This window comes from Sphingomonas sp. NBWT7 (assembly GCF_014217605.1).
Classification (GTDB): domain Bacteria; phylum Pseudomonadota; class Alphaproteobacteria; order Sphingomonadales; family Sphingomonadaceae; genus Sphingomonas.
Map to the genome: position 1 here is coordinate 1856980 of NZ_CP043639.1, position 57112 is coordinate 1914091.

A 57112-nucleotide genomic window follows, 5' to 3' on the forward strand; every position below is an offset into this window, starting at 1 on the left:
ACTTGTACAGGCGGAAGCGGCGGCCGAGATATCCCGTGCGGCTCTGGATGAACAATATTGGCCCGCCGTCGTGCAGCTTGATCGCGATCGCCACCGCGATCATCACCGGCGACAGGACGATCAGCGCACCCAGCGCCAGCACCCCGTCCACCACCGGCTTCAGCCGCCGCACGTAGAGCCCGCGCCGCACCTCGAGATGCAGCGGCACGCCGCGCATGTCGCATTCGAACCGCACACGGCGCGCCATGTCCTTGCGCCGTTCGGGGCGCAGCGTCGGCGACAGGGCGGTGTCGGTCATGCGGAATTGGACCCGTAACTCGGCAAGGCGCTCGGCCTCTGCCGGTTTCGCGTCGTGATTGCGCGGGAAAAGATGGTTAAGGAACATCGCTCAGGCGAAATCGTCGCCGAAACGGCGGCGTAGTGCGAAAACGATGCGCCTGGTCATGTGCATCGGCGCCAACACCAGATACCAATAATGGTTCCCCTGCATCAGCCGTACTGCGGCGCGCAGGTACAGACCCTCGACCGCCAGCCAGCGCACGCCGATTGCGCGATCGTCGACGTGGATCCGCGACAGGACGTCGGCTGGCTCATCGGCGGCGTTGCGCCCCTTGCCCCCCGTCGTCGCGCGATAGCCGAGTTGTCGCGCGATCGCCCGTGCCTCGCCGCAGGTCTTGTTCTCCGGCCAGCAGAAGATTTGCGGAGGGCTTCCAAGCTGCCCGACGAAGGCGTCGCGGCAGCGCGCGAGATCGCGTTCGATCCGCGTTTCGAACGCGGCAGGCGCCTCGCGCGCGCCGTCGATCCACGCGCGCTCGGCCAGCGCCAGCCCCGATGCCGGGATCGCGCTGCCCAACGGCACCGCCACTGGCGTCTCCAGCCGGAACCAGTCGTGCTTCGGCCCTGGTGTCGCGCGCCACTGCATCCACGCGTTGCGCCGCCAGTTGCCGGCGTCGAGCGTGCCGACCACCGCGTCGGATGTCGGCACGCGCGCATGGTCGACACCGTGCGGCTCGATCTCGAACCCCGCACCATGAAGATCGCGCAGCTCGCGCCACCGCATGTATCCCGCCTCCTCGCCGTCGAACCGTATCGTGTCCTCCAGCGCGATGAAGTCGAGAGATGGAAAGAAGGTCGCGGTCATCACGTAGCGCTCGAGCAGCGGCCGCGCGTGGCGGTAATTGTCGAGGTAGCCGTCATCGAAGTGCAGCACCACCGGACGTCTCGGCAGGGATTCTCCGGCCGCGCGTCGCGCCACCAAGTCGCGTGTCGCCATCACCGTCGCGCCCATCCGCCGCAGCGTGTCGAGATGGCGCGCGAACGTGTCGGGATGCACCGCGATATCGCGTGACCACGGCAGCCAGCCAGGCGCCGGGCTGACCGAGTGATAGGTCAAGATCGCAACGCCCGGCGGCGCGATCATCGCGCGATGTCCGGCCGCGAGCCCGATCAGTACCGCAACCACCGCGCCGATCGCGCCTGCACTGCCCGGCAGTAGCATCACCGCTGCCGCCGCGAGCGCGATGCCGGCCGCCACGCTCGCCGCCCAGCGTATGACGCGCCGCCGCCGTTCCGCCTTGCGCGTCATGCCTTGCGCGCCCGAAGCCGATCGCGCCACCTTTTGGCACGCGCGCGCAGCCCATCGCGCGCATGGAGCACCCATCCGCGCCAGTCGGCGGCATAGACGGTGACGCGATACAGCGTATCGCACTGGTCGGCGAAGCGCAGCTTGTACTCGGCCGGCGACATGCCGTTGCCCATCTTGTCGTACCAGTCGATCGCGGGATCGTCGCAGCACTGCCGGATATGCTCGGCCGCCAGCACATAGCCGACCGACAGGTCGGCGTAGCGCTCGTCATAGCCGACCTTGAGCAGGAACAAGCGTCGCCCGCCGACCACGCCGAACTCGAACGCCGCCAGCCGCTCGCCATCCCACAGCAGCGCGATCCGCAGCACCCCCGCCGCGGCGGCGCGCTGGACCAGCGCGGTGTAGAACGATCGTTCGGCGGGATTGTCGGCGATCGCCGTCCCGCCGCGCCCCTTCCAGCCCGATCGCTCTACCGCCAGCATCGCGTCGAACAACCCAGACGGCACGGGATCGTCGGTGCGGAACTCGCGCCGCATGCGGTGGTCACACAGCGCCTCGCGCCCGTCGCGGCGCAGCCGCTGGCGGATGCGCTTGCTGCGCGCGGCGAACCATGCGTCGTAGCCGACACGGCAATCGACCACCGGCGACACGGCGTGCGGCGCGATCCGTGCGCGCGACCAGCGCGCCGCCGCGGTAAGCAGCACGGCATCGTCGCGCAGATAATCGAAGCGCACGCTCGCCGCCCCGCTCTCCGCCAGCAGCCGCTCCGCCAGATCTTCGGCGATCGCGATGCCGGGAGGCGCGTCATAATGCGCGCTGTGCGGGTTGGTCGCGCCGCGCAGCCCGGCGAAGCCGAACGGTCCGATCGGCTCGCGCTCGGCGATCATCGGCAGGTCGTGGCGATAGGTGACCGGTCCGAACGCGTCCGACCAGCACGAAAACCAACCATTTCCGAGATGAAAGGGCTCGCCCCCGCGTGCCGCCAGCACTTAACCACTCCGCAATCGCTGCTAGTTAGATGCCCTCTATCGCGGGCGTCCCAAGAATTGGTGAACGCTTCTATCGGGGAACAACGCCGCCGTCATGACGATCCGATCGACCCTGGTGACGCTGCTCGACGGCGCGGAGGCGATGCGTGTCGATGCGTTTCTGCGCGACAGCCCCTTCGCCGCCTATCAGCAGTCGCGCGCCTGGCCGCTCGCCGCGCCGCGGCACCCCCGGCGCGAATGGCGCTATTTCGCCGCGTATGACGGCGACGCGTTGGTCGGCGCGTGTGTGATTCGCACGACACGACTCGCGCTCGGTGCGTGGCTCGCGACGATCCAGCGCGGGCCGATCGTCCACGATCCTGCACACCTCGCGCCAGTCCTCGCCGAGCTCAGGTGCGCGCTACGCGCTGCAGGATGCTGTTCGGTGCAGATCGGCCCGCGCGTGCGCGGCCGCGTGCTGCCGCACATGGCCGAGGCGATGCGCGCGACCGGCTTCGCCCCGCTACCCCCCGCCGATCAGGCGCTCCACTACGTCACCGGCATCGTCTGGCTCGACAAGCCGGAGCAGGAAATCCTCGCCGGGTTCAAGCAGCGTGCCCGCCGCGCGCTGCGCAGCGCCGACAAGGCGGGCATCGTCGTCCGCCCCGTCGACGGCCCTGACGACCTGGTCGCTTATCAGCGTCTGCTCGACGCCTTTCACGCCAGCCGGCCCGACTATGATCGCTCGGGCCAGGCCGACGCGCGCGCCCAGTCCGCGCTGGTCGCGGCGCTAGGCGGGGCGATGCTGCTGGCGGAGCGCGATGGCGCACCGATCGGCGCGCACGCCTTCGTCCGGCAGGCGGACGAGGCGATCTGGCTGTCGCTCGCCACAGTCGACCGCGACGGCGCGTCGCCCGGCTATCCGCTGCTGTGGGCGGGGATGCGTGCGGCGCGCGATCTCGGCTGCGTCGGCTATGATCTCGCCGGGATGCCCGATGGCGCGCCCGCCGATCCCGGCGAGGCGGGCCGGCTGCAGTTCAAGACCGCCTTCGCGCCGCACCGCCGCCAGATGCCGCCGATGCAGATGGCCGCGCTCGCCCCGCTGCGTCACACCATGCTGCTCGGTGCCCGGCGCGCCTATCGCGCGCTGCGCAAACGGCGGGGCGAGGCGCATGGCTGACGGCAGGTTGGCCCGGCTGCGTCAGCGCCTGCGCGGCGAAGGCATCGGCGCGGTGCTGCGCAAGGCATTCGCCGATCACGTGTTCCGATCGAGTGCGAGCGTCGTGCTCGAAGTGGACAGTCGCGACGTGCGGCTCGGCGAGATCCGCGTCGATCCCGGCGTCGCGCTGCTCGCCGTCTCCGGCAACGATCCCGTCCCGCCGCTCTGCCCATGGATGCGGCACCGCCACGCCGATTTCGCGGCGATGCTGAAGGCGGGCTTGCTCGGCTTCTTCGTGCTGCGCGATCGCGTTGCGGTCGGCTGCGCGTGGATCGCGCTCAGCGACCATCACGATCCGCGCACGCGCGAACACTATGCCGTCGCGCCCGGCGAGGCCTATCATTTCAGCTGGCTGCTCGATCCCGCGGAACGGCCGCGCGGCACTGCGCTACCCTTCGTTCGCTGGGTCGTCGCCTCGCTGCGCGATCGCGGCATCAGGCGCATGTACGGCGTCGTCGATCGCGCCAATCGCGCCTCGTACCGCGTGCTCGAGCGCTTCGGCTATCGCGAAAGCGGCACGCTGGTGCGCCACTATGTCGTGCTGCACCGCTGCTGGACACGCGTGTCGCGCTATGACGGCACGCTCGGCCTCTACGATCCGCGCCGCGGGCGTCGCAAGGCGTGAGCGGCAGCACGACGCCCGACGGCGCCGCCACCGTCGCCGGCACGGCGCCGCCGCGCGCCGCCGGCGGGCGCAACCTCCTGCGCTCGACCGGGATCGTGATGCTCGTCCGCGGGCTCGATTTCGGCCTCTCGTTCCTCGTCTCGGTGCTGCTCGCCAACCGCTTCGGCGCGTCGGGGCAGCTCGACGCTTTCTTTCTCGCGCGCCGCACGACGGTCGGCTTCGCCGATACGATTCGCAAGCTCGTCGGCCAGATCGTGCTGCCCCCCGTGCTCGCCGCCGTCGACCGCGGCGAGGCGCCGTCGATCCATCACCTGCCGCGCCGCATGGGTTGGTTTCTCGCCTGCTTCACGCTGGTGATGCTCGCCGGCCTGTTCGCGCCGACGCTATGGGCGCAACTCTTCGCCCCCGGTTTCCGCGGCGAACAGCAGGCGCTCACCGCCGGCATGATGCGCATCATGCTCCCGCTGCTTCCGCTCGCCGTCGTCGCCTCGCTGCTCGCCGCGGTGCTCCAGGCCCGCCGCCGCTATCTCCTCAGCGAGGGTACCAACCTTGTTCAGCGCGCGCTGCTCGTCCTCGTCCTCGCGCTGTTCGTGCCACCGCTCGGCATCGTCGCTGGCGCTTGGACGATGCTCGCTGCCGGCGTCGTCGGCTTCCTGATCCTGCTCGCCGGCGCGCGGTCGATCGTCCGCCCGACGCGACGCCCTGCCGATCGCCAGCCGACCGTCGCCTCGCCCCAAACGAAGGGCGGCGGCATGGCCGCCGCGATTGTCATCAACGTCTATTTCCAAGCCAGCGCGCTGCTCGATTTTGCCTTCGCGACGATCGGCGGCGAGGGCAATGTCGCCTCGCTCGAATATGGCTCGCGGCTCGTGTCGCTGGTCCCCGGCCTCGTCATGTCGAGCCTCGCGACGGTGCTGACGCCCGAGCTGATCCGCGCCGTCCAGCAATCCGATCGCGCCGCCGCCGCCGCCGGGATCCAGCGCTTCCAGCGGATCGGCGTATTTGCGCAGATGCCCGTGTCGGTCGGCATGATGCTCGGCGCGCCGCTGATGGTCAGCGCGCTGTTCGGCCACGGTGCCTTCGGGCCGCAGGCGATCGCCACCGCCGCTGCCTGCACCGCCGGCTATGCCGCCGCGGCGATCTTCCTCGCGCCGATGAGCGCGATCACCACCTCGATCTACGCCGATCCGCACGCCCCCGCGCTGCGCGATCTGACCGTGATCGCGATCGTCGGCACAATTCTGCGCGTCGCCGTCCTCGCGGTCGCCGCCCCGATCTGGGGGGCGCCGGGCATCGCCTGGGGCGCGGCGATCGCGACTGCCCTCACCTGCGCCGTGGCCCAGATCGTCGCCGTGCGCCGCTTCCACCATTTCACGCATCGCGCGCAGCTGATCGACTTCGCGCAGACCGCCGCCTGCGCGCTGATCGCGACCGGCGCGGGCGCTTTGCTGCTGCGCCTCGTCCCCGACACGCCCAAGCTGTTCGGCGAACTCGCGCTGCTCGCCGCGCTCGGTGCGTTGATCGTCGTCGTCTACGCCGCCGCCGCCGCGCTGCTGCGCGTGCCGGAGATGGCGGCACTGCGCGATGTCGCGGCCAAGCTGCTCGCCCGCCGCCGCGCGCGCCGCGCATGATGGCGCCCGTCACGCCACGGCGCATCGCGTTCCTGCTACCGCATTTCCGCACCGGCGGGGCGGAGCGTGTCGTGCTTCACTGGATCGAGGCGCTCGATCCCGCGCGTTGGCAGCCGGTGTTGCTGCTCGGCCGAATCGACGGTGATCTGCTGCCCCACGTGCCGCCGCACGTCACCGTCGCCGCGATCGGCGGCGGCCGCGCGTTGCGTCGCCCGGTGCGCATCGCGCGCGCGCTCGCCGCGCACCGTATCGACGTCGCCTATTCCGCGACGTCGGCGATGAATCTCGCGCTGCTCGCTGCGCCGACGCGGGTGGCGCGCATCACCTCTGAGCACACGCCGCCCGACGCGTTTCGCCGCGAATCGAAATGGCCGTGGCTGCGCCGCGCCGCGACGCGTCTGCTCACCCGCCGTGCCGCCGCCGTCGCGGTGCCGACCGCCGCGATCGGGTCCGCCGTGCGCGGCGCACCGGTCGCGCTAATTCGCAACCCCGTCCTGCGCACCGCTCCGCCGCCACTCGGCGACAAACCTGCTCACGGCACACACCTCGTCGCCGCCGGCCGCCTCGTACCGGCCAAGGGGTTCGACACGCTGATCGATGCCGCCGCGCTGCTCGCCGCCCACGGTCAATCATTCACGCTCGCGATCCACGGCGACGGCCCGCTGCGTACGACGCTTCAGGCCCAGATCGAAGATCTACACCTCGGCGACCGCGTGACGCTCGCCGGCCACGCCGCGCGTCTCGCGCCGCTGCTCGCCGACGCCAATCTCATGGTCTCGTCATCACGCCGCGAGGGCTTCGGCAACGCGCTGATCGAGGCGATGGCGGTCGGCACGCCCGTCCTCGCCGCCCGCGCCGGCGGCCCCGAAACGTTCATCGATGACGCCACGAACGGCTTCCTCGTCGCGCCCAACGACGCGCCCGCGCTTGCCGAGGCGATCGCCGTGCTGCTCGCCGATCCCGCGCGTCGGCTGTCGGTCCGCGCCGCCGCGCGCGACACCGCCGCACGCTACACCGTCGCGGCCTCGGTGGCGGAGTTCACCGCGCTGCTCGACTGCGTCCTGGCCTCGACGCCCGACAGCGCCGCGCGCGGTCAACACCGGCTTAACGCTAAAGTTACGGCCCCTGCGCCATAGCGCCATCCTCCCTGCGAGAGGTCCGATGCGTCCAATCTTCCGTTCTTTCCTGATCGCGATCCCCCTCGCGGCCTGCGCCGGCCCGGTGCGCTACGCCCCCGCGCCCGAAGTGCCGATCACCGCCGGCTCGATCGATCTCGCGCGCGAGGCGAGCCGCATGGTCGAGGATCGACTGAACCAGGACGGCGATTTCCATCCCGGCGATCTCGTTCGCCTGACCTTCCCCTATACGCCGCAGCTCAACACCGATCAGCGCGTTCAGCTGTCGGGCGCGATCAGCCCGCCGCTGCTCGCGCCGCTGTCGATCCGCGGGCTCAGCACCGCCGCGCTGCAGGCGCGCCTCCAGTCGCTGTACCGGGCCAAGCTTGCCCGCCCCGACGTGTCGGTTGCGCTACTCGAATACAACCGCCCGCCGCCCCCGCCCGAGATCTTCGTGCTCGGCGAGGTCGTGAAGCCGGGCAACTTCCCGTACCGCGACGGCACGACGCCGTTCGAGGGGCTGGCCCGCGCCGGCGGCGGCAATCGCGATGCCGATCTGACGCGCGTCGTGATGCTCACCCCGGTCGGCGATCGGCTCGAGGCGCGGATGCTCGATCTCTCCGCCACGCTTCACGGCAGCACGCGCGCGATCGATGTCCTGCCGCCCTACACGATCCTGATCGTGCCGCCGACGGGCCTCGCGCGCGACGCCGATCGCTCGCGCCAGATCCGCCAGATCATCGGCTTCAACGGGTTCAACATCGGATCCGCCGTCACGCTGATCCAGCCGTGACCTGCGGGGAGCATCGCTGATGGCCATCGGCCTCGTCTATCTGCGCATCGTCCTGTCGCGCTGGCGCCTCGTCCTCGCGCTCATCGCGCTCGGCACGCTCGGCGCCTGGGCGGTCAGCGTCTTCTATCTTGCGACCAAGCCGAAGTTCGAGGCGGCGGCGCGGCTCAACATCGTGCCCACGGCGGAGGAGCTCGGCTACGCCAGCCGCTTCGTGCGCGGGTCGACGTTCGACGGCGGCAGCGTGCTGCTCGGCACCTATGCCGAATATGCGCATACCCGCCCCGTCGTCGCGCCGATCGTCGATCGCTACATCGCCGAGGCCGCGGCGGCGCAAGGCATCAGCCCGCGCGCGTGGCTCGCCGCCAACACCGGCGCGCCCGGCTTCTCGCCCGGCCGCGTCCTCGCGATCCTCAATTACGGCGAGGCGCCCGTCGTCCCGTTGCGTGACGAGATGATCGAGGAGCTGACCGAAAACACCAAGATCGAAACCGTCGAGGGCACCTATCTCCTGCGGCTCGCGGTCGAGTGGGAAGACGCCAAGTCCGCCGCCTGGTTCGCCAACGCACTCGCCGACGCGATCATCGCGCGCGCCGAAGTCGCCTCGCGCAGCACCGGGCGCGAGATTGCGGGCACGCTCGAACAGCGGCTCGCGGCTAAGCGCGCCGAACTCGCCGCCGTGCTGCGCCAGAGCCGCGGGCTCAAATCGTCGATCGGCGTGGTCGATCTCGATCGGCAGAAGACCGCGCTGCTCGAGGCGCGATTGACCGAACAGGCGCAGCTCACCACCGATCGCGCGGCGCTTGATTCGGCGAAGAGCCAGGTCGCGGCGCTGCGCAGCCAGTCGAGCGGCAAGCTCACCGGCGCGCAGAACACCGTTGACCAGACACTCGCGATCGAGGCGCCGCGCGCCGCCGGCCTCGAACGCAGCGTCGCGATCCGCGCCGCGCGGATCGGCCAGATCGATCGCCAGATCGCCGGGCTCGGCGGCAGCGAGGATCGCGTCAAGACGCTCGACGATCGCGCCGCGCTGCTCCAGCAGGAGGTCAATGCGCTCACCGAACGCGTCAGCTTCAGCCAGACCGAGAACCTCGCCAACGCGCCGCGCATTCAGCTGATCGAGCGCGCGACTCCCCCACTGACGCGGTCGAGCCCGAAGATCTTCTTCAACACCATCCTCGGCTTCATCGGCGGCTGTGCCCTCGCCGCCTGCGCGCTGCTTCTGCTCGGCCCCGCCAAGCCAAAGGCGCGCGCCGAGGACGATTTGCGCGATGCCCCCGAACCCGCGGTCACGGTCGATACCCCGCACGCAGCGCCTTCGCCCGCGCCCGGTCAAGACCAGGCGCAGCCACACGACATCGCGTCGCCTGCCACGCCAGCGCCCCCGCCGGAAACCGAAGCACCGGTAACGGAAACAGCGCCGATCGCATCGCCTGTCGAGGCACGCCCGATCGCCGCCGTGCACACGATCCGTCGCGAGTCCCCGCGTCCGATCGTCGAGACGCCGGCGCTGCGCCGACCGCGCGAGGCTTGCAACGTCGCGTTGCGCTACGAGGAACTCGCGCGCGCCGGCAACGCCGCGCTCGCCCGCGACGTCGCGCCGCCTCACGCCGATATCGGCACGTGGCCGATAACCGTCGCCGCGCGCCCCGAGGCTGCATCCTTTGCGCCAAGCGACCCGATCGACGAACCCGAACTTATCCCCCAATCCGATTCAACGGATGAGCCAGCCTCGGCCGCAACCGACACAGCGGATCTGCCGGCAGAGCCGGAACCCGCAACGCAGGACGCGTCCGCCGTGTCTGCCGCGTCCGAAACGTCGCCTATCGCTGCACCGGTCGATGCGAGCCCGACCGTCGAGGCACACGTTACGCCCGCGTCAGAACCAGTCGCAGCGGAACCCTTCGCCGCGGTCGCGACCGCCGCTCCCGTGCCTGACGAGCCCGAGCCTGCCGTCGCGCCAGTCATCGATCGGCGCTTCCCCGGCACGCTGCCGCGCCCCGTAGACGGCACGGCCTATGCGGCGGACGAGATCGCGCGGATCCATCCGCGACTCGGTGTGTGGATGTTCGAACAGCTCGCGCCTGACGATCGCGGCCTGTTCGTCGGATCGATCGGGCATGAGGAGGACGCGCGGCAGCTCGCGCAATTCCTCCACGCCGCGCTCGGCCGCGACGATGTCGCGCTCGCCGTGGTCGATGGGCGCCAGCCAGGCTGCCGCTGGGATCGTCCCGGCAAGCCCTTCGTCTATCTCGGCAAGCTCGACGCCGGCACCGTCGCCGATACGCTCGCGCGCATGCCGGCGGACGCGCATCTGGTGCTCGCGACGCGTGCCGGCGATCCGCAGGACTGGCGCGAATCGCTCGGCCTCCGCGTGCCGCACCCCGCGCATGTCATCCCGCTCGATCGCTGAGGCGCCGCTCGCGGTACCCCCCGCCACCGCCGCGACGATGCGCGCGGTGGCGATGGTGCCGCTGCTCGCCTACGCCGTCCTGACCCAGCTCGACGCGGTTGCCAATCGCATCTCTGCCGGTCTGCCGATCGGGACGACTGAGCTGATCCTCGCCGCACTGCTCGGCAGCACCGCGCTGCTGCTGCTCTCCCCCCCGCCCGCCGCATCGGCAACCAGCGGCAACCACACCGGCGCGCGTCTGATCGCGGCGATGTTCTGCTGGGCAGTGTTCAGCTGGACAATGTCACGCCACGCCGATGCCGGGCTCGATTATCTGCAGAAGCTCGCCATCGCGTTGCTTCCGGCCTTCTGCGTCTTGGTAATCGTCGATACGCCCGTGCGGCTGCGCTGGCTGCTATGGGCAATCATCGCGGCGGGCACCGTCTCCGCCGCGATCGTCGTCGCCGAATGGCGCACCGGCACGCGTATCGTTTCCACCTCGATCGCCGCCACCACCGCTGGGTTCGCAGGCGTCGCGCGCTCGGCCGGCGGCTCGGATCAGAACCCGACCACCGCGGCGCAGATGCTGCTCGTCTCACTGCTGCTCGCCAGCGGCTGGCTATTCTCCGGCAAGCGGCTGTGGCGCATCGTGCTCGCCAGCGTGATGGCGCTCGGCACGTTCGCGCTCGTGCTCGCCTCGGCGCGCTCGGCGATCATCGGCTATGCCGCCGGGCTCGGCCTCATCGGCCTGTCGTTCCGCCACAAGCCCTATTTCCCGCTGCTCGTCCTCGCAGGCATCGTCGCCGCGATCGGCGCGCTCCCGTTCCTTCCGCCGACGCTGGTTGCCCGCTTCACCGCGATCGGCGACTTCGGCCTCGATCCGACGCTCTATCGCCGCATCACCTATCTGCGCATCGGTGCGGACCTCATCGGCCAGTCGCCGATCTGGGGCGTCGGCCCGGGCAATTTCCCGCTCTACTACGTGACCGACGCCTATCGCTGGATGCCGGGGCGCGAGGTTTACCCGCGCGAACTCCATAACACCTATCTCGATGCGGCGACCGAATATGGCATCGTCGGCTTTTTCCTGTTTGCCGCCGCGCTCGGCTTCGCGCTCCTCTCCGCGTGGCGGGCGGCGCAGTCGGCGTCGCCACAGCTCGCACGCATCGGCATGGCGGTCGGCGTCGCGCTCGCCGGGCTGATGGTCGCGTGCTTCTTCATGCCGCACAAGGATCTGCGCTACCTGTGGCTGCTGGTGGCGATCGCCATCCAGTGCGGCCGGCTGGCGCGCGCGCAGGAGCGTATCTCGTGAACCCCGCCCCGAAACTCGCGGTCATCGTCACCGAATTCCCGAAGTCGACCGAGACGTTCATCTACCGCGATCTGGTCACCTTTCTCGAGGCGGGCGTCGAGCTGCGCCTGTACCATGTCGCGCCGTACCGCGCGCAGCAGACGCTGCACGGCTTCGCCCGGCCGCTCGCCGCGCGCGCGGTCGATCTCGGCTTCTGGCAGCCCGCCGCGCTGCTGCGCGCACTCGCTCGCCGCCCGCGTGCGGTGATCGGCGGCATCGCGCGCATGCTGTGGGCCTATCGCGCGCACCCGAAGATCGCCGCCAAGTCGATCGCGCTCGTTCCCAAGGCGCTCGCCATTGCCGACGATGCGCGTACCTGGGGCGCGACGCACGTCCACGCCGAATTCGCCGGCCACCCCGCAACCGCGGCGTGGCTCGGGCACCGCGCGGGCGGGGCACCCTATTCGGTCAGTTGCCGCGCGCACGATCTGTTCCGCACGCAGGCGCTGCTTGGCGATAAGCTCGGCGAGGCGCAGGCCGTGCGCACCGTCAGCGATTTCGGCCGCGCCTTTCTGCAGCGGACGGTGCCGGGCATGGCGGCGCGCGACATTCAAGTCATTCACTCGTCGGTCGACGTCGCGCGGATCAGTCCGGTCGAGACGCCGCCGTCGACCACGCCGTTCCACATCCTCTACGTCGGCGCGCTCGAGCCCAAGAAAGGCGTCGGTCATCTGCTTGACGCCCTCGTCATCGCGGGAAACCGCCTCGGCGACTGGCGCTGCACGCTGATCGGCCACGGGCCAGACGCGGACGCGCTGCGCGCCCGCGCCGCCGCGCTCGGCCTGGGGGATCGCGTCCGTTTCGCGGGCATGCAGCCGTTCGAGGCGGTGGCGGAGGCCTATGCCACCGCCAGCGTGTGCGTCGCACCGAGCGTGATCGGCCCCAACGGCCGGCAGGAAGGCATTCCCAACGTGATGATCGAGGCACTCGCCTATCAGCGTCCGGCGATCACCACCGCGATCTCGGGTATCCCCGAATTGATCCGCGACGGCGATACCGGGCTGCTCGTGCCGCCGGGCGACGCCGGCGCGCTCGCCGCCGCGCTGCTGCGCGTCCACGCCGATCCCGCCGCCGCGCTCGACATGGCACGCCGCGGCCGCGCGCATGTCGCGAACGAGTTCGATCTCGCGGTCAACGCGCGCCGCCAGCTCGCCTTGTTCTTTCCGGAAACGACGCCTGCCGCTCAATAGGCGGAGCGGTCGTGCTCCTTGCCAATCACGCGCTTCGCCGCGCCGACCGCGCTCTTGTACAGCCGGTGCCCCGCCACCTTCGCCGCGTCGAGCGCCGGAGCGCTGCCCGGCGCACCCGGTACGATGCCGATCCCGCGCATCCGCTGGTTGACGCGGTGCAGCCGCGCCTCGCCGTCGCTCATCCGCGATCGCCAGGTGATGCTGAACGAGATCGACGGCTCGGCGCCGTTCTGCACCCAGTGCGGCGCCTTGACCGGCACGTACACCGCCTCGCCCGCACCCATCGGATAGTCGGTCGCCTTGGCGTCGAACGCCGGGTCGTGCCGCATGTTGCGGTGCGCACCGCCACGGTGGAACGCCTCGTGCACCGTCTGCGGCACGATCGACAGGTCGCCCGCGGGATAGACGCGCATCCTCTTGCGCCCGCCGATCTGCAGCAGGATGTTGTGCTCGGGATCCATGTGGAACGGCGTCACCGAATTGGGCGCCGAGAGGAAGATGAACGCCTCGCGCCGTCGGTATTCGCCCGTCGCCGCCGCCGTGATCGGGGCGATCTCGGTCAGGCAGGCGTCGATCAGCGCCGCATAGGCGGGATCGACGTCGACCTTCTTCAGCACCATCCAGCAGCCGTTGTCGGCGATCGTCCGCACGATGTCGCCGGGTGACATCGCCGCCTGCGCGATCGCATCGGGTTGCTGGTCGACCTTCAGATTGCCGAGGTTATGCTCGACATGGCTCGCCGGTAGCCGCTCGGCGAGCGCCGCCAGCGCCTCGCGCTGAAACAGCGGGTGATCGTGCAGCTGGTGCCGCACCGGCGCCGACGCACCCGGATAGGCGGCGGCGAAGCGGTCGAGGCCATCGGCGGTGAAGCAGGCGTGCGTCGTCATGCTGCCGTCTCTATCATATCGCGGTTAAGCGCGCGTTGCCGCCGCGCGCGCCACATCGCCTGCGCGCTGCACAGCAGCCGCGAGCGTAGCGTCGGGTGCGGCACGATCAGCGACACGATCGTGCGCCGATCGGGCCAGATGCGGTCGATCATCGGATGGCCCGCACGCGCGCAACTGTCGACGCGTAAGAGACGGCGTACGTCGAGCGCATAGGCAAGATACTCCATCTCGATCAGCACCCCGGGCGAGAAGCTTGCCCATTCCTCGTCATAGGCGATCTTGAGCTGGAAGGCCTCGTCACCGCGCTCGAGGTTCGCAAGCATCGCGATCGGCTGCCCGCCCACCGTCATGCGATGGAAGTCCAGCTCACCCGCCGCGTGCGCCGCGGCGATCATCGCGCGGAAACATGCCTCGGTCGCCGGATCGGCCGCCGCCGCCACCCCCTCGCGCCCCTTCCACCCGGTCTGCTCGAGCGCGAACAGCGCGTCGACCCACGGCCCCACATCCTCCCCCGCCGCCAGCCGCTCGAAGCGCAGGGTGCCGCGGTCGGCGAGCCGGGCGCGCAGCCGGCGGTGCTCCTTCAGCACCTTGCCGCGCACGTGCTGCGCCGCATGTTCGGCGCTCGAAAGCCCGGCGTGCAGCACCGCGCGGGCGTAGCGGCGCGTCTCGTAGACCGGCCGCCCGCGCGCGCCGAGCACCGCCAGCAGCTCCCGCGTCGACGCGCTGTCGCGATCGAGCGCCGACAGCCGCAGCCACTGCCCCGGCGCGCGCGCCAGCGCCGGCAGCGCGGCCTGCCAGAACGCCGCCTCGTGCCCCGGCAGCACCAGCGGCTCTCCCAGCGCGCGCAGCCGCTGATCCCAGTTCTCGACGAACAGCGCGACGCCGCGCGCCGTCTTGGTCCGCAGCGGCAGCGCGCCGATCAGCCGCGCACCCTGCCAAACGAACAGCAACCGTACCCGCCCGCTCTCGGGCAGCAGCTGCCCCGCCGCGACGCCGGCGGGGGCGTAGAACGGATTCGCCGCCCCCGCATCTTGCGCCAGCACGTGCCACGCGGCCAGCGTCGCATCGTCCACCGGCAGCGCGACGATCGCCGCGCGCCCGTCCGCCATTCCATCCTGCCTGCTCATCCCGCCGCGCGTAGCGCGCAAGTGCTGACCTTTTGGTTCACGCGCGCTGGACTTGGGCGCAAGCCGCGCCGAAACTGCGCGAAAATACAGGAGAGACGCATGGACCTGAACCTTGCCGGCAAGGCGATCCTCGTCGCCGGCGGCAGCCGCGGCATCGGGCTCGGCATCGTCGAGGCGCTGCTCGCCGAGGGTGCGCGCGTCGCGATCACCGCGCGCGGCGCCGACGCGCTCGCCGCCACCCACGCCGATCTCGCCAACCGCTTCGGCGCCGACGCGATCCGCAGCTTCGCCGGCGACATGACCGCGTCCGCCACCGTCGAGGAAGCGCTGGCGGATGCCGAAGGCGCGTTCGGCCCGCTGTGGGGCGCGGTCGCCAACGTCGGCCTGCATCCCTGCCCACCCGGGTTCGAGGTCGACGATGCCACGTGGCGCGGCGGCTTCGCGCAGAACCTCGATTCGGCCTTCTTCCTCGCGCGCGCCGCGCTGCGTGGGATGACGGCGCGGTGCGCCGGTTCGGTGCTGCTGATCAGCTCGATCGCCGGCCTCGCCGCCAAGGGCACGCCGCTCACCTACGGCACCGCCAAGGCAGCGATGAACCACCTGTCGCGCGAACTCGCGGTCATCGCCGGACCGACAGGAGTACGCGTCAACACGATCGCGCCGGGCAACATCATCTTTCCCGGCGGCGACTGGGAGGCGCGATCGACCGGGGAGCGCGCGCAGAGCTGGTGGCGGTGGATCAAGCGCGAGGTGCCGCTGCAGCGCTTCGGCACTCCGGACGAGATCGGCCGCGTCGCCGCCTTCCTGCTCAGCCCCGCCGCCAGCTTCGTCACCGCCGCGGTGATCCCCGTCGATGGCGGGCAGGACCGCTAGCGGCGCGCCATCCGCGTCAAGTACGGTGCGACAGCGCGTCGAGCGCGGCGAAGATATGCGCGCGCAGGCTCGGCTCGCGCGTCATCTCCAGCATCGCGCTCAGGCTCGATCGCGCGCCCGCGACGTCGCCGTGCAGCAGTTCGAGCCGCGCGCGTTCCCACCAGCCGTGCGCGTGCGCCGGCGCGATCGTCGTGATGCGGCGGAACAACGTCAGCGTGCGATTAGCCTGTCCTGCCGCCTCGGCGCGCGTCGCCTGGTTCATCAGCAGCCGCACCAGCACGGTGCGGTTGGTCATCGGCATCAGATGCTCGCCCGTCACCATCGCGTCGGGCCCCAGTGCGCGCTGCAACAGGCGGGCAAGCTGCGGCGCTCCCGTCACCCGCCCCGCGGCGAAGGGGTCGATCAGCACCGGCTCGGTCGCCGATCCGATCCGCACGAGGACGTGTCCGGGGGTATTGAGCGCGTCCGCGTCCCAGCTCATCCGCCGCGCCGCCGCGACGTACAGGATCGCGAGGCTCACCGGCAGCCCGCGCCGCCGGTCGATCACGCGGATCAAATCGGCATTGTCGGGATCGTCGTACGTCTCGAAATCGCCGACGAAATCGTGCTCCTCCGCGATCACTTGCGCCAGCACCGCGGCGCGCTCCGCCGCCGTCTCGGCGCCGCCACCCACTTCGACCAGCCGTTCGGTCAATTCGCTCAGCAGATCGGCATAGGGGGCGAGCGATATGTCGGGGTGATCGAGCTTTGCGATCCGCAGCGCCTCGGCATCGATCAGGATCGCGTCGTCGTCGAGCAGTCCGAGATGGACGATTTCATCTTCCATGATCGTCAGACGACTGTTCCCCGGCGATGTTCCCGCGCGTCGTCCTGCTCCATGTTGGTGCCGCATGGGGCATAAAGCAAAGGGCCGCCCCCCACCTCAGCGGGGAACGGCCCTTCCATTGTCAGCCACCGAAGGCTGGCGTCTTTATCGGCGGGCGAACTTCCCGAGGGAGGTCGCTTCCACCGAACCCGCCTTCAGCGGCGTGAGACAATGAGACATTCGACCACCTCCTTTCCGTTGTTGAACAGTGATCGCGATATGGAAAGGCGAACCGAAAGTTCAAGCCCGCCAGCGACTTACAAGCGCGGGGTTATCGCGTCGGCGGGAACCGAAGCGGCGAACCACGGATTCCTGTCGCAGCGAAGGAAACCGTGATGGCAGACGACAAGACCAAGCAGGGCGCGGCGGATCGCACACGCGTCGCGGCAGGCGAAGGCTATGAGGTCGAATATTTCGCGCGCAAGCACGGCATCAGTCCGGACGCCGCGCGCGATCTCATCCGCACCGTCGGCAACGACCGCGCGAAGCTCGATGACGCCGCCGAGAAGTTGAAGAGGACGGGCTGAAGGAGACGGGGCGGGCAGGAACGGCTAAGCAGCCGCCGTGCGGATCGCGACCTACAACGTCAACGGCGTCAACGGCCGCTTGCCCGTCCTGCTAAGCTGGCTCGAGCAGACCGCGCCCGACATCGTTTGCCTGCAGGAATTGAAAGCGCCCGACGCGCGTTTTCCCGCCGCGGCGCTGCAATCGCTCGGCTATGACGCGATCTGGCACGGGCAGAAAAGCTGGAACGGCGTCGCGATCCTGTCGCGGGTCGGCTCGATTCACGAAACGCGGCGCGGATTGCCCGACGACCCCGATCCGGCGCAGAGCCGCTACATCGAGGCCGCGGTCAACGGCATCATCGTCGCCGGCCTGTACCTGCCCAACGGCAATCCGCGCCCTGGCCCGAAGTTCGATTACAAGCTCGCCTGGTTCGATCGGCTGATCGATCACGCGCAGACGCTGCTCGACACCGGCGCGCCGGTGCTGCTCGCCGGTGACTTCAACGTCATGCCGACGGCGCAGGACGTCTACAAACCAGAACGCTGGATCGACGACGCGCTGTTCGCGCCGGAGGTGCGCGACCGCTACGAACAGCTGCTCGACCAGGGCTGGACCGACGCGCTGCGCCACCTTCATCCCGACGAGACGATCTACACCTTCTGGGATTATTTCCGGAACGCCTACGCCCGCGACGCCGGGCTACGCATCGATCACCTGCTGCTTAGCCCCGCACTGGCGCCGCGCCTCGCCGACGCAGGCGTCGATCGCGACGTACGCGGGTGGGAAAAGACCAGCGATCACGCCCCGACGTGGATCACGATCGCCGATTGATCCTTCGCACCGGTCCCCGGCTTTGCGCCGCGCGCACCGCCGACTAAAGGCCGCCGGTGCCCCCCGAAACGCTCCTTCCGGCCTTTGCGCCGTGGTTCGATCTCGCCGGCCTCGCGGTGTTCGCCGCGTCGGGCGCGCTCGCCGCGGCGCGGCGCGGGCAGACGATGGTCACGCTCGCCTTCTTCGCACTCGTCACCGGCGTCGGCGGCGGCACGTTGCGCGATCTCCTGATCGGCGCACCCGTCTTCTGGGTCGTCGACGCACGCGCCGCGACCGTCTGCCTCTCGGTCGCGGTCGTCATCTGGATCACGCCGCAGCGCTGGTGGCGCGGGGCGGCGCTCGACTGGTTCGACGCGGTCGGCCTTGCCGCTTATGCCGTCTACGGCGCGGCCAAGGCACTCGGCTACGGCGTCCCGCCAATCCCCGCCTTCGTCATGGGCGTCGTCACCGCCTGCGTCGGCGGCATCATCCGCGATGTGCTCGCGGGCGAGCCGTCGATCCTGATGCGGCCCGAACTCTACGTCACCGCCGCCGCGCTCGCCTCGGCGCTGTTCATCGTCCTGTCGCTCGCCGGCCTACCCGGTGCGATCGCCGCGGGGATCGCCGCCGCCGCCGGCTTCGGCTTGCGCGCCGCCGCGATCCGCTGGCAGATCCACCTTCCCGCCTACCGCGATCGCGCGGGGCCGCCGCGCAACTAGACCGCCCCGCCGGCGCGATCGGCGAGCGCGCATTGCCAATAGCCGACATCCACCCACCGCCCGAACTTGCAGCCGGCCGCCGCGAACCGCCCCGCGGCGCGAAAGCCGATCGCCTCGTGCAGCGCGACCGACGCGTCGTTGGGCAGCGCGATCACCCCGATCGCCTGCGTGAACCCGCGCCCGCGCAGATCATCCAGCAGCGCGCCGTACAGCCGCCGCCCGATCCCGCGCCGCTGTGCGGCATCGGCAAGATAGATCGTCGTCTCTACCGCGAAGCGATACGCCGCACGCTCGCGAAACCGGCCGGCATAGGCGTAGCCGAGCACGGTCTCGCTGTCCGCCGCCACCAGCCAGGGATAAACGTCGCCTGCCGCTGCCATCCGCGCCATGATCGCGTCGGCATCGGGCGCCTCGGTCTCGAACGACACCGTTCCGGTCAGCACGTGCGGCGCGTAGATCGCCGCGATCGCCCCCGCGTCGGACGGCCGCGCCGCCCGGATCGCGACGTCGGCACGATGCGCGGTCAGCGCGCCACCGCCACGACGAGAGCGCTGATCGCGTCACCCCGGATCGTACCGCGCAGCCGCGCGCGGCGCGGCGGCGCGCCCGCGCTCGCCTGTGTACCGTAGATGCTGAGCTCGCCCGCGCCGTCGTCACGGCAGCGCACGTCGAGCGACTGGACGTCGGCAAGCCGCGCCGTCATGCGCCGCGCTTCGGCGAGCGAACCCGCCTCGACCGATCGGCCACCGCTCGTCAGCCGGTCGAGCACCACCCCCGTCCCCGCCGGTGGCGCTGCCGTCACCTGCACCTCGTACACCGCCGCCGCACAGGTGAAGCGCCCCGTCAGCGTCCGCGGCGACGCCGGCTGCATCACCGCTGCCGGCGCAGGCGCCATGCCCGGCGTGGCGGCCTGTGCCAGCAGCAGCAGCGCCGCGAGCATCACAGCCCCAGCCGCACCAGCAGCGCGTCGAACAGCCGCGTATCACCGCCGCTCGCCCGCGTCGGCCCCAGCGCGCCGCACTCGAGGCAGCGTGCCTGGATGCCGCCGCCCGTCACCAGCCGCCGCACGTCGCCCAGCGCGCGTGCCAGCGTCTGGCGCTGCTCCCACGCGATTCGCGCCAGTGCATCGGTCGGCGCGCCGGCGTCCTCGTCGTCCTCGCGCGCGCTGATCTGCCGCGCGAGCTGCGCCGCCCAGCCCGGCTTCTTTTCCAGATACACCGCCTTGGCACTCGCGGGATCGAGCTTCGCGCGCCGCGCCGCCTCCGCCACCGCATCGTCGATCGTGCCGAACCGGTCGACCAATCCGATCTGCCGCGCGGTGCCGCCCGCCCACACGCGCCCCTGCCCGATCTCGTCGACGCGTGCGATCGGCAGCCGGCGCGACTGCGACACGCGCGTCAGGAACTGGCGATAGCCGTGCTCGATCGACGCCTGGATCACCGCGTCCGTCTGCGCATTGGTGCCGCCGATCACGTCGGGTTGCCCGGCGAGCGGGGTCAGCTTCACCCCGTCGGACGTCACGCCGATCTTAGCCAGCGTATTCTCGAACGTCGGAATGATGCCGAAGATGCCGATCGATCCGGTGATCGTGCTCGGCTCGGCGAAGATCACGTCAGCGGGCGTCGACACCCAGTAACCGCCCGACGCGGCGAGCCCGCCCATCGAGACGACGATCGGCAGCCCGCGCCGCTTCGCCTCCATGATCGCGAGCCGGATGCGCTCGGACGCAAGCACTGATCCACCCGGCGAATCGACGCGGACGACCAGTGCTTTCAGCTGCTTCTGCGCCAGCCCGTCGTAGATGAACTTGGCGATCGTATCGCCGCCCGCGGTGCCCGGATCGGCCTTGCCGTCGACGATCTCGCCCGCCACCGTCACCACGCCGATCGCGCCGTCGGTCGGGACGGGATTGGCGTCGACGTACGACGCAAGCTTGATCTCGCGGAACGATCCGGCGGGCTTGCCGCTCTCGCTGCCCACCAGCTGCGCCACGCGCCGGCCGAACGCCACGCGGTCGCCCAGCTTGTCGACGATCCCGCTGCGCAGGTTCGCCTGCCCCATGTCGCCGCCGGTGGCGCGCACCACCTGGTCGGGCGCGGTCAGCCAACCGGCGAGCTGCGCCTTCGGACGTGTGCGGGCGACCGCCTCCTTCCACTGGTCGAACAGATTGCCGTACAGCGCGGTCGACGCCTCGCGCGATTCCGGGCTCTCGTCGGCGCGCGTATAGGGCTCGACCGCCGACTTGAACTTGCCGACGCGATAGACGTGCGTGTTGACCCCCAGCCGATCGATCAGCCCCTTGTAGTACAGCCGGTTGCCGCCCGGCCCCGCGAACAGCGTGCCGCCCATCGGGTCCATCCAGATCTCGCTCGCCGCCGCCGCCAGGCGATAGCCGCCGTCGGTATAGGCGGTGGCATAGGCGAGCACCGGCTTGCCCCCCTGCCGCGCGCGCAGCAGCGCATCGGCCACTTCGCCGAGCAGCGCGGGATAGGCGCCGCCGAAACGGTCGAGATCGAGCACGATCGCCTTCACCCGATCGTCGCCGCGCGCCTTGTCGATCGCACGCACGATGTCGCGCAGGCGATATTGCCTGCCGATTTCCTGCCCGCTGAGGAATGCCAGTGGCGGTGCTTCCTCGGGCTGCTCGACGATCGGCCCGTCGAGGTCAAGCACCAGCGCGCCGTCCTTGAGCGCGGCCGGCGTCGGCCGGCTGTTGAGTGCTGGGAACAGCGCGGCGAAGAACAACAGCATCGCGACGAGCACCAGCGCATCCTTAATGCCGACCAGCAATCTCCACGCGCCGCGAACCAGCTTCATCTCAAATTTCCCGGGAAGTCCGCCGCCGACCTAGCCGACAGTGTATGGCGTGAGCAATACGGCGCCTGCGGCTTTCGCGCGTGTGGCGCACATACGACAACGCCGGCCCCCATCGGGGGACCGGCGTTTCGTTCGTTAAAACAGCCGCGCGGCGCTTACTGCTCGCCGTTGTCCTTGACGCCGACAGTCGGGACCTCAACCTCGGTCTTCTTGGTGCCGACGACAACTTCCTTGCTGTCGACGTCCACCTTGGGCAGCGCACCGCCCTTGGCGCTGATATCGACGTCCGGCAGCGCGCCTTCCTTGACGTCCGCCGACCAGAAGCCGGTCGCGAACAGGACGATCGCCACCAGCGCGACGATGCCGAGCAGGATCGCGATCGTGCGACCCGCGCCGCCGCGCTTCACCACCACCCGATCGTCCGTTGTGCGATAATCAGCCATCAGAACCTCCCGTTACTAGTACTTTCAGCAGCCCCGAACGTGGGATGCGTTGCGTTTGTTCCGGTTTCGTAAGAAAACATTGCTTCGGTCGCATCGTCGGCACGGCTCGTCGCTCGGTCCAAAGCAGCGTCGTCCCTTCCGCGCGCTTACCATAACCCCTACAGGGCACCGTCATGGACGTTGCCGTTCCGCGCCCGCTGACTGAAAAGCGACCTGCAACCGATCGGGCGGAACTCGTGGCGCTCACGCGCCTTGCCGGTCCGCTGGTCGGCGCGAACCTGTTGCAGATGGCAGTCAGCGCGGTCGACGTGATCTTCGTTGCACGGCTGGGCACGGTCGATCTTGCGGCGGCCACGCTTGGCGTCTTCATGTTCAATCTCAGCATGTATGCGCTGATCGGCCTCACCAGCGCCGCATCGCCGCTGATCGCCGCCGAGCTTGGACGTCGCAAGCATGCGGTACGCGACGTGCGTCGTTCGGTGCGCATGGCGCTATGGGTCGGCGCCTTGTGCACCATCCCGGTCGTGTTGATTCTCGCGCACGGCGAAACGCTGATGCTGCTTGCCGGCCAGGATGCGGAGGTCGCACGGCGAACCGGCCGCTTTCTCGACATCATCCTGTTCGCCACCCCGGCCGGGGTGGCGGCCGGAACCATGCGTACCGCCGCCGCTGCGCTCGGCCGCGCAGGTTGGGCGCTGATCGTCACCGCGCTTTCGCTAGGCGTCAGCATCGTCGCCAATTGGGCGCTCGTCTTCGGCAATCTCGGCATGCCGGCGCTCGGGCTCGAAGGGTCGGCGCTCGCCAGCGTGGTCAGCCTCACCGCGATGGCGCTTGCCTATGCGCTGATCCTGCGCTTCGACACGCATCTGCGCCGCTATCGCCTGCTCGGCAATTGGTGGCGCGCCGAATGGCCACGTTTCACCGAGATCGTTCGGCTCGGCGTTCCGATCATGCTGACCTGGACGTTCGAGGGTGCATTGTTCGGTGGCGCGGCGCTTCTGATGGGGCTGGTCGGCGTGAACGAAGTCGCGGCGCATGCCGTCGCGCTCAACATCGCCGGGGTCGCCTTTCAAGTGCCGTTCGGGATCGCCCAGGCCGCGACCATCCGTGTCGGCATGGCCTATGGTGCGTGCGATCACTTGTGGATCGCGCGCGCCGGCCGCGTCGCGCTCGCGCTCGGCATCGGCTTCATGGCGCTGACCGCGCTGGCGATCTGGGTCGCGCCGCGGTTCTTCATTGGTGCGTATGTCGACGTCGACGCACCACAGAACGCCGTCGTCGTCGCACTGGCCGTGCAGTATCTTGCGCTTGCCGCGATGTTCCAGCTCGTCGACGGCGCACAGGCCGTGGCCGCCGGTGTACTGCGCGGATTGCAGGATACGCGCGTGCCGATGCTCATCGCGCTGTTCGGCTATTGGGTGATCGGGTTCGGCACTTCGATCCTGCTCGGCTTCCATTATGATTGGGCAGGCGTCGGGATCTGGACCGGGTTGGCGGTGGGCCTGCTGGCCGTATCGATCCTCCTTTTGTGGCGCTGGCACGCCCGCGATCGTCTCGGCCTGCTGCCACGCACGGCCTGACGAATAGTTCCGAATTTCTTCCCGTCCCCCGTTGACGGTGTCGGGGGCCACCCACATATGACCGCTGCTGGCACTCGGCATCGCTGAGTGCCAAGAAATTGTCATACACCGCTCAGAAGAGGGTACAGCCATGAACTTTCGTCCGCTGCACGACCGCGTGCTCGTGCGCCGCGTCGAGGCCGAGGAAAAGACCGCCGGCGGGATCATCATCCCCGACACCGCCAAGGAGAAGCCGCAGGAGGGCGAGGTCGTCGCCGCCGGTGCAGGCGCCAAGGCCGAGGACGGCAAGGTCACCCCGCTCGACGTCAAGGCCGGTGATCGCATCCTGTTCGGCAAGTGGTCGGGCACCGAAGTGAAGGTGAACGGCGAGGACCTGCTGATCATGAAGGAAAGCGACATTCTCGGCATCGTCGGCTGAGAAACGGGTCCGCTTCCTCCACAATTCTTCCATCATTCGTTCAGTTGAAAGGGTAGCCACATGGCAGCCAAGGACGTGAAATTCGGCCGCGACGCACGCGAGCGCATCCTCAAGGGTGTCGACATCCTCGCCGACGCGGTGAAGGTGACGCTCGGCCCGAAGGGTCGCAACGTCGTGATCGACAAGAGCTTCGGCGCACCGCGCATCACCAAGGACGGCGTTACCGTCGCCAAGGAGATCGAGCTCAAGGACAAGTTCGAGAACATGGGCGCGCAGATGGTGCGCGAAGTGGCCTCGAAGACCAACGACATCGCCGGTGACGGCACCACCACCGCGACCGTTCTCGCCCAGGCGATCGTGCGCGAGGGCATGAAGTCGGTTGCCGCCGGCATGAACCCGATGGATCTGAAGCGCGGCATCGACATCGCCGTCGCCAAGGTCGTCGAGGACGTGAAGGCGCGCTCGAAGCCGGTCGCAGGGTCGAGCGAGATCGCCCAGGTCGGCATCATCTCGGCCAACGGCGACAAGGAAGTCGGCGAGAAGATCGCGGAAGCGATGGAGAAGGTCGGCAAGGAAGGCGTGATCACCGTCGAAGAGGCGAAGGGTCTCGAATTCGAGCTCGACGTCGTCGAGGGCATGCAGTTCGACCGCGGCTATCTGTCGCCGTACTTCATCACCAACCCGGAGAAGATGGCGGTCGAGCTCAACGATCCGTACATCCTGATCCACGAGAAGAAGCTGTCGAACCTGCAGGCGATGCTCCCGATCCTGGAAGCCGTCGTCCAGTCGGGTCGCCCGCTCCTCATCATCGCCGAGGACATTGAGGGCGAGGCGCTCGCCACGCTCGTCGTCAACAAGCTGCGCGGCGGCCTGAAGGTCGCAGCGGTCAAGGCACCGGGCTTCGGCGATCGCCGCAAGGCGATGCTCGAGGACATCGCGATCCTCACCAAGGGCGAAGTCATCAGCGAGGATCTCGGGATCAAGCTCGAGACTGTCACGCTGGGCATGCTCGGCACCGCCAAGCGCGTGTCGATTGACAAGGACAACACCACCATCGTCGACGGTGCGGGTGAAGCCGATTCGATCAAGGGCCGCACCGAGGCGATCCGTCAGCAGATCGAGGTCACGACCTCGGACTATGACCGTGAGAAGCTGCAGGAGCGTCTCGCCAAGCTCGCCGGCGGCGTTGCGGTGATCAAGGTCGGTGGTGCGACCGAGGTCGAGGTGAAGGAGCGCAAGGATCGCGTCGACGACGCGCTGCATGCGACCCGCGCAGCCGTCGAAGAGGGCATCGTCCCGGGCGGTGGCACGGCGCTGCTGTATGCGACCAAGTCGCTGCAGGGCCTGACCGGCGCGAACGAGGACCAGACGCGCGGCATCGACATCGTCCGCAAGTCGCTGACCGCGCTGGTGCGTCAGATCGCGCAGAACGCCGGCCACGATGGCGCGGTCGTCTCGGGCAAGCTGCTCGACCAGGACGACACGTCGTTCGGCTTCAACGCGTCGACCGACGTGTACGAGAACCTCGTGTCGGCCGGCGTGATCGACCCGACCAAGGTCGTGCGCACCGCGCTGCAGAACGCCGCATCGGTGGCGGGCCTCCTCATCACCACCGAGGCGACCGTTTCCGAGCTGCCGGAAGACAAGCCCGCGATGCCGGCGATGCCCGGCGGCGGCATGGGCGGCATGGACTTCTGATCCGGTTGCGGCCGTAGCCGGCGCAAGCTGGCTACGGACTCGCATCGGATCGGCCAGTCGGTCGGCTTCGCCGATCCGGTCTGACGTCCAGCAGCGGCTCCGCCGCTGCCCATCCACCAAAAGAAAGGGCCGCAGCACCCCGGTGCCGCGGCCCTTCTCTTATCCGGCGATCACCAATATTCGGTACCCGGCGGCCCCTTGAACGGCCCCGCCACCTTTGACGTGATCCACCCGCCATAGAAGCGCCCCGGCTGCGGCACCGCCTGCTCGCCGTCGACGAAGCACGCGTCCATCAACGCCGGGTAGAAGGCGATATGGTCGCGGATGATCGCGAACGACACCGTCGGCGCGGGATAGGCCCAGGCCGCGCGCGCCGCGCGTCGCCCGCCCGACACGACGTCATAGTAAAGCGCATTGCCCTTCCACTCGCAGAAGCTGCTGCCCGCTACCGCCTCGAGCATCGCCTGATCGACGTCGCCCGGCGGGAAATAGAAGGTCGGCGGGTGGCTCGTCTCGATCGTGCGCACGCCGGCGCGCGTTTCGGCAAGCACGCGGCCGTCGAACACCACCTTCAGATGGCTGGTCACCCGCTCCGCCACCGCCGGCCGCGGATAGCGCCACACGCTCTCCTGCCCCGGTCCCGTCGCGTCGGGTTCGGGATGCGGCAACCTCATCGCGGTCTCTCCTTCAGCGCTCGTCGGTACGCCAAACGGAACCCGTCGCGCCCGCGCGCCGTTCCTTCCGCCATGCCGAAACGACCAAAAGGAGTGAGGCGTATGAAGACCCTGACCATGCTGGCGCTGGCCGGCACGCTCGCCGTTGCGGCGACCCCCGCACTCGCCGGCGGATCCAAGCGGTTTCCCGGCGGTGTCTATGACGACAGCAATTCACATTATCTCGACTACAAGACCGACCTCAGCGAGGCACGGCGCGAGCTGCGCAAGGACTTGGCGCGCGCCAACGACCCCGGGGACCGGATCGACGCCTGGGCGGAGTACCGTCGCGAGATCGCCGATGCGCGGCACGACTTCGCCAAGGAGATGGCCGAGCGCGGCGTGATCGTCACGCGTCGCCCGAGCGTCTCGGTCGAGCCGTTCTGAGCTTGATTTAACCCCGACGGCGCGGGCCTGCCCCTCCCGGCAAGGCCCTGCGCCGGCGGTTGCTCACAACCCCAGCTTGTCGAGCGCCGCCGCAAGCTCCTCGCTCGTCCCGTCCGCTTCCTTTGGGCTCATCCGGTTTAGCGCGGTCTGCACGCGCTTCTGCGCCACTTGCAGCGCCTTGTGGCGCACCTCGCGAATCTGATTGGTTCGCCACGATCGACTCTCGCCGAGCAGCGCAGCCCATTTCGCCTCCTCCGCCGCGAGGATCGCAAGCGCGAGCCGCAGCCCGTCGCGACGGCCGTGCGCGTAATCATCCGCCACCCGTCACCTCCATGCACTGCCGCCCGCGCCGGTCGCGCCGTCCGCTACGCACGCCGGTCAGCGCCGCTCGACGATCAGCGACTGTACCGCGCGCCCGAACCAGCCGCGCGCGTCACCGAGCCGCGTCATCGCCAGCCCTGCGCCGTCCTCACCCAGCCAGGTCTCCGCGTCGGAGAAGATCCACGCCCCCTCCGGCGCGCGCGCGAAGCTGACGGTCAGGTCGGCGTTGAGGAACGTCCATGCATCGAACGGCAGCATCGGCGCGATGCCGTTGGAGAAGTCCGCCACCGCCATCGCGCGCGTCACCGGCGTCTGCGCCTCGCCTGCGATCAGCGCACGATGCTGGCGGAACCACATCTTGCCCGGCCCCAATTGCCCGAAGCCGCCGCGGATGCGTCGCATGTCGAAGTTCGCGCCGAAGTTGACGCGGCTCGGCAGTTCGCCCTGAAACGTCGTATCGGGCGGCACGTCGTCGGGCGATCCCGGCCCGCCGGCGATTCCCGCCCCGTCGGGCAGCGGCTCGTCGCCGATCCGCACGCGCAGCACGATCCCGCGCGTCACTTCCTTGCCGGCATGCAGCAACCGCACTTGGACGAGCTGGATCTTGCGCCCATCGCGGATCACCTCCGACTCGACCTCGAGCCGATCGACCGGCACCGGCCGCAGCAGCTCGACCGTCACGCGCGCGACGCGCATCGGCGAGGCGGTCGGCACCTGTTCCGCGGCCCAGGCAACCAGCGCGGACGGCGCCCCGCCATGTTGCAGCCCGGGGTGCCACGGCCCCGCGGCATAGCCGCTCGCGACGAGCCCGGCGCCGTCGCGCGTGAAGATGGCATCGGACACTCGGATCTCCCTAGAGCAAAGGCGCCGGGGAACCGCGATGGTCCCCGGCGCCCTTAGTGTCGCCTGTCGTGTCGCTTGGATAGGGCGATCAGTGCAGCGCCAGCTCGTTGCGGCCGACCACCATGTGGTGCACCTCATCCGGCCCGTCGGCGAAGCGCAGGTGGCGCACGTCGGCGTAAAGCTCGGCGAGCGGGGTGAACTGGCTCATGCCATAGGCGCCGTGAATCTGGATCGCCTGGTCGAGGATCTGGCAGGTTTTCTCGGGCACCATCGCCTTCACCATGCTGACCCACACGCGCGCTTCGCGGTTGCCCAGCACGTCCATCGCCTTCGCCGCCTTCAGCACCATCAGCCGCATCGCCTCGATCTCGATCCGCGCGCGGCTGACGAGTTCGAGGTTCTTGCCGAGCATGATCAGTGAGCGGCCGAACGCCTCGCGCGAATTGCCGCGCTTCACCATCAGGTCGAGCGCGATCTCGGCCTTGCCGATCGTACGCATGCAATGGTGGATGCGCCCCGGCCCGAGCCGTACCTGCGAGATCTCGAAGCCGCGCCCTTCGCCCAGCAGGATATTCTCGCGCGGCACGCGCACGTTGTTGAAGCGCAGGTGCATGTGTCCGCGCGGTGCGTGATCCTTGCCGAACACCTCCATCGCACCCAGAATCTCGACGCCCGGCGCATCCATCGGCACCAGGATCTGCGACTGCTGCTGCGACGACGGCGCGTCGGGGTTGGTGCGCACCATGGTGATCATCACCTTGCAACGCGGATCGCCAGCGCCTGAGATGTAATGCTTCTCGCCGTTGATCACCCATTCGTCACCCTCGAGCCGCGCGGCGCAGCGCACGTTCTTGGCGTCGGACGAGGCGACGTCCGGCTCGGTCATCGCATAAGCGGAGCGGATCTCGCCCGCGAGCAGCGGCTCGAGCCACTGTTTCTTCTGCTCGGGCGTACCGACGCGCTCGAGCACTTCCATGTTGCCCGTGTCGGGCGCCGAGCAGTTGAGCGCTTCGGACGCGAGCGGCGACTTGCCGAGCTCGGCGGCGATATAGGCATAGTCGAGGTTCGACAGCCCCTCGCCCGTCTCGGCGTTGGGCAGGAAGAAATTCCACAGCCCCGCCGCCTTCGCCTTGTCTTTGGCGCCCTGCAGCAGTTCGAGCTGCCCCGGTGCGAAGCTCCAGCGGTCGGCGCGCCCCTCGCCCAACCGCTCGAACTCGGGATAGATCGGATCGACGTGATCACGCACGAACGCCTTCACCGCGTCGAACAGCGGCCGCACGCCTTCGGACATGCGCAGATCGTCGAGTTCCGGAATCGTAAAGATGTTGGACATTGTACCCACCCAGCATTGTAACTGGGCATGCCATAGCGGCACGACGCCCATCGACGCCAATGCTGATCCGCAATCGCGGCCATGAGCATCCTGCATGACCATCTCGCCTCGCAGGGGCTGGTCAACTAGTTCGATCGCGCCGACACGGCAGGCGTCAGCGTTTGCCCAATTATGGCGCCCCCAGGCGTCCGTGCACCAGATCGCGCAACCACATATTGCCAGGGTCGCGCGCCGCGGCCGGATGCCACAGCAATTGCAGCGGCCGCGGCGCGATCGCGAACGGCAGCGGCAGGATCTGATTGTCCGCGACCGGCAGCAGCGTCACGGCGTGCGTGCCGAGCAGCGTCAGCAGAAGGTCGGTCTGCGCCACCACCTGCCACGCCGACCAGATGTTCTGGCACCGGATCGCCACCCGCCGCGTCTCGCCCAACGCCGCCAGTCCCTCGTCCTCGAGCCCCGGCCCCGACGAGCGCGGTGACGCCTGGACGTGATCGGCCGCGAGATACGCGGCCAAGTCGATCGCGCCCGCGATCCGCGGATGGCCGCGCCGTGCCGCCACCACCATCGTGTCGGTCTGCAAGGGGGCCGCGTGGAGCCCGATCGTCGCGTCGCTCGCCACGTCGATTGCGAGATCGAGCTCGCCGCGCGCCAGCGCATCCGCCACCTCGCTGCGCCGGAAGTTGACGCTCGCCAGCGTCACGCCGGGCGCCGCGCGCAACCCCGCGGCGACGATGCCGGCGAACACCCGCGCCTCGTTCGCCTGGCGCAACCCGATGCGGAATGACCGCGTCGACGTGGCGGGATCGAAGCGCACCGCCGCGATCATCGCCTGCTCCATGCCGCGCAGCGCGTCGCGCACCGGATCGATGATCGATCGCGCCAGCGCGGTCGGCACGATCGCATTGCCGGCGCGCACGAACAATTCGTCGTCGAACGCGACGCGCAGCCGCCCGAGCGCATGGCTGATCGCCGATTGCGACAGGTGCAAATGCCGCGCCGCCGCGGTCACCCCGCCGTGAGTGTAGATCGCCTCGAACGTGCCGAGCAGGTTCAGGTCGATGCGGCTGATCGGCCTTATCGCGTCTCTCCGTCGGCCCGGCCCACGCGCGCCGGATCGTAGGCGGGGCGCTGCATCGTGAAGGTATCGCTGTTGCGCAGATACGTCCCCGCCCCGTGCATCCGCCCGATCAGCTTCATCGCCGCAGTGTCGATGTGCAGCCTGTCAAGATCGGCGACTAACGCGTCACGGATATGCGTGACCAGCACTTCGCCGACCGCGATCACCTGACGCGGCCCGATCTCGAGCAGCTCGCGCCGGACGCACTCGAAGCTCACCGGTGCGCTCGCAATCAGCGGCGGCGCGACGCGCGTCGCCGGCGCCGTCTCGATCCCGGCATAATCGATCTCGCTCACGTCGCGAGGCGCATCGACGCACGATTGGTTCATCGCTTCGGCATCGTCCTCGCTGACGAGGTTCACGACGAACTCGCCCGTCTCGATGATGTTGGTCGCAGTGTCCTTGTTGGCGCCCGCACCGTCCTTGAGCAGCCCGAGCACCAGCAGCGGCGGATCATCGCCCATCGCGTTGAAGAAACTGTACGGTGCCGCGTTCACCACGCCGTTGCGGCCGCACGTCGTCACCCAGGCGATCGGCCGCGGCGTCACGGTGGAGACGAGCAGCTTGTAGCGCTGGCGTGGCGGCAGATCGGCCATGACGAACTTCATGCGCGCCGCCGTCTCACCAATCAGCCGCCGGGGGAAGCCGCTTCGTTCACGCCGCGTCGAGCCGCGCCAGCAGTTCGGCGCGTAGCACCGGCTTCAGCGTCTTGCCGCTCGCGTTGCGCGGAAACTCGGCGGCGCGCACATCGATCCGCACCGGCACCTTGAACGGCGCCAGATGGCGGGCGGCGTAAGCGATCAGCTCCGCCTCGTTCACATCGGCGCCGGGCCGCAGCTGCACGACCGCGCCCACTTCCTCACCCAGGATGCGGTGCGGCAGGCCGACCACCGCCGCATCCATGATCGCCGGGTGGGTGACGAGGATGTCCTCAATCTCGACGCAATAGACGTTCTCGCCGCCTCGGATCAGCATGTCCTTGGCGCGATCGAGCAGGTACACGAAGCCGTCATCGTCGATGCGGCAGATGTCGCCGGTATGGTACCAGCCGTCGGTAAAGCTCTCCGCGGTCGCCTCGGGCTTGTTCCAATATCCTACCACCACGTTGGGCCCGCGGATCCACAATTCGCCCGCCTCGCCCGGCGGCAGCGTGTTACCCGCACCGTCGACCACCTTCACGTCGCACACCGGCACCGGCAGGCCGACGCTGTCGGGATGGCGCAGATAATCCTCGGCGCTGTTACCGACCGACACCGATGACGTCTCGGTCGCGCCATAGCCCTGGCCGGGCTTGAACCATGGAAAAAGCTCGGCGAAGCGCTGCGTCAGCTCAGGCGCGATCGCCGCGCCGCCATAGCCGTAGCTGTCGAGGCTGGAGAGATCGCGGCTGGCGAAGTCGGGCGATTCGAGCACCTGCCACACCATGGCCGGCACGCCCGTCGTCGAATTGACGCGCTCGCGCTCGACCAGCTCCAGGAACCGCTCGGCATTCCACTTGTGCATCAGCACCAGCTTGGCGCCCGCCATCACTGTGGGGATCAGCATCGAATTGGTGCCCGTCACGTGGAACAGCGGCACCGGCAGCAGGTTCACGCGCTGCGCCGTATCGGGATCGGGCGCGGGCAGTTCCTCGCCGCGCCGGATCGCAGCGCGCGCGCCGTTGAACGCGATCGAGATGACGTTGCTCAGCACGTTACGGTGCGTGCCCAGCGCCCCCTTCGGCCGCCCGGTCGTCCCACTGGTGTAGAGGATCGTCGCCGGATCGTCGGTGTCCAGCCCCGGATCGGGCATCGGATCGTCGGGCAGGCCGGCATAGCCGTCGCGCGGCCCGATCAGTTCGTCGAGCGTCACCGCACCCGCGCCGTAATCGTCCCCCGTCCGCACCGATATAAGCGCGTCGAGATCGAGCCCGCCGACATACGGCGCGAGCCGTTCGAGCCGTTCCCCGTCGACGATCGCGACGCGCGCGCCCGAATCGGCGATCCCGTACGCCAGCTCGTCGCCCAGCCCCCAGGCGTTGAGCGGCGTCACCACCGCGCCGATCGATACGCCCGCCCAAAAGGCGATCGACCATTCGGGCAGGTTGCGCATCGCGACGACCAGCCGGTCGCCCTTCTTCACGCCGTAGCGGTCGGTCAGCACGCGCCCGAGCGCCCCCGCCGCCCGGAAATGCGCGGCGTAGCTCTGCCGCTCGCCCTCGTAGACGATGAACTCGCGCTCACCCCAGCTACGGCCCAGGTCGAACACCCGCCGCAGATCGTTCAGCGCATTGGCGTAGGTGCGCAGCGTCACGCCGCGGATCACCGCGTCGCGCATCTCGAACGGCGCGCCGGGCGCGGTGAGGATGCGATAGGTCTCCTCGATCCCCACCGCCGGCCAGCTCTCGTCCGCCATCCGCTCGCCTCCCCGCGCCGTTCCGGTCCGTCGCTATCCGATCAGAGCAGGTCGCCGCCGCATGCCGACGCCGTCGTGCCCTCGCGCTCGAACGCCTTGATGACGTTGCGCCCCACCGTCCAGCGGTGCACCTCGTCCGGCCCGTCGACCAGCCGCTGCGAGCGGATGTGCGTGTACCAGGCGGCAAGCGGCGTATCGAGGCTGAAGCCGAGCGCGCCGTGCAGCTGGATCGCGGTGTCGACCACCTGATGCACCATGTTGGCGAGGAAGATCTTGGCGATCGAATTCTCTTGCCGGATGTCGTCGCCGCGCTCCGCCTTGTAGGCGATGTGAAGCAGCATCAGCCGCGCCTTGTAGATCTCCGCCGCGCAATCGGCGAGCATCCACTGCACCCCCTGCCGCTCCTTCAGCAGCTTGCCAAACGTCTCGCGCTTGATGACGTGGGCGGTCGCAAGGTCTAGCGCGCGCTGGGCCATCGACACATTATGCATGCCGTGGCGCAGCCGGCCGTAAGCGAGCCGGTGCTGCCCCATGTTGAAGCCGTTGCCCTCGCCGCCGAGCAGATCCTCCGCGGGGACGACCAGGTCCTTGATCTCGACCTCCGAATGGCCGCCGCCCAGGATCTCGGTCAGCGGACCGTGCACCGCCATCGTCTCGATGTCGCGGACGATCTTGTAGCCAGGGTTGGGCAATTCGACGATAAAGGTCGAATAGCGCTGGTGGCGCGGCGCGTCGGGATCGGTCATCGCCATGACGAGCGCGATGTCGGCGACGCTCGCGGCGGACGAGAACCACTTCTCGCCGTTCAGCACGTAATTCTCGTTGCCGTCCTTCACCGCGCGCGTCTGCATGCCCGTCGCGTCGGCACCCGCCGCCTTCTCGGTCATCGAATAGCAGATGCGCTTCTCGCCGTTGAGCAGCGGCTTGAGATACTTCTCCTTCTGATGCTCGGTGCCGTGCGCCAGCAGCGTCATCATCGTCGCGTCGTCGGGGCCTTGCGTGTTCAGCGACAGCGCGCCGAGATGGCTCTCGCCCAGCTCCATCTGCACCAGCGCATTGGCAAGCGGCCCCAGGCCCATGCCGCCATATTCCTTGGGAATGAACGGGCACCACAGCCCCTGCGCGCGCGCCTTGCCGCGCAGCTCGTTGAGGACGGTCTTGTAATCCTCGCCGTCGGTCAGCCGCTTCTCGGCGGGCTTGCACTCGTCGTGCACCCATTGGCGCACCTTGGCGCGGATTGCCTTGGCTTCCGCAGGAATTTCAAAGTCGATCGACATGCGGTATCCTTTTCGGGGAGAGTGGTTCGGTCGCGGTGATCGACGATCAGTTCTTCATTGCCTCGGCGGCTTTGTTGAGATCGGGCGCATTGGGCGATCGCATCGCGACGCCGCCTTCCTGCCCGGCCTTGAGCGCCGCCGCCGCTCCCTCGTGCGACATGATCTTGGAAAGCACCGCTTGGCCCGCGCGCTCGAACGATTCGCGGTGGTCGACGACATATTGGCGCGACGTGCGATATCCCTCGAGCAGCCCGTGAATCTCGGGAATGACGTAGCGCGCGACGAGGTCCCAGCTCTTCAGCGTGTTCGCCCGGTTCGCCCAGTCGTGCGCGAAGCCGAGCACCGTGCCGAAGCCGCCGGCTGATGCGAGCAGCTTGCGGATCGCCGCCACCAGATCGTCGGGCGTGCCGATCACCGCCGCCGCGCCGTCGGCGAACGCCGTCTCATCCACCGCATGGTCGGGCGAGGTGAATTCCTTCGCCCCCGGCCGCATCAGCGTGCCGACGGTATATTCGTTGTGCCACTTCATCAGCCCGGCGCCCGCCTCGGCCCTCGCCTGCTCGCGCGTTTCGGCGATGTGCCAGCTCATCAGTACGCGCCAATTGTCGCGGCTCACCGTCTTGCCCGATTTCGCTGCTGCCTGTTCGGCAAAGCCCCATTGCGTCGGCAGCGCGGCAAGCCCGGCGTCCGAATTGGAACCGATCGACAAGGCGCCGATGCCGTATTTGCCCGCCAGCGTCATGCCCGACGGGCTGATCGACGAGGCGACGACGAACGGCATGTCCTCCTGCAGCGGGAACAGCTGCAGCCGCGCGTCGCGCAGCGTGAACCACTCGCTCTCATGGGTCACCCGCTCGCCCGCGAACAGCCGGCGGATCACGCCGATCGCCTCGTCCTGCCGGTCGCGCTGCGTCATCGGATCGATGCCCAGCATGTACGCGTCGGACGGCAAGGCGCCCGGCCCGGTGCCGAAGATCACCCGCCCGCGCGTCATGTGGTCGAGCTGGACGATGCGCTGTGCGACATTGAAGGGGTGGTGGTACGGCAGCGAGACGACGCCCGTGCCCAGCCGGATGCGATGCGTCTGCTCGCCCACCGCCGCCAGGAACAGCTCGGGCGAGGCGATCGTCTCCCAGCCGGTCGAATGATGCTCGCCGACCCAGAATTCGTCGAAACCCAGCTCGTCCATATGCTTGGCGAGCGCGATGTCGCCGCGGAACTGGAGCATCGGATGCTCGCCGATCGGGTGGTGCGGCGCCAGGAACGCGCCGAATTTCAATCGAGCCATGGTCAACCTCTCAACGCGTCTGCCACGGACACGCGACGGGCACGGCGCGGGCGCTGGCCCGGCGACGAACGGATCGGCATCCTGTCCCCGGAGCGCCCCCGCGACGCCCCGTATCGGTCCTGACCCGCTTGTCACGGGTTCTAATCACTTCGACTTATTTGTTCGCGCCGGCCGCCAATTTGTCAATGGCCAGAACGATACCGCAGCTTCGAATCAACGGGCGTCACGCGTCGTCGCGAGCCGGCTCGCTCACCACGTGCCCGGCAGGGACGATGCACGTCTTCACCTTCTCGCGCTCGGCGAACGCCTGGTGGATCACGCTGCGCGGCGGCACGTCCTGCGTCAGCCACACGTTGCCGCCGATCACCGATCCCGCGCCGATCGTCACCCGCCCCAGGATCGTCGCCCCGGCGTAGATCACCACGTCGTCCTCGACGATCGGATGGCGCGCGATCCCCTTGGTCAGCGCGCCGTCCTCGTCGGTGGGGAAGCTGCGCGCGCCCAGCGTCACCGCCTGGTAGATGCGCACGCGCTCGCCGATGATTGCCGTCTCGCCGATCACCACTCCGCTGCCGTGGTCGATGAAGAAGCTGCCGCCGATCCGCGCGCCGGGATGGATGTCGATCGCTGTCTCCGAATGCGCGATCTCGGCGAGCATCCGCGCCACCAGCGGTGCGCCAAGCTCGTACAGCGCATGCGCCGGGCGGTGGCACACCATCGCGGTGACGAAGGGATAGCACAGCAGGATCTCGTCCACGCTGCGCGCCGCGGGATCACCGGTGAAGGCGGCTGCCACGTCGCTGTCGATCAGCCGCCGGATACCGGGCAGCCGCTGCGCGAAGGTACCGACGATCGCGCGCGCCGCTGCGCCCGCGTCGTCGCCCGTCCCGTTGTGCTGGTGGATCAGCTCCAGCCGCACCTGTTCGGCGAGCCCGGTGAGCGCGCGGTCGAGCGTCTCGCGCACGTAAGCGGTCTCATTGTCCGGCCGCACCCCACCCGTGCCGAGCCGCAGCGGAAACAGCGCGCCCGCCAGATCGTCGCGGATCGCCGCCATCACGCGGCGCGAGGGAAACGGCGCCTCGCCAATGCCGACGGCGCGCCGGCGCGATCGCCGCCAGTCGTCACGCGCCGCCTGGAGGTCCGACGCGAGCGCGTCGAGGTTCCATCCCGCCGCCCCGATCGCCCCCGCTTCGGCCTCGTCGCTCGTCATCGCTTGATCGTCCGTCATGATTCCCCCGCCCCGCTAGCCGATGATGCCTGCCAAGGCGAACCCGCCGCCCGTCCGCCATACCCGGTCGACGACGCGTCGTACGCAGCCCGCTTGCGCCGCGTCGCAAATAAAGGGAAGACGGGCTGTCCCTGTCTCCCCGGCGTCCTGCCGGAGTCTCCCCAGAAAAGGTTGTTCGTGACCAAGCACTTCCTTCTCGCGCTCGTCGCCACCGCCGCTCCTACCGCGCTGTTCGCGCAAGACGCCGCCGCCCCCGCCAAGCCGCCCGCGAAGAGCCACGCCGAGATGGTGAAGGCCGAGGCGGAAGCCGGCTGGGCCGCAGCACCGGTCGAGGAAACCGAGGTGCGCCACCGCGACAGCGTGACGATCGGCGGCAAGCGCTACGCCTATGTCGCGTCCGCGGGCACGCTCACCACGCGCGATTCGGAAGGCAAGCCAACCGCGTCGATGTTCTACACCGCCTATACGCTCGACGGGACGAAGCCGGGCACCAAGCGGCCGATCACCTTCCTATACAACGGCGGGCCCGGCTCGCCCTCCTTCTGGCTGCGCATGGGGTCGTTCGCGCCGATCCGCATCCGCACCACGAACCCAGAATTCGTCCGCCCCGCGCCGTACGATGTCGGGCCCAATCCAGATTCACTTCTCGACAAGACCGATCTCGTGTTCCTCGACGCGATCGGCTCGGGCTATTCGCGTCCCTTGGGCGACATGAAGCCCGAACAATTCTACGGCGTCGACGAGGACGTCGATGTCTTCGCCCGCGCGATCGAACGCTACGTCACCAAGTACAGCCGCTGGATGAGCCCCAAGTTCATTCTCGGTGAAAGCTACGGCACGCTGCGCTCGGGCGCGCTCGCCTATCAGCTGCAGGATCGCGGCATGGCGCTCAACGGCGTCATCCTGTTGAGCTCGATCATGAATTACGGCTATCGCCAGCCGGGGCTCGATCAGGTCTATCTCAACTATCTGCCGAGCTACGCCGCGACCGCCTGGTACCATAACCGGATCCAGAACCGCCCGGCCGACGTCGCGACGATCGTTGCCGAGGCGCGCGCCTTCGCCACCGGCCCCTACATGGCCGCGCTTGCCAAGGGGCAGCTGATCTCCCCGCAGGAACGTGATCAGGTCGCGGAGCGGATGAGCCAGCTGATCGGCCTGTCGCCCGAGTTTATCAAGCGCGCCAACCTCCGCATCGATCTCGCCCGCTTCCAGAAGGAGCTGCTGCGCGGATCGGCGCGCACGATCGGCCGGTTCGATTCGCGCTATCTTGGCATCGATACCGACGCCGCGGGCGAGCGGCCGGAGACCGATGCGTCGTCGGACGCGATCTCGGGCGCGTACATCGCCTCGTTCCGCAACTATCTCACCGCGACGCTCGGCTATCAGACCGACCTGCCGTACCGCCTGTCGGCGCGCGACGGCGCAGGCTGGAACTGGAACTGGAAACACAAGGCGCCCGGCGGCGGCTACGGCAACCAGAACAATCCCAATACCGCGATCGATCTCGCCGCCGCGATGCGCGGCAACCCTTATCTCAAGGTGCTGTCGATGAACGGCTATTACGATATGGCGACGCCGTTCTTCGGCACGGAGAACGATCTCGGCCACATGATGCTCGAGCCCGCGCAGCAGGAGAATTTGCGCTACACCTACTATCCCGCCGGACACATGACGTATCTCAATCCCGACGCGCTGCGCCAGATGAAGGCCGATCTGTCGCGCTGGTATGACGAGGCGGTGTCCGACGCGCGTTCGGCCACCCCGCCGGTCCCGCCGACGAGCAGCGCCGCTCCGGCGCCCACCGAAACCCCGAACTGAACTTGGCGGATCGGCGCGCGCGGCGACTTGCCGCCGCGCCGGTCAGTCCTCGCGCGCCCAGCCCTTTCCGGCCGGCTCCAGCGTGTCCAGGAACGCCGCGGCGCTGGCGCGATACTCGGCCTGCCGTTCGGGGCTGAAGCGGCGCCACGTCGCGTACATGTTGCGCATGCGCGCGTTGCCCGCGAACCGTTTCTCGTGCCGCGCGAGAAAGTCCCAGTAGAGCGCGTTGAACGGGCACGCATCGGGCCCGGTCTTCTGCTTCACGTCGTAGCGGCAGCGACCGCAATAATCCGACATACGATCGATGTACGCGCCCGATCCGGCATAGGGTTTGGACGCGATCATGCCGCCATCGGCGAACTGGCTCATCCCGATCACGTTGGGCATCTCGACCCACTCGTACGCGTCGAAATAGACGACCAGGAACCAGTCGGAGATCGCCTGGGGATCGACGCCGGCGAGCATCGCGAAATTGCCCAGCACCATCAGCCGCTGAATATGGTGCGCATAGGCCTCGCGCCGCGTCTGGTCGACGCTCTGCGCCAGGCAGCGCATCTCGGTCTCGCCGGTCCAGTAGAAGTCGGGAAGCGGCCGCTTCGCCTTCAGCGCGTTGCGCCCGGCGAACTTGGGCATGTCCCACCAGTACATGCCGCGCATATATTCGCGCCAGCCGATGATCTGCCGCACGAACCCCTCGACCGAGTTGAGCGGCGCGTCACCCTTCTCGTACGCCGCCACCGCCGCCGCGCAGACCTCGATCGGATCGAGCAGGCCCAGATTGATGCTCGACGACAGACTGCTGTGGTACAGATAATCCTGCCCGGCGATCATCGCGTCCTGATAGCGCCCGAAATCGGGCAGCGCGGTCGTGACGAACTGGTCCAGCGCTTCCAGCGCCTGCGCGCGCGTTACCGGCAGGCCGAACGGCTCCAGATCGCCGAAATGCCCGGCGAACCGCTTGGCGACGAGATCGAGCACGCCGCGCGTCGTCTGGTCGGGGGCGAACCGCGCCGGCGCGGGATAGTTCAGCCCACGCGGCGGCGTGCCGCGATTGTCGTGGTCGAAATTCCACTGATCGCCGACGGGCTTGCCCGCGGGCGTCATCAGCAGTCCCGTGCGGCGCCGCATATCGCGATAGAAATGCTCCATGCGAAACTCGCGCCGCCCCTGCGCCCAGGTGTAGAAATCGGGCAGCGGACAGACGAAACGATCGTCTTCCAGGATCTCGACCGGCAGCCCGGTTCTATCCGCCCATTCGTCCTGCTGCTGGCGCACGCGATATTCGCCGCCGGCGACGACGCGGATCGATTCCGGCGCGTGCCGCTCGACCGCGCGGCGCACCTCGCCGGTGAAGCTGTGCGTGTTGCCGTCGGCGTCGAGCGTGACGTAATCGACCGTCCAGCCGTCCGCGCGCAGCTCGTCGGCGAAGTGGCGCATCGCGGAGAAGATCAGCGCGATCTTCTTCTTGTGATGCCGGACGTAGGTCGCCTCATCCCACACCTCCATCATCAGCACGACCGCGTTCGCCTGATCCACGTCGCACAGGCTCGCGAGCGTCGGCGACAGCTGGTCGCCCAGCACCGGGATCAGGATTGTCACGCGCCCGTGCGCCGGCCGCTAGTCGCCCGCGCCGACGCGCAGCTCGCCCGCCGCGGCCTCCGCTTTGCTAGCAAGTCCCGGCACTTCCGCCAGCTGACGCAGATCGGTGAACCCGCCGCGCTCGCCGCGATAGCGCACGATCTCGAACCCGTGGCCTTCCAGCCCGGGCACCTGGTCGAACTCGTCGGCGCTCGCCGTGTTGACGTCGATCATAGGTTCGCCTGCTCTTCTTCGGAAAGGTCGGCATCGGGGCCGTAGTATAATTCGGCGCATTCGGCGCGCAGGCACCCGCCCTCGATCACGATGTCGTCGCGATAGGCGTCGGCGATGAAGCCCAGCGTATCGACGTGGCGCGCCTCGAAATACATTTCGTGCACGTCGTCACGTCCCGCGCCGTACACCACGCGCCCGACCTTCGACCAGATCGACGCCATGGTGCACATCCCGCACGGCTGCAGCGTCGAATAGAGCGTCGCACCGCGCAGCTCGAGTTCGCCCGTCGCTTCGCACGCGCGGCGGATCGCCATCATTTCGGCGTGCGCGGTCGCGTCGGGCAATTCCTTCGTCTGGTTGCGCTCGGCGCCGATCACCTTGCCGTCTAGCACGATCACGCTGCCGAGTGGCGAGGTCGACGGATCGGATCCTTTCGAGCGCGCGATCCTGATCGCTTCGCGCATCCAGCGTTCGTCATCCGAGGTCATGGCTTTCCCTTCATCCGGCACAACGCAGCACCTCCAACTTCGCCCCATGCTGCTCTGATCGCGCACATCAAGCCTACATGAAGTCCACCCAAACCCCCTCTTGCCTCCCCCCAAAAGCCTCCTTAATGATCGTAAAAACTTTGGGAGGGTCGAGTGGAAATTACCAACGAAACCGCGGCAATCGTCACCGGCGGCGCCTCCGGCCTGGGCCGTGCGACGGCGGAAGCGCTCGCAGCGGCGGGCGTCCGCGTCGCGATCTTCGATCTCAACGAGGAAGCCGGCAGCGAGGTCGCCGCGGCGATCGGCGGCCTGTTCTGCAAGGTCGACATCACCAGCGAAGAGTCGGTAATCGCCGGCTTAGAACAGGCGCGCGCTGCCAACGGCCAAGAGCGGATCCTCGTCCACTGCGCGATGGCCAACCGCAAGGGCAAGACGGTCGGCCGCAACAAGCAGACCGGCGAGCTCACCCGCTTCTCGACCGAGGATTTCGAATTCGCGACGCATGGCATCCTGATCGCCAGTTACCGCCTCGCCTCGCTCTCGGCGCTCGGCATGGCGAGCCTCGACCCGCTCGAAGACGGCGAGCGCGGCACTATCATCCTCACCTCGTCGGTCGCCGCGCAGGACGCACAGATCGGCCAGATCGCCTATGGTGCGGGCAAGGCGGGGATCAACGGCATGGTGCTGCCGATGGCGCGCGACCTCATGGATCTCGGCATCCGCGTCAACGCGATCATGCCCGGCATTTTCGGCACGCCGCTGCTCGGCCGGCTGCCGCAGCAGGTGTTCGACAATCTTAGCGCTTCGGTGCCCTTCCCCAAGCGCCTCGGGAAGCCGACCGAATATGCCTCGCTCGCGCTCGAGCTGATCCGCAACAGCTACTTCAACGGTCAGTCGATCCGCCTCGACGGCGCGATCCGCATGGCGCCGCGCTGATCGGCAAGCGGCAGCGGCATACGATCGAAACGCGCGGCAGGAGAGCGAGCATGACCAACGCCTATATCGTCGACGCGGTGCGCACCCCGCGCGGTGCGGGCCGCCCGGGCAAGGGCGCGCTCACCCACCTCCACCCGCAGCATCTCGGTGCAACGGTGCTGCGCGCGCTCCGCGAGCGCAACGCGCTCGATACCTCGACGGTCGACGATATCATCTGGTCGACCAGCCAACAGCGCGGCAAGCAAGGCGGCGATCTCGGCCGGCTTTCCGCGCTTTTCGCCGGCTATGACGTCAATGCCTCGGGCGTCACGCTCGATCGCTATTGCGGCGGCGGGATCAGCAGCGTCGGCTTCGCCGCGTCGCAGATCATGGCAGGGTTCGAGGATGTCGTCATCGCCGGCGGCACCGAGATGATGAGCCATCATACCGAGGCGGACGCCTGGGAACAGGGCACACCCCTCGCCGCGCTTGGTCGCGCGAAAGGCAATTACGCGCTCTACGACGATCATCCGATTTCGCACGTCGGCATCGCGGCGGACGCGATCGCCGCGATGGAGGGGATCGGCCGCGCCGAGCTCGACGCATTCGGCGCCGAGAGCCAGCGCCGCGCCGCGGTGGCGATGGCGGAGGGGCGTTTCGACCGCAGCGTCGTGCCCGTCCACAACGACGACGGTACCATCGCGCTCGACCGGGAAGAGTTCCCGCGCCCACAGACGACGGCGGAAACGCTCGCGGCGCTGAAGCCGAGCTTTGTCGCGGTTAACGACGTCGCCGCCGCGCCCGACGGCACGACGATGAAGCAGATGATCCAGCGCAAATATCCCGATCTGGAGTGGGAGCCGGTGCACCATGCCGGCACCTCTTCGGGCGTCGTCGACGGATCGGCGGCGCTGCTGCTCGCCTCCGCCGAAGGGCTGAAGGCGAACGGATGGACACCGCGCGCGCGCATCGTCACCGCGGTGAACCACGGCGATTGCCCGACGCTGATCCTCAACGCCCCCGTGCCCGCCGCGAAAAAGGCGCTCGACCGCGCCGGGCTGACGATCGACGATATCGACGTGTGGGAGATCAACGAGGCGTTCGCGGTCGTCACCGAAAAGGCGATCCGCGACCTCGGGCTCGACCGTGCCAAGGTCAACGTCAACGGCGGCGCGATCGCGCTCGGCCATCCGATCGGCGCGACCGGATCGATGCTGATCGGCACCGCGCTCGACGAGCTCGAACGGACCGGCGGCCGCTACGCGCTGATCACGCAATGCGCGTTCGGCGGCATGGCGCCGGCGCTGATCATCGAGCGCGTCGACGCGATCTGATCGAGATGCACAAACAGGAGGGCGCTATGGCCGAGGCAGTGGCGAACGAGACGGCCGAATCCACGGCAAGTACGCTTCCCTATGTCGCGCGCGCAGTCGAAGTCGAGCGCCGCGACGACGGCGCGATCCTGCTCCGCTCGCCTTACCCGCCGGCCTCGCCCCCGCACTCGATCGCCCACCTGTTCCTCGATCAGGCGGCCAGCCACTCGGACCGGCCGTTCATCCTGCAGCGCGATGCCGAAGGCGCATGGCGCGGGCTTAGCTACGGCGAGATGGCGGCGCGCGCGCGTGGCTTCGCGCAGTGGCTGCTCGCGCAGCCGGGCGCAGCGGGCGGCGTCCTGACCCTGTCGGGCAATTCGGTCGCGCACGCGACGGTGATGCTCGGCTGCTACCTTGCCGGCATACCCTCGACCGCGCTCAGCCAGGCGTACAGCCTCGGCGCCAGCGATCATGCCAAGCTGTGCCACTGCGTCGCCACGATCCGCCCCGGCGTCGTCTTCGTCGAGGCAGGTGCGGCCTATGCCGACGCCATCGCGGCGGTACGCGCGCTGCTGTCCGACGTCATCACCGTCTCGGCCGATGGCGCCGGCGAGACGATCGCGCTCGATACGCTCACCGCGACGGTCGCGACGCCGGCGGTAGACTCCGCGTTGGACGCAATCGAGCACGCGACGATCGCCAAATATCTCTTCACCTCGGGTTCGACCGGCATGCCCAAGGCCGTGCCGCAGACGCATGGCATGATGGCGGCGATGGTCGCCGCGCGCGCCGGGCTGATGGCCGATCCCGACGAGCGCTGCCCGCCGACGTCGGTCGACTGGATGCCGTGGAGCCATCTCAGCGCCGGCAACATCGGCTTCAACAACAACATATGGGCCGGTGGCACCCTGTATCTCGACGACGGGCGCCCGCTGCCGGGGCAGTTCGCGACGACACTACGCAACCTGCTAGAGATAAAGCCGCAGCTGTTCAGTTCGGCGCCGATCGCGTTCGAAATGCTCATCACCGCGCTCGAACGCGATCGGAAGGCAGCAGCGGACCTGCTCCCCGGTCTGCGCTGGATGGCCTATGGCGGCGCGGCGCTTTCGCAGGATCTGGCGGACCGCGTGCAGCGGCTCGCGCTCGACGTCATCGGGCGGACGATCCCGATCATTACGACCTACGGCTCGACCGAGGTGCAGGGGATTACGATGGTGCACTGGCCGACGCGCGCGGTCGGCATGATCGGCGTTCCCCTGCCCGGCGTGCTGCTCAAGCTCGCGCCGGTCGGCGACAAGCTGGAGGTGCGCGTGAAGGGCCCGTCGGTGATGGCGGGGTATCTCGGCGCGCCCGAACAGAATGCCGCCGCGTTCGACGAGGAAGGTTTCTATTGCCTCGGCGACGCGGCGCGCTTCGTCGATCCGGCCGACCCTACGCTGGGGCTAGCGTTCGACGGGCGTATTTCCGAGGATTTCAAGCTGACGAGCGGCACCTGGGTGTCGGTCGGCACGCTGCGCCCGTCGGTTGTCGCCGCGGCCAGCCCGTATCTGCGCGACGTGGTCGTCACCGGCGCAGACCGGCCGTATCTCGGCGCGCTGGCCTGGCTCGCCGGTGGCGATCTCGATCGTGCTGCGGCCGAGCAGGCGATTGCCGCGCAGCTTCGCGCATTCAACGCCGCGCAGGGCGGATCGTCGCGCCGTATCGCGCGGCTGCTGTTGCTCGAAGAACCGCCGAGCGTCGCGGCGGGCGAGATCACCGAGAAGGGCTATATCAACCAGCGCGCGGTGCTCGCCCGCCGCGCGGACGCGGTCGTGCGGCTCTACGCCGCCACCCCCGACGACGCCGTGCTGCTGCTCGTCTGATCCTCCGCGAGCAGCGTGTCGCGCAGGCGACGCTTGACGAGCTTGCCGGTATCGGTGCGATCGAGTGTCGCGCGGAAGACGTAGCGGCGCGGCACCTTGACCGCGCTCAGCCCGCCGCGCGCGAACCGATCGAGATCGGCAGCGAGCGCCGCCGCGTCGTTCACCGGCCATGCGGCGGGTTCGACCAGCGCGACGACGCGCTCGCCCATCTCCTCGTCGGGCACGCCGATCACCGCGGCGTCGGCGACCGCGGGATGCTGCAGCAGCCGGTTCTCGATCTCCTGCGGGTAGATGTTCACCCCGCCCGAAATGATCATGAAATTGGCGCGATCGGTGAGGAACAGGAAGCCGTCGGCGTCGACACGGCCGATATCGCCGAGCGTCGGCCAGCCATGCTGGTTGAACGACGCGGCGGTCCGCTCGGGATCGTTGTGATAGGCGAAGGGATTGGCGTTGGCGAAGCGCACAAGCCCCTCCTCCCCCACCGGCAGCGGCTCGCCGTCGGCGTCGCAGATGCGGATCTTGCCCTGCACCGCGCGGCCGACGGTGCCGGGCCGTGCGAGCCAGTCTGCGCAGGTGGCGACGGTGATGCCAACGCCTTCGGTGCCGCTGTAGAACTCGCCGACGATCGGGCCGAGCCAGTCGATCGCGCGCTGCTTGAGCGGCACGGGGCATGGCGCGCCGGCGTGGAAGACCGAAACGAGCGAGGACAGGTCATGGCGCTCGCGCACCTCAGCGGGAAGCGCCAGCATCCGCGCCAGATGCGTCGGCACGACCTGCGCCACCGTCACGCGGTGTCGCTCGATCGCGGCGAGCGCGGCGGCGGCGTCGAACCGCTCCATCAGCACCACCGTGCCGCCGTGGCGATGGATCGCGAGGCTCCAGCGCAGCGGCGCCGCGTGGTAGAGCGGCGCGGGGCAGAGATAGATGCTGTCCTGCCCGCACCCGAAATATTGCGCGCCGATCGACACCGCGCGCGGCGCCGCGTCGAAGCTGGCCGGCAGCGGCGACTTGATCCCCTTGGGAAAGCCTGTCGTGCCCGACGAATAGAGCATGTCGGTGCCCGGCGCCTCGTTAGTCACGGGCGTCTCGGGAAAGCGCCTGATCGTGGCGACGAGATCGTCGTCGAGGATCGCGACGGGGCACGGCAGGTCCGCGTCTTCACCGAGGCGATCGAGTACCTTGCGCGAGACGATTGCGATCCGCGCGTCTGAATCGCGCAGGATGTAGCTCGCCTCACCCGCCGTGAGCCCCGTCGCGATCAGCAGATAATGGACGCCGATGCGCTGTGCGCCCCATAGAAACTCGTAGAGCCGCGGGTGGTTTTCGACCATCAGCGCGACGACGTCACCCGCCGCGACGCCCTGCCCGCGCAGCCCGTGCGCGACCTGGTTGGCGCGTGCCTCGAGCTGGGCGTAGCTCACGCTCTCGCCGCTGCCCGCCATGATATAGGCGGGCTTGTCGGGCGTTTCGGTGGCGAAGCGGCGAGGATGCATGGGGGTTTCCTGGGGGCTCTGGTGGGGCTTAGGTGGGGCTTCGTGTAGGCTTGGTGAGGGTCAGCGAGGCTTGGCGGCTAAGCCGGCGAGGATGAAGTCGACCGCCGCGGCGGCGTAGCTGCGCACGAAGGTGTCCTGCGCCGGCGCGCCGCCCATCATGTCGCGGAACGGCACGCGCGTCGCGAACAGATACTGGCACGTGCCGACGATCATGAAATAGGCGTGGTCGGGATCGACCGCGCGAAACTCCCCCGCCGCGACGCCCGCCTCGATGATGCGGCGCTGCGCGTCGATCAGCGGGGTGACGAAGTTCGCCTTTATCCGCGCCGACGCCTCATGCCCGGAATCGCGCACCAGCCGGTTGAGCAGCCCGTTGAGATAGGGGTGGCGGGCATAGGTGCGGATGATGCCGGTGACGTGCAGCCGCAGCTTCTGCGTCGGCGCGACATCGAGCGCGACAAGATCGTCGAGCTGCCCGATCGAGCGCGCGGTATCCGCCTCGACCAACGCGGTGAGCAGCCCTTCCTTGCTGCCGAAATGATATTTGACGAGCGGCGCCGTGAGCCCGGCGCGGCGTGCGATCGCGTGCAGCGACACGTCGGTGCTGCCGCGTTCGATCATCAGATCGCGCGCGGCATCGAGCAGCACAGCGCGGCTGGACGCGCCGAGCCGGGCCACGGCGGGATCGATTACTGAAGACACGTCGGGCCCCTATTCGTGCTTTTGCGAACACACTTCCTGGCAAAGGGGTGACCGCATTTTTCACGCTTGTAAAGCGTACCGTGACCGATCATTAAGCGCGCCATTGTTCATCCGTTAAATGGATGTCGTGACGGCAGGGTCGCGGCGTCGGCGCGGGCGGCATCCTCGAGCATACGAGGCCCGCCCTTCCCGCCGACGGCGCCGCGACGAAAGGGAGAGGACGGGCCTGTGAAATTCATCAACATGCTGGCGTGCAGCTCGATCATCGCACTGAGCGCAGCTGCGGCTAGTGGCGCCGCGGCGCAGACGCCGCCCGCCGGGATCGGCACCGTGCCCGACGCGGCCGTCGCGGGCGAGGCGGAAAAGGGCACGCCCGGGCAGTCGCAGACCGACGCGCTGCAGCCCGCCGAGCAGGCACCCGAGGCATCCGCCGCATCGATCGACGGCGACATCGTCGTCACCGGATCACGCGTCGTCAGCAACGGCTATCAGGCGCCGACGCCGATCACCGTCGTCGGCAGCGAGGACCTGAAGAACGCCGCGCCCAACATCACCGACGCGCTGCGCCAGTTGCCGCAGCTGACCGGATCGACCGGGCCGTCGACGCCCAGCTTCACGCCGGGCGGATCGGTGTCGAGCACGGCGAGCACCGCCAACCTGCGCAACCTTGGCATCACCCGCACGCTGGTGCTGCTCGACGGCCGCCGCCCGCCCGCGTCGGGCGTGACCGGCACGTCGGACATCGCGCTGTTCCCGCAGCAGCTGATCAAGCGCGTCGACATCGTCACCGGCGGCGCATCGGCCGCCTATGGCTCGGACGCGGTGGCAGGCGTCGTCAATTTCGTGCTCGACACACGCTTTCGCGGCGTGATGGGCGAGGTGCGCAACGGCATCTCGACGCGCGGCGACGGGCATAGCTGGACCGCCGAAGCCTCCGCCGGGTTTGGCTTCGCCGAGGATCGCGGCAGCGTGATCCTGTCGGGCAGCATCAACGAGCAGGACCCGATCGACGGGAGCGCGCGCGGCTGGGCGCAGCGCGGCTGGGCGACCGTCCCGAACCCCACCTATTCACCCACCAATGGCCAGCCGCAGCTGCTGTTTCGCGAGGACGTGAACCTTGCCGCCGCGACCTATGGCGGGATCATCACGGGCGCACGGCGCGGCGCGACGCGCGTCGGCGCCGGCACGCTGCGCGACATCCAGTTCGACGCCAACGGCGCGCAGTCGCTGTACCAGCACGGCGACCTGTTCACCGGCACCGTCGAGGTGGGCGGCGAAGGCCCGCGCTACCCGGCTGCGATCGTTTCCGACGTCAACGCCAAGACCGCGTTCGGCCATGCCGAGTTCGAATTCAGCGACGGCTTCTCCGTCTTCGCCGAGGGCTCGTACGGCTATTCCAAGACCTCTTACCCGCTGCTGATGCCGTATTTCATCGGCAGCGGAGGGCTGGTGATCCAGGCCGACAACGTCTTCCTGCCCGACAACATCCGCCGCACGATGGCGGCGAACGGCTTCACCTCGATCGAACTCGGCAAGCTCGACGGGACGTGGGGGCAGAATATCGTCACCAACACCACCAAGACGCTGAACCTGACCACCGGGTTCAAGGCGACGATGGGTGGCTTCACGATCGACGGCTATTACGAGCACGGCGAATCGCGCTACCTGCTCGAGACCGACAACCAGCGCGTGCTCGCCAACACGCGGCTCGCCGCGGACGCGGTGGTGAACCCGGCGACCGGCCAGATCGTCTGCCGCTCGACGCTGACCAACCCCACCAACGGCTGCGTGCCGTGGAACCCGTTCGGCACCGCCGCCTTCACGCCCGAGCAGCGCGCCTATCAGGGCGGCAGCGGCTTCGCGCGATCGATCGCCAAGCAGGATGTCGTTGCGCTGACGGTGCGCGGCAATCTGTTCTCGACCTGGGCGGGCGAGGTCGCCGCGGCGGTGGGCGCCGAATATCGCGACCTGTCGGGCACGATCCGCGTCGATCCGATCTCCTCGGTGATCGGCTTCGGCGCGACCAATCCGCAAGGATCGGGCGGCGGCTATGACGTGAAGGAAGTGTTCGGCGAAGTCGTCGTGCCGCTGTTCCGCGGCGAGCGCTTCCTGAAATCGATCGACTTCAACGGCGCGGTGCGCCGCACCGATTACAGCACCAGCGGCGGCGTGACGACGTGGAAGCTCGGCCTCACCAGCGAGCTGATCGACGGGCTGCGGCTGCGCGGCACCTATTCGCGCGACATCCGCGCGCCCAACATCGGCGATCTGTTCGGCCCGCGCACGCGCAACGTCGCGGCGATCATCGATCCGTTCCGCAACAACGAGATCACGCAGAACGTCTTCACCTTCACCGGCAGCAACCCCGATCTGGTGCCCGAACGCGCCAAGACGATCGCCGCCGGCTTCTCGTACCGCCCCGATTTCCTGCCGGGGTTCGGCTTCTCGGTCGATTACTATAACATCAAGATCGACGACGCGATCACCACGCTGTCGGCGCAGCAGCTCGTCAACCAGTGTTTCGGCGGCGACCAAAGCCTGTGCGCGCTGACGATCCGCGGCGCGGACGGGCGGCTGACCGACGTCAACGGCGTCGCGCTCAACATCGCGACGGTGAAGATTTCAGGCATCGACCTCGATGCGAGCTATTCGACCGATCTGTTCGGCGGCAAGTTCAGCCTGCGCGGCATCGCGACCTATCTCGACAATTACACGCAGGAGGCGCGCGGCGTCGCAACGGTGCGCTACGACGGCACCGGATCCTTCCCGAGCTGGCGCGCCAACCTGCAGGCGACCTATACCTCGGGCGGCACCACGGTGTCGGTACAGGAGCGCTTCATCGGTGCGCATGGCCGCGTGATCGCGCCGATCACCGTCGACAACAACCGCGTACCCGAGGTGTTCTACACCAACCTGACGCTGCGCCAGCAGATCGAGGCGGGCGACGTGAAGCCCGAGCTGTTCCTGACGATCAACAACCTGTTCGATCGCGATCCGCCGCCGTCGGACACCAACAACGTCACGCTGGGCACGTCGCGCGTCGTCGATCCGCTGCTGTACGACACGGTCGGGCGGTACATCACGATCGGCGGGCGCATCCGGTTCTGATCGGCGGAAGGGGGAGATACGGGCATGACACGTGACGATCTGATGTTCCGCGACGGCCTGCTCTACGGGCAGCGTATCCTGGTGACGGGGGGCGGCACCGGGCTGGGCCGCGTGATGGCCGAGGCGTTCCTGATCCTGGGCGCCGAGGTGTTCATCTGCGGGCGGCGCGGCAGCGTGCTAGACGAGACCGCCGACGCGCTGACCGCCGCACACGGCGGCAAGGTGGTGGGGCTTGCCTGCGACATCCGCGACGATGCCGCGATCGAGGCGATGCTCGACCGGATCTGGAGCAACGGCGGCGCGCTGACCGGACTCGTCAACAACGCCGCGGGCAATTTCGTGAGCCGCACCGAGGACCTGTCGATCCGCGGGTTCGACGCGATCTCCTCGATCGTCTTCCGCGGCTCGTTCGCGGTGACGCTGGCATGCGGCAAGCGTTGGATCGCACAAGGCATCCCGGCATCGGTGCTGTCGATCCTCGCCACCTGGGTGTGGAACGGATCGGCGTTCACCGTGCCGAGCGCGATGAGCAAGGCGGGCATCAACGTGATGTCGCAGAGCCTGGCGGTGGAATGGGCCGATCGTGGCATCCGGCTGAACTGCATCGCGCCGGGCACCTTCCCCACCGAGGGAATGTCCGCGCGGCTGCGCCCGACCGACGGCGACGGCGCGTTCCGCGACACCAGCGACTATCCGATGGGGCGCGTCGGGCGGATGCCCGAGCTCGCCAACCTTGCCGCCTTCCTGATGTCGCGCCAGGCCGAATATCTCACCGGGCAGACGATCGCGATCGACGGCGCGCGCTTCCTCGCGACGGGGGGCAACTTCGCCTCGCTGCGCGCGTGGGACGACGATCAATGGGCCGCGGCGCGCGATTCGATCCGCGCCACGACGGCGAAGGACAAGGCTGCGCGCACCGCGTGACGGGCGGCGCACGGAGCGTGCGGCACCGCGCCAAACGGCTGCGGCCTTGAACGATCGGAAACCGCCGCGTTAAAGGTGCGGCAACGACGATGGCGCGGCGACCGCAAGCCGCGCCGCCGGATGGGGAGAAGCGAAATGTTGCAGGGCATCCGGGTCGTCGAACTGGCCACCTATGTCGCGGGACCGGGGGCGTGCGGGCTGCTCGCCGACTGGGGCGCCGAAGTGATCAAGATCGAGGCGCCGGGCGGCGATCCGTTCCGCGGCTTCTACGCCTCCGTCGGGCGCGACGACGTCGAGAACCGCGTGTTCGAGAACGACAATCGCGGCAAGCGATCGATCGTGCTCAACCTCGCGCAGTCCGACGATGCCGAGGTGCTGCGCCGGCTGCTCGCCACCGCCGACGTGTTCGTCACCAACACGCGGCCGCAGAGCCTCGAGCGGCTCGGCATCTCCTGGGAGCAGATCCGCGCGATCAAGCCCGATCTGATCTTCGCTAATTTCACCGGCTACGGCCCGGTCGGCGAGGACGCCGACAAGCCGGGGTTCGACATCACCGCCTTCTGGGCGCGCTCGGGGCTGTGCTCGCTGGGCACGGTGAAGGGCGGCGATCCGGCGCAGCTGCGCACCGGGATCGGCGATCACATGTCGGCGATGGGGCTGGCGGCGGGGATCATGGCCGCGCTGTTCCACCGCGAGCGGACCGGCGAGGGGCAGAAGATCGAGACGTCGCTGCTGCGCATGGGCGTTTACGCCGGCAGCAGCGAGCATGCCGTGCAGCTGCAGATGGGCAAGCTCGCCTCGACCAAATCGCGGCCCGAGGCGATCAACCCGCTCAACAACTTCTTCCGCACCGCCGACGGCCAGTGGTTCGTCGCGGTGCCGCGGCAGGGATCGAGTGACTGGCCGCGCTTCGCGCGTGCGATCGGCCGCCCCGAGCTGATCGAGGACCCGCGCTTCGATTCGATCCGTCAGCGCCGCACCAACGGCGCGGAGGTGGTAGCGATCCTCGACGCGGGCTTCGGCGCGATGACGTGGGACGAGGCGCGCGCGGCGCTGACGCGCGAGAATCTCGTCTTCTCCCCCGTCCTGTCGGTCGGCCAGGCGACCAAGGATCCGCAGGTGCTGGCGGCGGGCTGCTACGTCGATGTGCCCGACGACGCGGGCGAGACGATGCGCCTGCCCGCGACGCCGATCGATTTCGGCGCCGCGCTGCCGCCGCGCCGCCGCGCGCCCGCGCTCGACGCCGACGGGGCTGCGATCCGCGCCGATCTCGGCCTCGCCAGCGTCGCGGGCGCAGCCTGAGCGCGGCGGCCGGACGAGGGGAACAGATGGCAAAGGCGATCGAGGCGGCGGCGCCCGCTGCTGGCCGTAGCGAAGGCCCGTCGCGCGACGTGCTGCTCACCGCGGCGAGCGACCTGATGATCGAGCTTGGCACGCCCGAAGTCTCGCTCCACGCGATCGCGCGCAAGGCGGGCGTCACCGCGCCGCTCGTCAAATATTATTTCGGCAGCAAGGAAGGGCTGTTAGTCGCGCTGGTCGAGCGCGACACGGCGCGCTCGCTCGCGCAGCTCGAGGGGTTGAACGCGATGGCGCTCGATCCGCTCGCCAAGCTCAAGATCCACATCGCCGGGATCGCGCGCACCTACAGCCGCTATCCCTATCTCGTCGGGCTGCTCAACCACCTGCTGCGCGAGACGCGCAACGAGGCGTCGGAGCGGATCAAGGCGAGCTTCGTCACGCCGCTGATCGACGCGCAGCGCCGCATCATCGAGGAGGGCGTCGCCGCGGGGCAGCTGCGCCCGATCGACCCCGACCAGCTGTATTTCATCATCGTCGGCGCGTGCCAGTATCTCTTCTCCTCGCGCGTCGCCTTCGCCGACATCATGGGCGGCAAGTTCGCCGATCCGGCGTTCGCGCGCGACTTTCCCAACGCCGTGCTCGACGTGATCCTGAACGGGCTGCGCGCCGAACGACGGTAACGCTTGCCCGGCCGACGCCTCCCGACTATCGCCATTTAACGATAGTTAAACGAGGCGAGGGCTTGATGCACGGCACCCAGACGGCGCGCGACGACAAGGCCGCCTTCTCCATCTCGCCAGGACGTCGCAGTTACGTCCTGATCCTGCTGACGGTCATCTACACGCTTGCCTTTATCGACCGTCAAATCATCAACATTCTCGCCGAGCCGATCAAGACCGACCTCCATCTCGCCGACTGGCAGATGGGCGCGCTGTCGGGCTTCGCCTTTGCGCTGCTCTACACCACCTTCGGGTTGCCTGCGGCGCGACTGACCGAGCGCGGCAACCGATCGTGGATCATCGCCGGCGCGGTGACGCTGTGGAGCGCGTTCACCGCGCTGTCGGGCTTCGCCAACAACTTCGTCCACCTGCTGCTCGCGCGCACCGGCGTCGGCATCGGCGAGGCGGGGTGCGTACCCGCCGCGCACTCGCTGATCAGCGACATCACGCCCAAGGACAAGCGGGCGAGCGCGCTGGCTGTCTTCTCGATGGGGCTGCCGCTCGGCTCGCTCGTCGGGCTGGCGATGGGCGGCGTCGTCGCGGGAGCGTTCGGCTGGCGTACCGCCTTCTTCCTCGTCGGGCTGCCCGGCATCGCGCTCGCGCTGCTCACGCTCCTGACGGTGCGCGATCCACGACCGAGCGGGCGCGCCGTCACCGCCGGCGGCGAGGACGTGTTGAGCGTGAAGGGCGTGTTCCGCCATTTGCGCCAGCGGCCGAGCTTCGTGTGGATGACAATGGGTGCCGCGTTGCTCGCCGCGACCGGCTATGCCCACCAGACCTTCTACGGTTCGTTCTTCCTGCGCAATCACGGTCCCGCGCTCGATTATTGGGCGGGCGTGTTCGGCCTGAGCAACAAGCTCGCGTTCCTCGGCATCGCGCTCGGCCTCATTATCGGTATCGCCGGCACGATGGGCACGGGGATCGGCGGGCGGATGGCGGATCGCGCCGCGGCGATCCACCCGTCGGGCTATATGAAGGTGCCCGCCTGGTCGACGCTGATCGCAATCCCGTTCCTTGTCGCCGCGTTCCTGGTGCCGAGCGCGATGGCAGCGCTGGCGCTGCTGCTGGTGCCTCATTTCATGAAGGCGATGTGGTACGGCCCGGTCTTCGCATGCGTGCAGGGGATGGTGGCGCCGCGCTCGCGCGCGACGGCGATCGCGGTGTTCCTGTTCTTCGTCAACGCGATCGGGCTCGGCATGGGGCCGGTGATCGCCGGCGCGATGAGCGACCTGCTGGCAAAGACGATGGGCGCCGACGAGGGGCTGCGCGTCGCGATGATCGTATTCGCGGTAATGCTGGTGGCGGCGACCGCCTGCTTCCGCAAGGCCGGCCGCACGCTGGCGGACGATCTGGTGAGCTAGCCCGTCCGCACGCGCGTCACGCTCCGCCCGTCACCTTGCGCACCGCATCGTCGACTGGCACGTCGTGCAGCACGCGGTAGCGCGCCTCGATGAAGCTGAAGATCCCAAAGCCGAGCAGGCCCACCGCGACGAGGAGGTCGACCGGGCTCGACAGCCAGTCGATCGCCTCCGCCATGCCCCCGGCGGCGCTCGCCCGATCGGAGAAACCGGCGCGCAGCAGGAAGAAGCCGGTGACGAGGAAGATCAGTCCGCGCGCGGCGTAGCCGAGCCGCCCGCTCCATTGCACCCACGCCCGGCGCGCCGCGCCTGGCTCTAGATAGCGCAGGAAGCCGGCCTTGACCGCCTTCGCCAATTGCACGCCGCCGACGACGAGCAGCAGCACGCCGCCGAGCATCACGAGGAAGGTGCCGCCGGGCAGCGCGAGCGCCGTCTGCGTGCCCTGCTCGGCACTGTCCTTTGCCGCCTTTATCCCCTGCATCAGCCGCACCGCCTGATAGGTGAGGAACAAGTGCACGATCCCGCTGATCGCCGCGCCCGCGCGCTCGACCAACCCTTTGCCTTCACTGCCGTGCCGCTCGATGTCGAAGGCAGCGTCGCTCAGCCGCCACAGGCCATAGGCGAACAGCCCCGCCGCCATGATCGCGAGCAGCACGCGCCCGCCGCCGTCGCCTAGATAGGCGAGTGCGCCGGCGGGATCCTCCGTTCGCCCGGTGCGCAGCACGAGGATGGCGATGACAGTGTAGAGCAGGCCGCGAGTGGCAAAACCGACACGGGTCAGCAGCGTGAGCGATGAACTGGCCGACATAATAACCCCTTCTATCGCGACGCAAACATCCAGCCGAACGCTTTCGTTCCGCTGCAGGAACGGTGCGTCGTTCGTCAAAAGGAAAGGGCATGTTGCGTCTCGCCTTAGTAGAATTAGACCATTTCGCGGCAAGACCAAGCAGCGGTAAGGGGGCGCCAGGGGAGGAATAGCTGATGCTGAAATCGGTCAAGGCTGGCGGGGCTGGTGGTGTGATGAAAGCGTTGCAGTATGGAAACTCCGATACCGAAGCGTTCATCGATATCTGCTACCATGCTATCCTAGGCCGCGCGCCGGATCAGGTAGGTCTGAGAAATTACGGAACGATGATTGCCGCGGCACCCAATCGCGAAACGTTGATCGCCGTCGTTCGATCGATCGTGATGAGCGAGGAAGCGGGCAAGTATCGCGATCATCACCTTTCGATCAATCGGTAAGATGATGAACTTTCCCTTATATCAGTAATCTATCACTATATGGTTTCAAACGCGGCAGTAGCGGCGATAGCTTTCAATCTACAGAAAAGCGAACGCACCGTGACGCTACATTCGCCGACATGCACAGGCCAAGCCGCGTAATCGCCGGGCAATTCGGCAACCTGGATCAAGTCGACGGAATGATCGCTGGCGCGTCCGCCAACATCGGTTATCGATCACGATCATGTTCGACGATGGGGCATCCGGCATTCTTCGGGCGGACGGCGATGGTGGGCCGGGCGGTCAATTGGTCGAGGATGTCGACATCGACAGTTCGATCTGCGTCCCCGTCCGTGACGAGGCGCGGCTGCTTCCGCAGTTGCTGGCGTCGCTCGCCGGTCTGCGCGTCGGCCGCGCGCGGGTGAGAATCTTTCTCTATTTCGACGGCTGCAACGATGACGGCGTCGCGATCGCGCGGCAGGCCGCCGACAATCTCCCGCACCCCCTGCACTTCGTACTGGGCGAGCGGCAGGCTGAGCCCAATGCCGGCTACGCGCGCGGCGCGGCGATGGCGCTCGCGCTCGAGCAGGTCGGCACGGGCCCTGCCCTCCTGTTCACCACCGACGCCGACAGCCGGCCGCAGCCCGACTGGATCACGGCGGGGATCGCGGCGCTGCGCGAGGCGGATGTCGTCGCGGGGCGGATCCGGCGCGACGATGCCGCCGGCGATCCGGCGCAGCAGCGGATCGAGGATTATTACGATCGCCTGCATCGCTACCGCCGTCGGCTGGATCCCGTCGCCTGGGAGGCTGGTGACACGCATCATTTCGGCGGCGGCGCGAACCTCGCGATGACAGCCGACGCGTATCGCACGCTGGGCGGCTTCCGCGCGCTCGCGCACGGCGAGGATGCGACGCTGCTCGACGATGCCGCGCGACTGGGGCTGTGCGTGCGGCGCGACGCGGGGATGGTGGTCGACACGTCGTCGCGGCGGGAGGGGCGTGCGGTGAACGGGCTGGCGGACGCGCTTCAGGCGATCGACCGCGGCGCGGTGCAGATGGTCGCGCACCCGGCAAGCGTGGCGTGGCAGGCGCGCGCCCACGCGCTCGCGCGGCGGACCTTCGGCGCGATCGACGATGCCGCGCCGCTGGCGGCGCTGATCGGGCTGTCGACGGATCATCTCCGCGGCGTCGCACGCGACTGCCCCAATGGCGAGGCGTTCGCGATGCGCGTGGTGCCGGCGGCGCCGGGGCACGACCGGCTGGTGACGCTGGCGGTGGCCGAGGCGGCGCTCGCGGCACTGGAAGCCGAAGCGTGCGGGATAGCGGCATGACGGAAATCGCCGAGGCGTTGCACGCCGCAATCGCTGCGGCGGGATGGCACGTTGCGCCGCCGCGCGACCCTGGCGATGCGGCGGCGTATCTCACGCTGCTGCGGCCGCTCTACGCCGCGGGACGGCGCGATCTTCCGCTCGGCCGACTGCTCGAGGGGCATGTCGACGCGGTACAGATCGTGCAGCGCTACGGCGACGTGGGCCAGCAGGCGGCGCTGGCGGCCGCGCTC

The 57112-nt window shown here is 68.7% G+C and carries 54 protein-coding genes (2 of these 54 running past the window's edge); 28 read left to right on the top strand and 26 right to left on the bottom strand.

The window, feature by feature from the left end; translation table 11 throughout:
* The 3 genes from F1C10_RS09230 to F1C10_RS09240 all read right to left on the bottom strand — a co-directional run.
* Positions 1 to 298 carry the start of a sugar transferase gene (locus tag F1C10_RS09230; RefSeq protein WP_185205611.1) on the bottom strand. It extends 428 nt beyond the left edge of the window, so 298 of the gene's 726 nt are visible here — the first part of the coding sequence; the start codon lies at positions 296 to 298; the stop codon falls past the left edge of the window.
* 90 nt (positions 299 to 388) lie between these two features.
* Positions 389 to 1585, bottom strand: a complete 1197-nt coding sequence (locus F1C10_RS09235) for a polysaccharide deacetylase family protein (RefSeq protein ID WP_185205613.1) — start codon at positions 1583 to 1585, stop codon at positions 389 to 391.
* Positions 1582 to 2472, bottom strand: coding sequence for a GNAT family N-acetyltransferase (locus F1C10_RS09240; protein ID WP_185205615.1), 891 nt, complete (start codon positions 2470 to 2472; stop codon positions 1582 to 1584). Before F1C10_RS09240 ends, F1C10_RS09235 begins: the two co-directional genes overlap by 4 nt.
* 196 nt (positions 2473 to 2668) lie before the next feature.
* On the opposite strand from F1C10_RS09240, the gene F1C10_RS09245 reads away from it, so the two are divergent.
* Genes F1C10_RS09245 through F1C10_RS09280 form a run of 8 tightly spaced genes read left to right on the top strand, consistent with a single transcriptional unit; the run spans position 2669 to position 12866 of the window.
* Positions 2669 to 3733: a peptidoglycan bridge formation glycyltransferase FemA/FemB family protein gene (locus F1C10_RS09245; RefSeq protein WP_185205617.1), complete on the top strand. Its 1065-nt coding sequence runs from the start codon at positions 2669 to 2671 to the stop codon at positions 3731 to 3733.
* Entirely contained in the window at positions 3726 to 4397 is a 672-nt protein-coding gene (locus F1C10_RS09250; RefSeq protein WP_185205619.1) for a GNAT family N-acetyltransferase, read from the top strand. Before F1C10_RS09245 ends, F1C10_RS09250 begins: the two co-directional genes overlap by 8 nt.
* Positions 4394 to 6028: a murein biosynthesis integral membrane protein MurJ gene (gene murJ, locus F1C10_RS09255; RefSeq protein ID WP_185205620.1), complete on the top strand. Its 1635-nt coding sequence runs from the start codon at positions 4394 to 4396 to the stop codon at positions 6026 to 6028. Before F1C10_RS09250 ends, murJ begins: the two co-directional genes overlap by 4 nt.
* Entirely contained in the window at positions 6028 to 7164 is a 1137-nt protein-coding gene (locus F1C10_RS09260) for a glycosyltransferase (RefSeq protein WP_185205621.1), read from the top strand. The genes murJ and F1C10_RS09260 overlap by 1 nt, the downstream gene beginning before the upstream one ends.
* A 25-nt stretch (positions 7165 to 7189) precedes the next feature.
* Complete coding sequence (locus F1C10_RS09265; protein ID WP_185205623.1) at positions 7190 to 7936, top strand: polysaccharide biosynthesis/export family protein; 747 nt, start codon at positions 7190 to 7192, stop codon at positions 7934 to 7936.
* 19 nt (positions 7937 to 7955) lie between these two features.
* Positions 7956 to 10346: a hypothetical protein gene (locus tag F1C10_RS09270; protein WP_185205624.1), complete on the top strand. Its 2391-nt coding sequence runs from the start codon at positions 7956 to 7958 to the stop codon at positions 10344 to 10346.
* Positions 10324 to 11637: an O-antigen ligase gene (locus F1C10_RS09275; protein ID WP_185205626.1), complete on the top strand. Its 1314-nt coding sequence runs from the start codon at positions 10324 to 10326 to the stop codon at positions 11635 to 11637. The genes F1C10_RS09270 and F1C10_RS09275 overlap by 23 nt, the downstream gene beginning before the upstream one ends.
* Positions 11634 to 12866: a glycosyltransferase family 4 protein gene (locus F1C10_RS09280; RefSeq protein ID WP_185205628.1), complete on the top strand. Its 1233-nt coding sequence runs from the start codon at positions 11634 to 11636 to the stop codon at positions 12864 to 12866. Before F1C10_RS09275 ends, F1C10_RS09280 begins: the two co-directional genes overlap by 4 nt.
* Here the strand turns inward: F1C10_RS09280 and F1C10_RS09285 are convergent.
* Together F1C10_RS09285 and F1C10_RS09290 are read right to left on the bottom strand one after the other, a co-directional pair.
* Complete coding sequence (locus F1C10_RS09285; protein WP_185205630.1) at positions 12860 to 13753, bottom strand: cupin-like domain-containing protein; 894 nt, start codon at positions 13751 to 13753, stop codon at positions 12860 to 12862. The genes F1C10_RS09280 and F1C10_RS09285 overlap by 7 nt on opposite strands.
* A complete protein-coding gene (locus tag F1C10_RS09290) occupies positions 13750 to 14880 on the bottom strand; it encodes a GNAT family N-acetyltransferase (protein WP_185205632.1) in 1131 nt (376 codons plus the stop codon). The genes F1C10_RS09285 and F1C10_RS09290 overlap by 4 nt, the downstream gene beginning before the upstream one ends.
* Before the next feature lie 99 nt (positions 14881 to 14979).
* Between F1C10_RS09290 and F1C10_RS09295 the strand changes: the two genes are divergently transcribed.
* Entirely contained in the window at positions 14980 to 15753 is a 774-nt protein-coding gene (locus tag F1C10_RS09295; protein ID WP_185205634.1) for an SDR family NAD(P)-dependent oxidoreductase, read from the top strand.
* 16 nt (positions 15754 to 15769) lie between these two features.
* Here F1C10_RS09295 and F1C10_RS09300 read toward each other — a convergent pair whose 3' ends face one another.
* On the bottom strand, positions 15770 to 16579 hold the full coding sequence (locus tag F1C10_RS09300) for a SirB1 family protein (RefSeq protein WP_185205653.1): 810 nt from the start codon (positions 16577 to 16579) through the stop codon (positions 15770 to 15772).
* A 374-nt stretch (positions 16580 to 16953) separates the two neighbouring features.
* Here F1C10_RS09300 and F1C10_RS09305 point away from each other — a divergent pair, with 374 nt between their 5' ends.
* Genes F1C10_RS09305 through F1C10_RS09315 form a run of 3 tightly spaced genes read left to right on the top strand, consistent with a single transcriptional unit; the run spans position 16954 to position 18654 of the window.
* A complete protein-coding gene (locus F1C10_RS09305; protein ID WP_185205654.1) occupies positions 16954 to 17145 on the top strand; it encodes a DUF3606 domain-containing protein in 192 nt (63 codons plus the stop codon).
* Between the two features lie 37 nt (positions 17146 to 17182).
* Positions 17183 to 17956 carry an exodeoxyribonuclease III gene (gene xth / locus F1C10_RS09310; RefSeq protein WP_185205655.1) on the top strand — a complete coding sequence of 258 codons (774 nt, stop codon included), beginning with the start codon at positions 17183 to 17185 and terminating at the stop codon, positions 17954 to 17956.
* 56 nt (positions 17957 to 18012) lie between these two features.
* The gene (locus F1C10_RS09315) at positions 18013 to 18654 is read left to right on the top strand and encodes a trimeric intracellular cation channel family protein (RefSeq protein WP_185205656.1); all 642 of its coding nucleotides are present in this window, start codon (positions 18013 to 18015) and stop codon (positions 18652 to 18654) included.
* Here F1C10_RS09315 and F1C10_RS09320 read toward each other — a convergent pair.
* From F1C10_RS09320 to F1C10_RS09335, 4 genes are all read right to left on the bottom strand, one after another.
* Positions 18651 to 19097 (bottom strand): GNAT family N-acetyltransferase, encoded by a 447-nt coding sequence (locus tag F1C10_RS09320; RefSeq protein ID WP_258042817.1) that lies wholly within the window; start codon positions 19095 to 19097, stop codon positions 18651 to 18653. The genes F1C10_RS09315 and F1C10_RS09320 overlap by 4 nt on opposite strands.
* 80 nt (positions 19098 to 19177) lie before the next feature.
* Entirely contained in the window at positions 19178 to 19594 is a 417-nt protein-coding gene (locus tag F1C10_RS09325) for a hypothetical protein (protein WP_185205657.1), read from the bottom strand.
* Entirely contained in the window at positions 19594 to 21471 is a 1878-nt protein-coding gene (sppA, locus tag F1C10_RS09330; RefSeq protein WP_185205658.1) for a signal peptide peptidase SppA, read from the bottom strand. The genes F1C10_RS09325 and sppA overlap by 1 nt, the downstream gene beginning before the upstream one ends.
* Before the next feature lie 155 nt (positions 21472 to 21626).
* Positions 21627 to 21914 carry a hypothetical protein gene (locus tag F1C10_RS09335; RefSeq protein WP_185205659.1) on the bottom strand — a complete coding sequence of 96 codons (288 nt, stop codon included), beginning with the start codon at positions 21912 to 21914 and terminating at the stop codon, positions 21627 to 21629.
* 236 nt (positions 21915 to 22150) lie between these two features.
* Here F1C10_RS09335 and F1C10_RS09340 point away from each other — a divergent pair, with 236 nt between their 5' ends.
* From F1C10_RS09340 to groL, 3 genes are all read left to right on the top strand, one after another.
* Positions 22151 to 23494, top strand: a complete 1344-nt coding sequence (locus F1C10_RS09340; protein WP_308458053.1) for an MATE family efflux transporter — start codon at positions 22151 to 22153, stop codon at positions 23492 to 23494.
* Positions 23495 to 23624: 130 nt separating this feature from the next.
* A complete protein-coding gene (groES, locus tag F1C10_RS09345; RefSeq protein ID WP_085808817.1) occupies positions 23625 to 23912 on the top strand; it encodes a co-chaperone GroES in 288 nt (95 codons plus the stop codon).
* Between the two features lie 60 nt (positions 23913 to 23972).
* Complete coding sequence (gene groL, locus F1C10_RS09350) at positions 23973 to 25610, top strand: chaperonin GroEL (RefSeq protein WP_185205662.1); 1638 nt, start codon at positions 23973 to 23975, stop codon at positions 25608 to 25610.
* A 170-nt stretch (positions 25611 to 25780) separates the two neighbouring features.
* Here groL and F1C10_RS09355 read toward each other — a convergent pair whose 3' ends face one another.
* Entirely contained in the window at positions 25781 to 26284 is a 504-nt protein-coding gene (locus F1C10_RS09355) for a DUF427 domain-containing protein (protein WP_185205664.1), read from the bottom strand.
* A 102-nt stretch (positions 26285 to 26386) separates the two neighbouring features.
* Here F1C10_RS09355 and F1C10_RS09360 point away from each other — a divergent pair, with 102 nt between their 5' ends.
* Complete coding sequence (locus tag F1C10_RS09360; RefSeq protein WP_185205666.1) at positions 26387 to 26710, top strand: hypothetical protein; 324 nt, start codon at positions 26387 to 26389, stop codon at positions 26708 to 26710.
* A gap of 63 nt (positions 26711 to 26773) precedes the next feature.
* Here the strand turns inward: F1C10_RS09360 and F1C10_RS09365 are convergent, their stop codons facing one another.
* The 9 genes from F1C10_RS09365 to epsC all read right to left on the bottom strand — a co-directional run bounded on the left by F1C10_RS09365 (position 26774) and on the right by epsC (position 36493).
* Positions 26774 to 27031, bottom strand: a complete 258-nt coding sequence (locus F1C10_RS09365) for a hypothetical protein (protein WP_185205668.1) — start codon at positions 27029 to 27031, stop codon at positions 26774 to 26776.
* A gap of 57 nt (positions 27032 to 27088) precedes the next feature.
* Positions 27089 to 27874, bottom strand: coding sequence for a thioesterase family protein (locus F1C10_RS09370; RefSeq protein WP_219729730.1), 786 nt, complete (start codon positions 27872 to 27874; stop codon positions 27089 to 27091).
* Positions 27875 to 27962: 88 nt separating this feature from the next.
* Positions 27963 to 29207: an acyl-CoA dehydrogenase family protein gene (locus tag F1C10_RS09375; RefSeq protein ID WP_185205672.1), complete on the bottom strand. Its 1245-nt coding sequence runs from the start codon at positions 29205 to 29207 to the stop codon at positions 27963 to 27965.
* Positions 29208 to 29376: 169 nt separating this feature from the next.
* Positions 29377 to 30216: a LysR family transcriptional regulator gene (locus F1C10_RS09380; protein ID WP_185205674.1), complete on the bottom strand. Its 840-nt coding sequence runs from the start codon at positions 30214 to 30216 to the stop codon at positions 29377 to 29379.
* Between the two features lie 65 nt (positions 30217 to 30281).
* Entirely contained in the window at positions 30282 to 30932 is a 651-nt protein-coding gene (locus F1C10_RS09385; RefSeq protein ID WP_185205676.1) for a flavin reductase family protein, read from the bottom strand.
* 46 nt (positions 30933 to 30978) lie between these two features.
* Positions 30979 to 32718: a class I adenylate-forming enzyme family protein gene (locus F1C10_RS09390; protein ID WP_185205678.1), complete on the bottom strand. Its 1740-nt coding sequence runs from the start codon at positions 32716 to 32718 to the stop codon at positions 30979 to 30981.
* A gap of 41 nt (positions 32719 to 32759) precedes the next feature.
* On the bottom strand, positions 32760 to 33995 hold the full coding sequence (locus F1C10_RS09395; protein WP_185205680.1) for an acyl-CoA dehydrogenase family protein: 1236 nt from the start codon (positions 33993 to 33995) through the stop codon (positions 32760 to 32762).
* Between the two features lie 46 nt (positions 33996 to 34041).
* Positions 34042 to 35283 carry an LLM class flavin-dependent oxidoreductase gene (locus F1C10_RS09400; RefSeq protein ID WP_185205682.1) on the bottom strand — a complete coding sequence of 414 codons (1242 nt, stop codon included), beginning with the start codon at positions 35281 to 35283 and terminating at the stop codon, positions 34042 to 34044.
* Positions 35284 to 35506: 223 nt separating this feature from the next.
* Complete coding sequence (gene epsC / locus F1C10_RS09405; RefSeq protein WP_374939380.1) at positions 35507 to 36493, bottom strand: serine O-acetyltransferase EpsC; 987 nt, start codon at positions 36491 to 36493, stop codon at positions 35507 to 35509.
* 195 nt (positions 36494 to 36688) lie between these two features.
* On the opposite strand from epsC, the gene F1C10_RS09410 reads away from it, so the two are divergent.
* The gene (locus F1C10_RS09410; protein ID WP_258042818.1) at positions 36689 to 38332 is read left to right on the top strand and encodes a S10 family peptidase; all 1644 of its coding nucleotides are present in this window, start codon (positions 36689 to 36691) and stop codon (positions 38330 to 38332) included.
* Positions 38333 to 38374: 42 nt separating this feature from the next.
* Here the strand turns inward: F1C10_RS09410 and F1C10_RS09415 are convergent, their stop codons facing one another.
* The 3 genes from F1C10_RS09415 to F1C10_RS09425 are packed head-to-tail and all read right to left on the bottom strand — an operon-like array spanning position 38375 to position 40632.
* The gene (locus F1C10_RS09415; RefSeq protein ID WP_185205685.1) at positions 38375 to 39931 is read right to left on the bottom strand and encodes a cryptochrome/photolyase family protein; all 1557 of its coding nucleotides are present in this window, start codon (positions 39929 to 39931) and stop codon (positions 38375 to 38377) included.
* Between the two features lie 18 nt (positions 39932 to 39949).
* Entirely contained in the window at positions 39950 to 40144 is a 195-nt protein-coding gene (locus F1C10_RS09420; protein WP_185205687.1) for a helix-hairpin-helix domain-containing protein, read from the bottom strand.
* On the bottom strand, positions 40141 to 40632 hold the full coding sequence (locus tag F1C10_RS09425) for a nucleoside deaminase (protein WP_185205689.1): 492 nt from the start codon (positions 40630 to 40632) through the stop codon (positions 40141 to 40143). Before F1C10_RS09425 ends, F1C10_RS09420 begins: the two co-directional genes overlap by 4 nt.
* Before the next feature lie 153 nt (positions 40633 to 40785).
* Between F1C10_RS09425 and F1C10_RS09430 the strand changes: the two genes are divergently transcribed.
* Genes F1C10_RS09430 through F1C10_RS09440 form a run of 3 tightly spaced genes read left to right on the top strand, consistent with a single transcriptional unit; the run spans position 40786 to position 44722 of the window.
* The gene (locus F1C10_RS09430) at positions 40786 to 41568 is read left to right on the top strand and encodes an SDR family NAD(P)-dependent oxidoreductase (RefSeq protein ID WP_185205691.1); all 783 of its coding nucleotides are present in this window, start codon (positions 40786 to 40788) and stop codon (positions 41566 to 41568) included.
* Between the two features lie 50 nt (positions 41569 to 41618).
* On the top strand, positions 41619 to 42881 hold the full coding sequence (locus F1C10_RS09435; protein WP_185205693.1) for an acetyl-CoA C-acetyltransferase: 1263 nt from the start codon (positions 41619 to 41621) through the stop codon (positions 42879 to 42881).
* A gap of 26 nt (positions 42882 to 42907) precedes the next feature.
* Positions 42908 to 44722, top strand: a complete 1815-nt coding sequence (locus tag F1C10_RS09440; protein ID WP_185205695.1) for an AMP-binding protein — start codon at positions 42908 to 42910, stop codon at positions 44720 to 44722.
* Here F1C10_RS09440 and F1C10_RS09445 read toward each other — a convergent pair.
* Together F1C10_RS09445 and F1C10_RS09450 are read right to left on the bottom strand one after the other, a co-directional pair.
* Complete coding sequence (locus F1C10_RS09445; protein WP_185205697.1) at positions 44680 to 46218, bottom strand: AMP-binding protein; 1539 nt, start codon at positions 46216 to 46218, stop codon at positions 44680 to 44682. The genes F1C10_RS09440 and F1C10_RS09445 overlap by 43 nt on opposite strands.
* 60 nt (positions 46219 to 46278) lie before the next feature.
* Positions 46279 to 46920 (bottom strand): TetR family transcriptional regulator, encoded by a 642-nt coding sequence (locus F1C10_RS09450; RefSeq protein ID WP_185205699.1) that lies wholly within the window; start codon positions 46918 to 46920, stop codon positions 46279 to 46281.
* Positions 46921 to 47148: 228 nt separating this feature from the next.
* On the opposite strand from F1C10_RS09450, the gene F1C10_RS09455 reads away from it, so the two are divergent.
* The 5 genes from F1C10_RS09455 to F1C10_RS09475 all read left to right on the top strand — a co-directional run bounded on the left by F1C10_RS09455 (position 47149) and on the right by F1C10_RS09475 (position 54331).
* Positions 47149 to 50028, top strand: a complete 2880-nt coding sequence (locus F1C10_RS09455) for a TonB-dependent receptor domain-containing protein (protein ID WP_185205701.1) — start codon at positions 47149 to 47151, stop codon at positions 50026 to 50028.
* Between the two features lie 24 nt (positions 50029 to 50052).
* Positions 50053 to 50952 carry an SDR family oxidoreductase gene (locus tag F1C10_RS09460; protein WP_185205703.1) on the top strand — a complete coding sequence of 300 codons (900 nt, stop codon included), beginning with the start codon at positions 50053 to 50055 and terminating at the stop codon, positions 50950 to 50952.
* A gap of 135 nt (positions 50953 to 51087) precedes the next feature.
* Positions 51088 to 52254 (top strand): CaiB/BaiF CoA-transferase family protein, encoded by a 1167-nt coding sequence (locus F1C10_RS09465; RefSeq protein ID WP_185205704.1) that lies wholly within the window; start codon positions 51088 to 51090, stop codon positions 52252 to 52254.
* Between the two features lie 26 nt (positions 52255 to 52280).
* Positions 52281 to 52931 carry a TetR family transcriptional regulator gene (locus tag F1C10_RS09470; protein WP_185205705.1) on the top strand — a complete coding sequence of 217 codons (651 nt, stop codon included), beginning with the start codon at positions 52281 to 52283 and terminating at the stop codon, positions 52929 to 52931.
* A gap of 65 nt (positions 52932 to 52996) precedes the next feature.
* Complete coding sequence (locus tag F1C10_RS09475; RefSeq protein ID WP_185205706.1) at positions 52997 to 54331, top strand: MFS transporter; 1335 nt, start codon at positions 52997 to 52999, stop codon at positions 54329 to 54331.
* A 16-nt stretch (positions 54332 to 54347) separates the two neighbouring features.
* Here F1C10_RS09475 and F1C10_RS09480 read toward each other — a convergent pair whose 3' ends face one another.
* On the bottom strand, positions 54348 to 55136 hold the full coding sequence (locus tag F1C10_RS09480; protein ID WP_185205707.1) for a DUF1206 domain-containing protein: 789 nt from the start codon (positions 55134 to 55136) through the stop codon (positions 54348 to 54350).
* Positions 55137 to 55309: 173 nt separating this feature from the next.
* Between F1C10_RS09480 and F1C10_RS09485 the strand changes: the two genes are divergently transcribed.
* The 3 genes from F1C10_RS09485 to F1C10_RS09495 form a co-directional block, all read left to right on the top strand.
* Entirely contained in the window at positions 55310 to 55570 is a 261-nt protein-coding gene (locus F1C10_RS09485) for a DUF4214 domain-containing protein (protein WP_185205708.1), read from the top strand.
* Positions 55571 to 55793: 223 nt separating this feature from the next.
* Positions 55794 to 56882, top strand: a complete 1089-nt coding sequence (locus F1C10_RS09490) for a glycosyltransferase family 2 protein (protein ID WP_185205709.1) — start codon at positions 55794 to 55796, stop codon at positions 56880 to 56882.
* Positions 56879 to 57112 carry the 5' portion of an acyl-CoA dehydrogenase gene (locus F1C10_RS09495; protein ID WP_185205710.1) on the top strand. 756 nt of this gene lie beyond the right edge of the window, so the window shows 234 of its 990 coding nt (coding positions 1–234); it begins with the start codon at positions 56879 to 56881; its stop codon lies beyond the right edge, outside the window. Before F1C10_RS09490 ends, F1C10_RS09495 begins: the two co-directional genes overlap by 4 nt.

Coding starts and splice junctions, on each gene's coding strand:
- F1C10_RS09385 (WP_185205676.1), bottom strand. CDS start 30,932: ATGAAGTTCGTCATGGCCGATCTGCCGCCACGCCAGCGCTACAAGCTG.
- F1C10_RS09460 (WP_185205703.1), top strand. CDS start 50,053: ATGACACGTGACGATCTGATGTTCCGCGACGGCCTGCTCTACGGGCAG.
- F1C10_RS09420 (WP_185205687.1), bottom strand. CDS start 40,144: ATGATCGACGTCAACACGGCGAGCGCCGACGAGTTCGACCAGGTGCCC.
- F1C10_RS09265 (WP_185205623.1), top strand. CDS start 7,190: ATGCGTCCAATCTTCCGTTCTTTCCTGATCGCGATCCCCCTCGCGGCC.
- sppA (WP_185205658.1), bottom strand. CDS start 21,471: ATGAAGCTGGTTCGCGGCGCGTGGAGATTGCTGGTCGGCATTAAGGAT.
- F1C10_RS09490 (WP_185205709.1), top strand. CDS start 55,794: ATGTTCGACGATGGGGCATCCGGCATTCTTCGGGCGGACGGCGATGGT.
- F1C10_RS09245 (WP_185205617.1), top strand. CDS start 2,669: ATGACGATCCGATCGACCCTGGTGACGCTGCTCGACGGCGCGGAGGCG.
- F1C10_RS09285 (WP_185205630.1), bottom strand. CDS start 13,753: ATGACGACGCACGCCTGCTTCACCGCCGATGGCCTCGACCGCTTCGCC.
- F1C10_RS09400 (WP_185205682.1), bottom strand. CDS start 35,283: ATGGCTCGATTGAAATTCGGCGCGTTCCTGGCGCCGCACCACCCGATC.
- F1C10_RS09300 (WP_185205653.1), bottom strand. CDS start 16,579: ATGGAAGATGAAATCGTCCATCTCGGACTGCTCGACGACGACGCGATC.
- F1C10_RS09335 (WP_185205659.1), bottom strand. CDS start 21,914: ATGGCTGATTATCGCACAACGGACGATCGGGTGGTGGTGAAGCGCGGC.
- F1C10_RS09325 (WP_185205657.1), bottom strand. CDS start 19,594: ATGCTCGCGGCGCTGCTGCTGCTGGCACAGGCCGCCACGCCGGGCATG.
- F1C10_RS09240 (WP_185205615.1), bottom strand. CDS start 2,472: ATGATCGCCGAGCGCGAGCCGATCGGACCGTTCGGCTTCGCCGGGCTG.
- F1C10_RS09355 (WP_185205664.1), bottom strand. CDS start 26,284: ATGAGGTTGCCGCATCCCGAACCCGACGCGACGGGACCGGGGCAGGAG.
- F1C10_RS09395 (WP_185205680.1), bottom strand. CDS start 33,995: ATGTCGATCGACTTTGAAATTCCTGCGGAAGCCAAGGCAATCCGCGCC.
- F1C10_RS09440 (WP_185205695.1), top strand. CDS start 42,908: ATGGCCGAGGCAGTGGCGAACGAGACGGCCGAATCCACGGCAAGTACG.
- F1C10_RS09470 (WP_185205705.1), top strand. CDS start 52,281: ATGGCAAAGGCGATCGAGGCGGCGGCGCCCGCTGCTGGCCGTAGCGAA.
- F1C10_RS09480 (WP_185205707.1), bottom strand. CDS start 55,136: ATGTCGGCCAGTTCATCGCTCACGCTGCTGACCCGTGTCGGTTTTGCC.
- groL (WP_185205662.1), top strand. CDS start 23,973: ATGGCAGCCAAGGACGTGAAATTCGGCCGCGACGCACGCGAGCGCATC.
- F1C10_RS09485 (WP_185205708.1), top strand. CDS start 55,310: ATGCTGAAATCGGTCAAGGCTGGCGGGGCTGGTGGTGTGATGAAAGCG.
- F1C10_RS09235 (WP_185205613.1), bottom strand. CDS start 1,585: ATGACGCGCAAGGCGGAACGGCGGCGGCGCGTCATACGCTGGGCGGCG.
- F1C10_RS09290 (WP_185205632.1), bottom strand. CDS start 14,880: ATGAGCAGGCAGGATGGAATGGCGGACGGGCGCGCGGCGATCGTCGCG.
- F1C10_RS09465 (WP_185205704.1), top strand. CDS start 51,088: ATGTTGCAGGGCATCCGGGTCGTCGAACTGGCCACCTATGTCGCGGGA.
- F1C10_RS09375 (WP_185205672.1), bottom strand. CDS start 29,207: ATGTCCAACATCTTTACGATTCCGGAACTCGACGATCTGCGCATGTCC.
- F1C10_RS09295 (WP_185205634.1), top strand. CDS start 14,980: ATGGACCTGAACCTTGCCGGCAAGGCGATCCTCGTCGCCGGCGGCAGC.
- F1C10_RS09435 (WP_185205693.1), top strand. CDS start 41,619: ATGACCAACGCCTATATCGTCGACGCGGTGCGCACCCCGCGCGGTGCG.
- groES (WP_085808817.1), top strand. CDS start 23,625: ATGAACTTTCGTCCGCTGCACGACCGCGTGCTCGTGCGCCGCGTCGAG.
- epsC (WP_374939380.1), bottom strand. CDS start 36,493: ATGACGAGCGACGAGGCCGAAGCGGGGGCGATCGGGGCGGCGGGATGG.
- F1C10_RS09425 (WP_185205689.1), bottom strand. CDS start 40,632: ATGACCTCGGATGACGAACGCTGGATGCGCGAAGCGATCAGGATCGCG.
- F1C10_RS09250 (WP_185205619.1), top strand. CDS start 3,726: ATGGCTGACGGCAGGTTGGCCCGGCTGCGTCAGCGCCTGCGCGGCGAA.
- F1C10_RS09260 (WP_185205621.1), top strand. CDS start 6,028: ATGGCGCCCGTCACGCCACGGCGCATCGCGTTCCTGCTACCGCATTTC.
- F1C10_RS09445 (WP_185205697.1), bottom strand. CDS start 46,218: ATGCATCCTCGCCGCTTCGCCACCGAAACGCCCGACAAGCCCGCCTAT.
- F1C10_RS09270 (WP_185205624.1), top strand. CDS start 7,956: ATGGCCATCGGCCTCGTCTATCTGCGCATCGTCCTGTCGCGCTGGCGC.
- F1C10_RS09360 (WP_185205666.1), top strand. CDS start 26,387: ATGAAGACCCTGACCATGCTGGCGCTGGCCGGCACGCTCGCCGTTGCG.
- F1C10_RS09275 (WP_185205626.1), top strand. CDS start 10,324: ATGTCATCCCGCTCGATCGCTGAGGCGCCGCTCGCGGTACCCCCCGCC.
- F1C10_RS09305 (WP_185205654.1), top strand. CDS start 16,954: ATGGCAGACGACAAGACCAAGCAGGGCGCGGCGGATCGCACACGCGTC.
- F1C10_RS09390 (WP_185205678.1), bottom strand. CDS start 32,718: ATGGCGGACGAGAGCTGGCCGGCGGTGGGGATCGAGGAGACCTATCGC.
- F1C10_RS09475 (WP_185205706.1), top strand. CDS start 52,997: ATGCACGGCACCCAGACGGCGCGCGACGACAAGGCCGCCTTCTCCATC.